Origin of the sequence: Clostridium sp. LS, assembly GCF_002760435.1 — a bacterium.
Lineage (GTDB): Bacteria > Bacillota > Clostridia > Clostridiales > Clostridiaceae > Clostridium.
Window position 1 is genome coordinate 1 of the sequence record NZ_AUUU01000259.1, and the last position, 47,624, is coordinate 47,624.

Consider the following 47,624-nt stretch of genomic DNA (forward strand, 5'->3'; position numbering starts at 1 on the left):
TATTCTCTTTTCAATCGTAGCCTTTTGATCTAGCCTTTTCCATAAGTTATCCACAGGCTATCCAATAATATAAATTTCTAGAGAATAAAAAAGGTTACTCTCATGCATAGTGTTATATTTCCTAACAACTAGACATAAGAGTAACCTTTCTTTCATATATTTAATTATTTAATTCAACTAATCTATACTCTTAATTTTTCTTTAATTACTTCGAATGGAAAGTTTTTTCCGGGGCACTCTGTATTACTTACATCTTTATGTCTTTTTAGATCTGTAATATTGTATTTCTTCATTAAGTACTTTGATAAAGCAATAAGACTTCTTTCTTGCTTTTTAGTTACCTCTTCTTCATTAAAATTCCCCTCTAAAGCGATTCCAAAAGCTCTATTATTTACACCTACTGCATGAGCCCCTCTTACATTCTCAGGTCTTCCTCTATATATTCTTCCATTCTTTCTTATATAAAAATGATAACCAATTCCAGCCCAGCCTCTTTTCTTATGAGTTTTGTCTATTTCATGGGGAGTAACATTTATTACTACTGTATGATGATATACTATCATTCTAGGCTTAAAGTCATGCTCTAAAGGCTGTGCCCATTCATATTTCACTTCTCTAATTTTAGGTTTTTTATTGAATATTATCTCTTTTATATAACTTATTTTAGTTCTCATAATTATCCCAAGTTTATTACTCTAACTAAACATTATGCTTCACGCCTTCTTTTTGTTACTTCCTAATACTACATTAAAAGTACAACTATAATTCCACTTATGATGCCGCCAACTGCTGCAGCACCCATGTTCCAAAACGATTTCTTAACCTTTCCACCAGTAACGACCGTAGCTGTAAAAACACCTATAGCAGCTGCCCAAGCCATATCAATCCATCCACTTTCACCTTGCTGAATAAAATGATACTTCATACCATGATTTATTATCCAAATCGTACCAACTATAATGAATGCTGCTAAAAATCCACCTGCTCCTCCAAATCTATTTACAAGTCTCCCCCACACAAGCCTAATACATAGTGGAAATAAAAAAGCCCCAATTACCGTTGTAATAATAGCTTGTCCTGACATAATCACACCTCAAAATTTTAATCAATAAGTTCTAAATTGGTTCTATTAATATTATCCTGTTTACAAGCGTTTTTCTTATTATTTTTTTCTGTTATGCTTTTTTCTATTAAGACTGACACATATCCACCTAATGCTGAACCAATGGCCACATAGGCTAAAGTCGGCATTGAATCAACTATAGAATTAAATCCGTGTAGTATGTATTCCTTTGCAACTAAAGAAATAGCAACACCTAATCCCATATCAATAAATGCTGAATCTTCATCGTTCTTTATTAAACCTAAATAATGATTTAGAAACCACATTGAGCCTGTAAGAAATAATGCTGCACCATAGGAACCCCAAACACCTAACTTACTTGTGAAGAATCCCCAAAAGTAATTTATTACAAATCCCGCCAAGCAATATCCTAATGTATTTCTTAGAAATCTCATTAATTTCCTCCTAACCTATATGTTATTGCAATTATTGAATAATATTTTTATAAAAAGTCAAAATTTATTATGCATACTTTTGAAATAATAATCTCAATTGAAAAATTTTACATTTAACTCTTGAGATTATTACTTTTAATTTAACTATATAGTTCTTATCCGTTAGATTCAATAGCTTTTTTGTACCCATCAAAAGATTTTTTCTTAGATCTTTGTAAAGTTCCATTACCTTCGTTATCTTTATCTACATATATGAATCCATAACGTTTCTTCATTTCCCCGTAGTTAAAATAATATCCTCTTTTAACTATCGAATCATTTTTTACACCATCTTCTTCTAATAGCTCAACTAAAATAATACATAAGATTCGCTATATCTCATTATCTGCCGGGAACACAATTCCGCCTTTACTTCTAGCAATTGTTTGAACTTCACTAACAATCAAACTATGTTCTAACATTTTATAACATTTTTCCAAATCATTATTTTTAATCATATCAATAAATTCTATAAATTCATTAACCATACGATGATTATAATTATTTTCATTTATTAATAAACTAGTACCATCATTCATTAATAACTCAAATCTTTCACAAACATTAGCTGGAGTATCTTGATATATGCAGCCTTTATCCCCTTGAATATTATTGGCAATAGGTGCTTTGCAATCCTTTGCCCCAATGCAAACACATTTAAAATTATCATAATCTAATATTAATACTCCAGATGTATCTATGTCTTTTTCAACATTAGGATAATATTCAATATTTTTAGGTTTCCCAAATAAACCAACTACATAATGAATATTATAAATGTTCAAGTCCATTAATGCACCACCAGAAAAATTAGGATCAAATGCTGGCAGTACCTTGCCTTCTTTAAAACTATTATATCTGCTTGAATATTGAGAATAGTTGCATTGAACAATTTTAATTTTCCCTAATGATGGAAGCAGCTCTTTAATTTTTTTATAGTTAGGAAGATATTGATTAGTAATTGCTTCAAATATAAATAACTTTCTTTCCCTAGCTAAATCACTTAATATTAATGCTTCTTTATATGTTGATGTCATTGGTTTTTCAATAATAACATTTTTATTTGCTTCTATTGCCCTTTTTGCATATTCAAAATGCAGATTATTAGGTAAAGCAATGTAAACTGCATCTAAATCACAATTAAGGAATTCATTATAGTCGTAAAAAACATTTTTAATATTATATTTATCCTTTAATTCATTCATTGCAGTCTCGCCGCTTTTCCTACCGCAAATGGCTTCTAATTCTAAATCCTTTAAATGTGGAATTGCCGCCATTAAATCTTTAACAATCATTCCAGCTCCTACAATACCTATTTTCATATCCAATCCTCCATATACTTCATAAGTTAACTTTATAATATGTTAACATAATTTTTCTCTATATTAAACCTTACTTTTTCTATTGTTATCTTAAAGTATTTTTTCCTTAAATTTTTGAAATATTAAATTATATCTTTATTATAAAACAATAAAACCTAAGGTATTATTACTCTACCTTAGGTTCTATTTAGCTTATTATTTATCTTTTATAATTGTACTTATATTATTAGTTTGAGAATTCTTGAGTTCCCATGTATTTACCGTTCCCTAAAAGAACTCCTATACCAACTTTAGTATACGAAGAATTCATCATATTTGCTCTATGACTTGGTGAATTCCACCATTGAGTAAATAATTCAACTGCATCATAAGTATTATACGCAATATTTTCTCCTGCTGAAGTATAAGAATAGCCTAAATCTTGCAACCAGTTTGTCCACTTTGTTCCGTCTGGATTTGTGTGGTCAAAGAAGTTATTTTGAATCATGTCATCACTCTTATATCTTGCTACTTTTATTAAAGTATTATCTAAAACTAATGGTTTTAATCCAGCTTCAGTTCTTTTTTGATTCATTAAATCAAGAATTTTTTGCTCAGCATCAGCTTGTACAGTTATAGAATAATTTGATGGTAATGCTGGTAACCCCTGTTGATCTATTGAAGTTGCAGATGTAGCAGTATTACTTGTACTTCCTGAATTTGTAGTACTTCCTGCATTAGTAGTTGTTGTGTTAGTTCCAGTACTTGGAGTGCTTGTACTAGTTGTATTTCCAGTATTAGTTGTACCTCCAGTAGTTGTCTTTCCAGCACCACTATTTGTTTTAGTCACTGTAGACGTTTTATTATTATCTTTTATTACGTTACTATTTGAATCAAATACCTTATCTACTGTTGGTGCTTTAGCTCCAACAACTTGTCCACTTTTGTTAGTTGTATATACTCTATTGTTTACTAAAACCTTTCCAATCTCCATTTTGCCTGATTGATTTAAGCAATAAGTTTGTCCATTAACTTTAATAACTCCTGTCTGCATTTCTCCAGCATTATTAAAGAAATACCAATTGTCATTATTCATAACCCAACCAGTTTTCATTAAATTATTCGCCATATAATTATAATAATCATTATAATTATTATCATATGTCGAATTAGTAGTTGCTGCAGATACTCCTAATGATGAGAAGCTAGTTATTGTCGTAGCAGCAATTACTGCGGTTACTATCTTTCTTAATAAATTCTTTTTCATTAGTTTTTCTCCTTTGTATTTTTATTTGGCTCCTTATTTTTTCATTATTACAAGTAAACATTTTCTTTCTAATTTTTTATGTATTTACTGTTTTCAAGCAAGCCTATGTCTATATAGTACTTATCTTTTCGACATTATTCAACACAGTCATTCTTAAACTAGTACTCTTATACTATATCAACTCGCACGTTCTCTGTATTGCTCTTATTTCCTCCAACATACACTACGATATCCTTCAACTCCTTGCCCCATCAAGGCTGGACCCCTATAATTTTTTCAGAATATTTATAATAATATTAAAATTAATCACTCTGTTCATCCCATATTATCGCATTGTAATTAATTGTATTGTATTTAATATAATATAAGAACAAAAGTTTGATATTTATAGATTTCTTCATATAAATATTAAACCTTTATTCTTAATTTGAAGTAGATAAGCATACTGGAAACCAACTTATTTAAATAGATATTAAAAGGCCGCTCTCAATCCAGCTTGTCTAACTAAATAGTTAGAGCAAACCGCATAAGGTGCAACCTTCATTTTAATACTTTAAACTATATTTTCATATTATTCTTTTTGTATTAAGGTTTGATAAATTTATTACATTTATCAAAATCCAAAGTGAACTCAACTTAATTTTTTATTCTGATAATCATCTAGCTGTTTCAATGATTTAGCTTTTATTATTGAAAAATCACTATCCTGCCTTTCCCATAACAATTTATCAGAAGATATTATAAGCATAGTAGCTTCAACATATCCTAACTGGTTAAATAAATTTTTTGCTTCTTCAATATAAATGTGATAAATTATCTTAAATTTCTTATTATATTCAGGGGTATATTGTTCTGTTCTTATATTTATAGAATATAAATAGCAATTAATTTTACAAATAGCTTTTACAATCTTAAGAATACCAACTTCGTAGGGGATGGATACAGCCTCAACAAAATAATTCATGAAATTCTCAATCTTAGAATTTGTAAATTCAATTAAATTTAAAATCAAATATTTATCATAAAGTTCATCTTTGTTTGTTTCATTTAGTTCATTTAGAATTTGACTATAAATTTGATGGGTTGTTTCTGTCAATTTAATAAGTATATTTAAATACACATCTCTAAATTCAAAATAATTCATAAATAAATTCCTTTCATAAATTATTAATTAAAAATTTATGCTGTAATTATTGATTTAAATTTATACTTCTTATTAACTCCGGCAAATTCATCTTCTATTCACAATATTATAAATTTTCACTAACAATATATACGTAAATAAACTATATTTTATTTAGTAAATTTTTAATATCTACAAAAACGTAGATATTACAAAGCATATGAAATTTTATACAATAATGTTACCATATTAGCTATATATTTCATAGATAATAAATACATTTTGGTATTTTTCCCAAATCATTCGAAGAATTATTTTTTAATAAAAATAGCTGCTCCCAAGATTATACTTCATGAATCAATACTTTTTTAAATTCATAAACTAATTTTGAAAACAGCTCAATAATAAAATAAGGAAGTTAAGTATTAGTTGAATGGGGTATCTACACAGTATATACTTTTTTCATTTAAGATATTCCTTATTTTTCAAACAAAGTAATAATAATTTTCAAATAATTTTAATTATTTCATCGTAATGTTATCCAAATATTAGTTATCCTGTTTATTTTAAGCATAGTATTCCAGAATGCTATACCTAATCAAAAGCTCTACTAAATTCAATTCGTCTGATTTTGTAGAATTCAATAAAATTATAATAATAAATTTATATTTACAAAATTTAAATATAGTTATACCATTTAAATGGCTAATATTTTCATTTTACATAATTTGAGGAGTACAAAAATGAAATATGAGAAATTATTTTTATCAATCACTTTTTCTTTAGCATACTTTATAAGTATAATCTTTTTACCTAAAGCGAATATAGGATCATTAATTATAGTTATGATGGTCCCTGCATTTGCAGCCATAGTTGCTACTTTAGCAGAATTTAAATCCTTAAAAGAATTATTCAAACCTTTTTTTTACAAAGTTTCGATTAAAAGTTTGTTTTTTGCAATCCTTTATCCACTTTGCATAATTTCACTTTGTGCATTTCTTGCCCTTTATACTAAAAAGGGGACTCTATCTCAAGATTGGCATTATGCTATAATTAACATATTAAAACTTATTTTAGCATCTATAGTTCTTTTTATTGGGGGCTTGTTTGAAGAGTATGGTTGGAGAGGATATTTATTACCTAGACTTATTAAAAAATATAATATAAAAAAAGCTCATTTAGCCGTCGGCATTATTTGGGTGCTTTACAACATGCCTGCATTTATTATATTAAATCTACATCACGGTGGAGGTACAGCATTATTATATATACTAGTTCAATGCGCAGCATTTTTCGCATTAAATTATGCTTTCACCTACCTCTATACTTTATCACAAAATGTTATACTCCCAAGTGTTATGCATGTATTATGGGTAAATATAAATGTAGCCGTTCTTGGAGAAACCTATAAAAATTCTTCAAATGGAATTATTATAGGAAGAGTATTACTAATTAACGGTCAATGTTTATTTGGTTTAATTTTCTTATGCCTCTTTGCACTTTATGCCCATAGAAAATTTTCAAAATACTAAATTTTTTGTTTTATTTAACTTTTATAAATAATGACATAATTTTGTCACAAATTAACTTTATAATTAACTTATAAACATTTTTCATTAATGTTTCCTTCATTAAATAATTTAATAATCTATGTCTGAATGACTTATTACTTCCTAGTAAGTCATTCATTTTTTCCTATTTTATCTTTAATTTATATTTATTTTATAAGTCTGTAACAAATATGTAACATTAATAATTTATAATAATTCTTGTAAAGCGATAAGGCATATTTACCCTAATCCCTGAAACTTTACACTTGACTATATCCAATAATAGTAAAAAAGAGATGGCTTATTCCCCTAAGTAAGCCATCTCTTTTTATATACTAATCTTAATAGAGTCTATATCAGTTTTGTAACTGCATCTTTTTCAATTATATATTCTAGGTGCAGAGCTCTAGTTAATGAAACATATAACAGCCTTTCATCTAGAGTATTTTCTTTATAATTATCTTCACTAGGATTTAATATTATAGTGCAGTCGAATTCCAATCCTTTTGTTAAATATGATGGAATGATTATTAATTCTTCCTTTATTTCTTTTTCTTTCCCTAATATTAATTCAAAAGTAAATTTGATTTTCTTATTTAAGATCTTATAAATTTCTTCACCTTGTAATCTATCTTTTGTTATTATTGCTATTGTACGTTTTCCATAGCCGTGCACATCCTGAATGATCTTCTCAATAGTAGAAATATACTCATTATCATTTCTAATTTTTATTGCTTTAGGCTGTTTACCGTGCCTTAAGACTGGTTTTGCATTTTTAAGACCTAAATTTTGAACTTGTAGCGCTTTCTGAGCAAAATCAATTATTTCAACAGTAGATCTATAGCTTTGAGTTAATTGAATATAAGTAGCGTTGCTATCAAAAACTTGATTTGTTATGTCCTCCCAAGTTTTTAAACCTTTGTAATAATAAATTCCTTGTGCCAAATCTCCGACTAAGGTTAAAGCATTCCCTTTAACAAAGTTATTGACTAAATATACTTGAAATGGACTATAGTCTTGAGCTTCATCTACCACTATATATTTATATTTCTCTTCCTCGTCTATTCCCTCAAGTAAAATTCTTATATACGCAAGTGCTGGTAAGTCATCTTCATCAATTATATTTTTTTGAAAATTATTATTAAATTCTTGTTTCATATAATCTGATAAAATTTTAGGAATTTTATTATTAGTCGCTGTTTCAAATAAGTCATCATTATAAAAATTATAATAAATATCCTTTGAATTTACATCTTTCCAACCTTTAAAATAATTATTAAACTCTCTTTTACTATTGCTTTTTACATTCTCTTTAATTTTGTCCCTTTCTCCATATAACTCTATAAGCAATTTTCTTCGTTCTGGTGAATCATCATTTTCTCTTCTTATTTGCCTAATCTTTTTTTCCCATTCATCATCTATTTCAATTAGTAAACTTGATATTCTATCTTTAATTTTTAAGCTTAAATATCTCTTTATTTCATCTTTTCTCCTATTAATAGGATAAGATTTTAAATCATTAATATATAATCTTGTTATTTCTTTTTTATCAAATAGTATTTCATTTCCGACTTTAATATGGCTTATATTAATTGCATTTTTCTCAACTAGAGAAATATATCTATCTAGCATTGTTTTAAACAACATAGTACCTTTTACTTTACTGGAGTTTACTATAAGCTTTTTCAACTGCTCATCTTTTTCTTCTATAATATTTAATAATTTTTCATCCTTATTATATATTTTCCCCTTTAATTTCAACTTTGATAATACCATTTCTTCAAAAGTACTTTGCTTTACTTCTTCCGCTCCAAGACTAGGTAAAATATCTGAAATATAATTTAAAAATAATTTATTGGGGGCCAATACTAAAATTTCATCTCCGCTCATACTTTCTTTATATCTATAAATAAGATACGCCAATCTATGTAGCGCTATGGTGGTCTTCCCAGAACCTGCTGATCCTTGCACTATTATAGGTATATTTTTAGGCCACCTTATTATTTCATTTTGCTCACGCTGAATTGTGGCAACAACTTCTTTTAGTTTCTTTCCTCTGGTTTCTTCAAGATTTATTTTTAAGAATTCATCGACTAAGTTTTGTCCTTCTTCTTCATTGATTATAATTTCGTTTATTCCTTCATCAAATAATCTTTCTATATCATTATTCTTAAATAGAAATTTTCTTTTTAATTCTAAATGCCCCTCGATTATTCCATTTGGAGCTTTATAATAAGCTTCTCCGCCAGTTCCGCTGTAATAAAGATCTGCAACTGGTGCTCTCCAGTCAACTACAACCTCTTCCCCATCCTTACTGTTACTAATGCCCTTTTTTCCAATATATATACTTTCAGTAAACTCCTTATTTTCCCTAAAGTCAACTCTTCCAAAATAAGGTTCACTTAACGCTTCTTCATATTTTTCGATATTCTGAGATAAGTGACTAAATATTCTTTCGTTAGCTTGTTTTTCTTCACTATAGCCTCCTTTAACTTCTTTTTTTAAAGAAATGAGTTTTTTCCTTACTTCTTCTACTTTTATTTTTTTATCCTTCAGTTCTTGAAATATTATTTCTCTTTTCTGTAGTAAAGTTTCTCTTTCTTCCTTCAAACTTAAATCCATATCCGCACATACTATATAATGATAAACAGCAAATTCATTATACTTTCCCTTTCATTATAATAAATTTCTATAATTAGGTATTATATCATAATATTATCGGTTGATAACCAACATAACTAATTTTTTATTATTGGATTTTATTTTTACCTTTAAGGACTTTTAAAGGAAGCTCATTTGAACTTCCCTTGGTAATATATATAATTAATATCCACTACAGTAATATAGGATATTTTAGTAAAAAGTTTATTCTCTCCACTAAATTGGGGATAAAGATGATTGGTTTACCTGTAGTATTTCAGATTCATCTAAGTCTCAAAAATATCATAAAAACAATTCTGTCTTAAATACTATTACAGCATTCCCTGAAATCTTAACCTCAATAGGTTCTTTATCTTCAATCTTTACTTCAACTTCAATAATTCCTGTTCGTTTTATAGCTTCGCCTTGTTTTGCCTTAAATTTAAACACAGAATTATTATGTTTGATAAGTTTATGATGAACAAGATACGCTCCTAAAGGTCCATTGGCATTGCCAGTAACAGGATCCTCATTAATACCTATAGCTGGAGCAAACATTCTACCGTTTATTAAAATATCACTCTCTTGAGATTCGGTTGTAAAAACATAATACCCATTACACTTAATTTTGTCACTTAGTTTAGAAAGAACATCATAGTTAGGATTTAATCCATTCAAAATTTCAATATTTTTTATACCTACCATAACCTTTGAATGACCCGTTGAAACAATTTGAATCGGGTAATTTTCCATCAAATTATCCTCGCCAATATTAAGTGCTTCAAAAAGAATCTTTTTCTCCTCTCCTTCAATAATATCGCCAAACTGAATTTCACCTTGAGTCATAGTTATCATATAATCATTATCTTCTTTTAATATATCAACCGGCAATACTCCTGCACCTGTTTTTTGGTAAATCCTTACTGAATTCATTTTATTTTCTATTGCATAAACATAATGTGCAGCAATAGTAGCATGTCCGCAAATCGGAACTTCTTTTAAAGGCGTAAAAAATCTTACTAGAACATCATACTCATTATTATTGGAAGGTATGATAAATGCTGTTTCAGAATTATTAAGCTCTCTAGCTATTTTTTGCATTTCTTCTTCTGTTAAATCATCAGCATTTGTTACTACTCCAGCGGGGTTTCCCGCAAACTTCTCTTTTGTAAATGAATCTACCTGATATAAAGCATACTCTCTTGCCATAATTCCTCCTAAATATTACATACTCTCTATTTACCATCAATTATACCATATTATATTTAGGTTAATTATTTCACCACTATCTCTATAGCTTTTTCTTCTCCAGCCTTAACCTTAATGCACGTAACATCACCATAAATATCTGTAGAATTTGTCCATATTTCATCTGATGAATTTTCTACATCACCAACTGATGAAGCAGCCTTAAGGCTTTGCCCATTAAGTTTGACCTCTTTGCCTGGATCACTATGTACTTTAACTATATAGTACTTAGTATCAGGAGTGAAACTTCCAATTTTACTGTTTATATTAAAACTGATAACATCGCCTTTATCTTGAGTATGCATATCTTGCATGAAATATTCTCCGTTTTCATAGTTATAGGTCTTTCCGTCATCATCGTAATATTTAAATGATGTCATCTCTTTATCAGGAAATGTATCTATAAATAAAGTATCAACTTTTTCTTCTACATACTGAATTGGTTTTGAGTAAGATGGTATTATTGCTCCTTTTTTAACAAAGATAGGAATATCATCCCAAGTCTCGTTGTTTATGGAATATTTTATTGTTTGTCCTCCATCATATTTAGTTCCTTTAAAATAATCTATCCAATTTCCTTTAGGTAAATCTATATCTTTTTCCTTTTGATCTTGCTTAACTACAGGTGAAACAAGCATATAATCTCCAAACATCCAAGATTCCACATTGTTTGCCACATTGTTATCTTCTGGATAATCAAATATTAGCGGCCTTACAAGACCAATACCATTATCATAGGCTTGTCTATCATAAGTATAAATATATGGTATTAGTGAGTATCTAAATCTTATTGCTTTTGTAGCTGCCGCTTCAGCTTTTTCGCCAAATACCCAAGGCTGTCTTTGCTGATTCATCTGCCCATGTACCCTAAAAATTGGTGTAAACGCACTAAATTCCATCCATCTAGCATAGTTTTCTGGACTCGGATTTCCTCCGTTAAAGCCACCAGTATCCATCCCCCACTTATTCTCTCCTAAAATAATCGAAGAAAGCATTCTATCTCTTTGACCAGCCATCGAAAGAAAGCCTGTATTGATATCTCCAGACCACATACCATATGCATACTTTTGTGCTCCTAAATAGAAATTCCTATTTATTGACCACACTCTCATATTTGTTGTTTTCCTTTGACCTTCGTAAAGGGCTTTTTCCATATTCAAAAATTGAAAATTCGGTGATCTTTCATCTGCCTCATCATTCCACCATCCTACTAATCCACTATTAAGAGCATCCTTTGTATGTTCAAAAAACCAATCTCTTGCTTCACCCTTTGAGAAGTCAATGTCTTTAACTATCTTTTTTGAAAAATAATCAGTTGATGAACCTTTACTCTCCAACCATAATTTATGTTCATCTGCATACCTACCTTCTTCAGTATCTACATGAATTCTTGGCTTCATTATTCCTGTTAACTTTACTCCTTTATCAGCCATCATATCACTAAGTTTTCCTGATGGCCCATCTGGAAATTTGTCTGTATTCCATCTGAACTCACCGTAATTGTCCTCCCCCCAATTTTTCCAATCAAAATCTAAAGTATAATTATCTATTGGTATTTGTTTCTGTCTATAAGTATCAACAATACTCGTCAATTCTTTTTCATCAATTCCCCATTCACTATTTGTAAACCCTGTTGCCCACTTAGGAAACATTGGAGATTTACCCGAGATTTCAGAAATTGATGCCATTATACTCTTTGTTTCTCCCACCATTATAAAACAGTTAACATCATCCTTGGAACCGTTACCGAATTTTAAGTCATTGTTACCTATTTTAAAGATTCCTCCATCTGAGTCCACGAGAACTCCATAACCACTTGTACTCCATACCAGAGGTCCTCCCGCATAGCCTTGAGTACCTGCAGTAATATTAACCGAATTCTTTCTTATAATTCCCTTCGGGCTATCATTTGCTGTATATGCGCCTATTCCATAAAAATTTTGTCCATCATCGTGGGTAAATTCCAAGTTTCCATTTGATAAGCTTGTTATCTCCCCCTCTTTAAGCAACAATTTGCTATTACTATCAAAGACAGATATCGCTTCGCTTTTCTTATCAATTTCAATAATCATACTTTTGGTTTTAATAACCATTGGATTAGACTTTATGTCTATAGAAGCTTCTACTGGTGACCAACTAGTTTTCCCTACAACTTTGGTATCAGGCGTACTTTTCCCCAAAGGTAAGTAATGTAACTTAAGTATATTATCTGTACATACCTGAATTACCAGCTGATCTCTATTTACTGGAATTGTAATTATATCGCCCTCTACTTTCGGTTCGCTTTTAGCACGAAAAAAAATAATACTTATAATCGTTATAATAATTATTATTCCCAATGCTCCACTAAACCATTTCTTACGTAAAACTTTTCTCATCATGTACCTCCCCTATAATATATTTCCAAATATATTATACCTTTTTTTACAATTGATTCAATCGTTTTCATGCATTTATCTATTTTTTTATAAGTTGATAATATCCTAAAATTAAATTAGCAATTTTTATTTAATGGTCAACAAAAAAAAGAAAGGAGCATATCAAAACTTCTTTAATTAGGCAGTTTCGATATCTCCACTCTATAGTTCAAAATATATTATAATAAAAAATATCGTAAAATTAATTACCTAAATGCTTTTAAAACGAGTGCTGCATTATGTCCGCCAAAACCAAAAGAATTACTTAATGCATAATTAAACTCGGCATTCTTTCCTTCGTTAGGTACGTAGTATAAATCACATTCTGGATCTGGATTTTTATAATTTATGGTTGGCGGTAAGAATCCATCTTTTAGGGCTAATGCAGTTATAATTGCTTCAATTGCACCTGATGCTCCTAAAAGGTGCCCTGTCATTGATTTTGTAGAACTAATCGGAAGTTTGTATGCATATTCTCCAAAAACAGATTTAATTGCTGCAGTTTCATTTTTATCATTTGCTTTAGTAGATGTTCCATGAGCATTTATATAGCCAATTTCAGATGGCATTATTTCAGCATCTTCAATAGCAAGCTTCATGCACCTGGCTGCTCCTTCTCCACCTTCAGCTGGAGCAGTTATATGGTAGGCATCATTTGTACATCCATATCCGACTATTTCTGCAATAATATTTGCTCCTCTATTTAAGGCATGCTCAAGTTCTTCAAGTATTAAAACCCCGGAGCCTTCACCCAATATAAATCCATTTCTATCTATATCAAATGGCCTGCTTGCTGTTTCCGGATTAGGATTTGTTGTCATTGCTTTCATTGTACAAAAACCTGCTAAGGTAAGCCTTGTAACAGATGCCTCTGCTCCTCCTGCAATCATAATATCTGCATCATTCCTTTGAATTACTTTAAACGCATCCCCAATTGCATTAGAAGAAGAAGCACATGCTGTCACTGTACACTCATTATAACCTTTTGCTCCAAATTTTATCGCAACAAGTCCTGAAGCCATATTGCATATCATCATAGGCACTAAAAATGGGCTGACTCTTCTGTAGCCTTTTGCTAGAAATTCGTTGCACTGGTTTTCTACAGTTTCTATTCCACCTGTACCACTTCCAATTATTACTCCCAATCTTTCTTTATTAATTTTCTCCAAATCAAGTTTCGAGTTTTCCATTGCCATTTGAGCTGATGCTAAAGCAAATTGTGCAAATCTATCTGTTCTCTTAGCTTCCTTTTTGTCCATAAAGTCTTCAGGATTAAAATCTTTTACTTCTGAAGCAACTTTCGTTGGTATATCAGAAACATCAACTCTTTCAATTTTACTAATTCCACATTTCCCAAGTTTTATGTTTTGCCAAAGTTTATCTGCGCCAATTCCAAGAGATGAAACTGCGCCTACACCTGTAATAACTACTCTCCTGTTCATTATTAAACTCCTTTCCAATTTCATAAAATAGTATTAATATTTTAAATTTTCATAGTATTTACTTTAATGGTTATAATAGATATAATAAATAAAATGAACACAAATAACCTTTAATATTATTTTAATGGAAATTACTCATTAAAATGAACAGATATTGCTTTTTAATATGATAACTATTTATAAAAAGGTGTTTAATTATGAAAGACTTAAAAGAAACTATTATTGAAACTATAGATTATATTGAAAATAATCTTTATAACAAAATTTCTTTAGATGATATATCTCTCCACACAGGGATATCAAAATATTATCTACATAGAATTTTTAAATCTTTAACAGGAGAATCTATCATAGAATATGTTCAAGCACGAAAGTTAACCTCTAGTATTAACGAACTTATTAGTACTAACATGAGAGTTATAGATATAGCTTTAAATTACGGATTTGACTATGAGCAGTCTTATATTAGGGCTTTTAAGAAAAGTTTTGGGTGCACACCACTAAAAGTAAGATCAGAACAAACTTCAATTAGCTTAATACTTAAAGAAAAAATTAATGTAAATGATATTTTATCTTTAGGCAATACCGTTACTTATACTCCACACTTTGTATTTAAACAGAAATTTAATTTAATTGGTATTAAGCACAAGATATTAAGTAAATCTGGTGATAAAAGCGCTAATGCATATGGAAGAGATTTTTTTTATAATCATAAAGATAGCATCCGTAGTATAATAAACCCTCATGAATATTATGGATTTACAGACTGGGGCAGTGATGAGTTTATTTATTATGTTCCAAGTGTCCAAGTGTCTGACTGCAATTATATTCCTGAAGGAATGACAAGTATCTCTATACCTTCTCATAAATATGTAGTTTTTCGCTTGGTAGGTTTTTTTCGACCTGATGATCTTAACGGGAGACATTTAGGACGTTTACTCGTTCAGTTATATAGAAAATGGATTTTCAATTCTGGTTATGAATTTGCTGATACCTTTAGATTTGAATATATAGATAGTTCAATATCAAAGGATAATTACTGCGAATTATATGTTTATCAACCAATAAAAGATATTGAAAGAAAAATGGAGTTGGTCTAAAATGTTTTTTTTGACTAACTCCATTTTCCATAATAAACAATACAAAATTAAATCTATTAATATAATATCTAAAAATTCTACATGAATGCAATTCTAGTTTTAGTTAAGACTGAATATTGTATATTAACAACTTAATTAATAGAGATTTAATTGTGGCCTTTTAAAAATTTTAGGGAGGAAAAATCTCATGGAACTTACTCTGTTATTAGTAACTGGATTCTGTTGGACATTAGTTTATCTCCAAATGATTTATCTTGGTTTTAAAGAAAAAACTTATGGAATGCCATTTATTGCATTAGCACTTAACTTTTCTTGGGAAGCACTCCATTCCTACCTTGGTTTAAAAACTAATTTTCCTAGTGTTCAAACATGTATTATTTTAGTTTGGTTATTATTAGATTTTTTTATCATTTGTACCTACCTGTTATATGGAAAAAAGTATTTTCCTAAACAAACAAGTAAAGAATATTTCATTCCTTGGACTATAATTATATTTATAATGTCCTTTGTAATTCAATACTTTTTTGTTGTTGAATTCAATGAACTAGGAAAAGTTTACTCAGCATTTATTCAAAACCTTATAATGTCTGTATTATTTATTATTATGCTTGTTCAAAGAACAGATACAAAAGGTCAGAGTTTATTCATTGCTATAAATAAATGGGTTGGTACTTTAGCTCCTACAATTTTATATGGTATTATCTGGGGATGCAAATTAGTCCTTATACTCGGAATCTTCTGCTCAATTTTCGATATTCTTTATATACATTTCCTAGATAACGTAATGAACTCTTCAGCGGCAGACAAAAATACTTCTATAACAAACCTAAAATTTCATAACAATAAGAAAAACAAATGATTATTGGAGGATAAAAGCTTTTAAAATATTTCAACAATGATTTTTCTCATCATTATTTTTCTTTTGATAAAGCTCAAAAAATCTTGATATCTAATAATTTGTAGCGTAGATACCAAGATTTTTCAGCTTACTTATATCCAATTTTCACAGAATCTGAATTCTATTTTTGAGCTTAATATCTACTTTAGTGCCTTCTTAAATTTCATAATATTTATAAAACCCAAAAAAATAAAACAAGTACAATGGAAAGCAAATCTATATTTTGTACAGTTTATCTGTCGTTTCTTTGTCTGAAGGTGTATGAACTGCAATTTTAATTTGAGGGTTACTTGATAAATCAAAACTGGTAAAATCAAAGTTCAACTCACCTAATCCGTCTATTATCAGCTTTTTCCTAAATTCTTGTTCAAATGCTACATTATGATCCAGCCACAGTTTCTTAAATTCAGGGCTCTCCTCTATCAATTCTTTAATAAAATTATTAAACCATTGATCACCTGTATAAATACTACATGAAAGCCTAAATTGAGCAACTATCCACTTTGCAACCTTATTCCATTCTACAAATAATTCCTTATATTTAGGATTAGTAAACATTCTCCATATTGTATTTCTCTCTCTCCCATTCATTTTATCAAAATCACCAAAAATAACTTTCGCAGTATTATTCCAGCCAATAACGTTCCAATATTGATCTGAAGCGAATGAAGGATATGGCTCCAATTTATTAAGTATATTCTGAAATACGTTACTAATAAATTGAGGTTCTCGCAACAATTTTGGCTTTGGCATGGTTAATTGAGCTAGTGAAAAAATATATTGCATTTCAGTTTCATTTAATAAAAGAGCCTGTCCAATATTTTCTAGAACCTGTTCTGATACCTTTATTGGCCGATTTTGTTCAAGCCAAGTATACCAAGTCAAGCTAACATTTGCCAATTGAGCAACTTCCTCACGCTTTAGCCCCAAAGTTCTTCTCCTATTTCCGTAAGGTAATCCAACTTGAGTTGGTGAAATCTTATTTCTTCTAGATTTTAAGAATTGGCTTAATTCTTTATATCTTTGTTCATTATTCATATTAAACTTATTCCTTCCTAAAAAATATCCTATTAGCTTTTATAATAGTATAATTTGTAAACTTGTTAAATTATCCCTAACTAAATTATACTAAAAGCAGAAAATAAAAAAAGGTAAACGGAGGTATACTTATGAATATAATTGCAGTAAATGGTAGTGGAAGGCCGTTTGGCAACAACCATCATGTCCTAAGTACTTACTTAGATTTTTTTAATAAAAGCAACCATACTACTGAATTAATCCAGCTTTGTAATCTACAAATTACAAATTGCAAATCTTGTTATAACTGCAAAACAAATGATAATCAATGTATAATTGAGGATGATATGACCATAATCTCTAAAAAGATTTTAGAATCTGATTTAGTAATTCTTAGCTCACCAATATATATGTGGCAAGTTTCTTCACAAACTAAATTATTTATGGAACGACTTTATCCATTTTTTCATTTTGATAGACCTTCTGATATAAAGGATAAGAAACTGATTTTAGTTTTTACACAAGCCTCAGCTGATGAAAAGTTATTTGAAGCTTACTTTGAACATATTAAAAATTCTATGATTTTTCTAGGTTTTAATGTAATTGATATGATTGTCTTGCCAGGATTACGGAATCCAGATGATTATGACAAGTACCCAGATAAAGCAGATAAAATTAAAGACAAATGCAAAGAATACATTAGTAAGCATCTTTCTTAAATAAATTATTATTTTTTCAAAGAAGGCCCTTTTAGTTTGAAATTTAAATCATTAACTAAAAGGGCCATTCAAAAATATTATTTACTTATCTTTTTTATCAATACTTTACTTATTCTTTTTCTATCACATTTTAAAATTATAAATTCATAATTTTCATAGATAACTTTTTCCTTTACTTTCGGATATGATCCTAGCTGAAAATAGACCCACCCTCCAATAGTATCTATATTTTCATCTTCGATATCTATTTCCAATAATTCGTTAATATCATCAAGAAGAACCTTTCCATCTACAACATAGCTGCCGTTTTCAGTTTCTCTTATATCTTCCTCACCATCATCGTCAAATTCATCTTGAATTTCTCCAACTATTTCTTCTAATATATCCTCAGTAGTTACAAGTCCTGATGTTCCACCAAATTCATCAATAATTATTGCCATTTGAGCCTTTTCTTCTTTAAAAGTTTTAAATAATTCACTTATTGATAATGATTCAGGAACAAACTTTATTTCTCTAATAATTCCTTCTATATTTTCATTACTTTCAAATTTAAGCTTAAATAAGTCCTTAATATGGATAAACCCAATAACATTGTCTTTACTATCTCTACATACTGGATATCTTGTTAATTGTTCTTCTAAAACAAACTCTACAATTTCATCAAAGGTATCCTCAATAAAAATACATGCCATATCAGTTCGAGGTATCATGATTTCTCTTACAGTTTTCTCCGAAAAATCAAATATATTATCTACAAAAGTTAATTCTGTTTGATCTATTAAACCATGCTTATAGCTATCCTCAACCAAAAGCTTTATTTCTTCATCTGTATGAGCAGCTTCCTGCTCATCAATCTGTGAAATTCCAAATATCTTTAATACTAAATTTGTACTATGATTAAAAGTCCACATTATTGGATAAGTTAGCTTATAAAATGCTATAAGCGGCAAAGCTGTATACAAAGCTATTTTTTCTGTATTTATAATTGCTAATGATTTAGGAGCTAACTCTCCAAGAACAATATGAAGTCCAGTTATGATAGAAAATCCTAAAACAACTGCAATTGAGTGTAACGTAATTTCTGGTAGATTAAATAAATTAATTAATGGTCTTAACATATCTGCGAGCGTTGGCTCTCCAACCCAACCTAAACCTAAAGAAGCTAGAGTTATTCCTAGTTGACAAGCAGATAAATACGCATTTAAGTCTGTAACAACTCTTAAAGTATGTATAGCATTTTTATCTCCTTCAAGAGATAAGGTTTCTATCCTAGATTTTCTTACCTTTACCATTGCAAATTCTGTTGCTACAAAAAAACCATTCATAAATACTAAAAAAATTACAATGATAATATTTGTTATAATAATCATAATATTGATAGTTTCCCTCCTAAGTTGATGTAGTAAATATACTACTTAATACTATCTTAAATAATAAGTAATATTATACCACATATTATTTATTAAATTTTAAGATAAGGTTAAATAATTATTTTTTTTGATTTTAAATTTAAAATTAAACGTATGCAAATCTATGTATATTGCTAATGTAATGCTTTTAGTACAAAATAATAAAAAATATAGAACATATACTTCATTTTTACCTATATTGAGATTAATTATATCATTTATATTAATAAAAAAGGCATAAAACAATTCTTCTGTTTAATACCTTTTTTATAAACATACTTTTTCCATTTATTGTCTACATATAAATTAAAACAATTTATTTTAGTTTCTAGATAAATTTTAGAATAAAATTTATCTAGAAAGAGAACATAAAATTAACTGTTCGAATTCTTTCAAGCATATTAAAGGAGGATTACAATGAAAATATTTAGAAAAACATTTATCTTTATTATAATTTTAATCTTATTCTTTATCACATTTATAGGTAGTACTAAAAATAGTATATGTACAAGTGCCCAAACTGTTCCTGGAAAAACTATTAGAGTTGTTGTCCTCATATCATCCTTTGATGATGCCTATATTTCTTTAGTTCGACAAAATTTAGAAAGTATTCAAAAGGAGAATAGCGGGAAAATTGAATTTTTTTTCTTTGATGGTAAAGGAAATCAAGATATACAAAATGAAACTATGACTTCAGTCTTTGAAACTGATTTTGATTTAATATTAGCAAACTTAGTTGATATTAGTACAAATACAGTAGATTCATTCATTAATAAAGTTAAGCAAAAAAATGTTCCTGTAATTTTATTTAATATAGCTCCAGTAGTGACAGATTCTATTAAATCTTATCCAAAAGCTTTCGTCGTTGCAACAGATGCAGCACAATCTGGTATGTTGCAAGGAAAAATTATTGTCAACGAATGGACTAATAATAAAGCACTGATTGATAAAAATAAAGATAATATACTTCAATATGTTATGATAACAAGTAAAAGTAATAATACTTTAACTTCTGCGCGAACTAAATATTCAGTTTCAACAATTAATGATGCCGGTATAAAGACCCAAGAAATTGCAAAAGTTACTTCAGGGAATACCAAAGAGTCTGCAAAAGTTGACTTCGAACAAATATTTTTACGTTTCAGTACAAAAATTGAATCAATAATTGCTAATGATGATACAATGGCTATAGGTGCCATTGAAGCTTTACAAAAATATGGCTATAACACAGGCGATCCCTCAAAAACAATTCCAGTAGTTGGCGCTAACGCCATACCAGAGGCAAGGGAATTAATTAAAAGGGGTATAATGACTGGGACAGTCGTTCAAGACGCTCCAGCTATGGCTGAGGCACTTTATAAAATTGGAATGAATTTAGTTTACAATAAAAATCCTCTTGATAATACCAATTACAAATTTAATGAAACTGGTGTTGTAATCGAAATGCCTTATTATGAGTATAAAAAATAGTTATAATATAATATTTAACCATCAAATATTATAACCATATTTTATTATTATAAAAATTAAATACAATCATTTATTATATTTTTCCCAAAATTTAATATTACATAACGTGAAAGAGCAGCCATAAAGGCTACTCTTAAAACTCTATCAAAACTTCTTTTACTTTCCATCTTTATTATAGATTGAAGGTAATGCTGCTTGAATTTGACTTAATTGATTTTTAAGTTTTTCATTTTCTTCCTTTAATTTAGCGTTAATGTCTTGCAATTGTTTTATGCCATATACCTGATTTAATAGTGCATCTTTTCCTGCACTAATCTCACCAATTATATTTTCCTTTAATTCAGTAATATCTTTTTGTGTCAATTCAGGAAATTTTGAAATCAACGTTTGATCAAATTTATCCATTTTTAGCTTTAACATATTTTCTATTGTGTTTGAGATTCCAAAATCTTCATCAATCATATCCCATATTTCTTTAGCTTTTGTTACGTAATTAGGATGTTTTAACATTTCTTTCTTCAGTCCAGTTTTTTCTAATCTGCTCGATATTACTTTTTCAATCGGCTTAATAATTGTTTCTAACATTAAGAGTACCCTTCTTTCTTATTTTATATTTAATAATATGAAATACTTACTATAAAGGCTACTCCTTAATTACTAATTAGAATAAAAAATGCAGCCAAATACTTGACTGCATTAATGATATAAGATTATGAGATTATGAGTTATTGAGATTCTTGGGATTTGTTTTTCTGTGTATGTATATATAATAACATAATGTGACAAAATAATCTATATATTTTACTTTTTTATCTACATTTTTTTATTTCCGACTGTAATTCCGTCATTTTTTACAATATTTGTGGCTTTTTTATCTATTACTATATCTTTGCTCTTCTCCCTCATTAATACCATAATTAATATATAAACGCCAGATAAATTTTATTAAAAATAACACAATATTGGTTAGTTTTCACATAAAAGCTAACCAATATTGTGTTACCAATGTATTTTTAACAATCACATTATTTTAGTTTTCCAAAATCATTAAACTGATAAAATACGAATTGAGCTTTTCCTTCAATTTTTGAACTATCTATATAATGATCTTTCCAATATCGAGCATCCAATGATATTGGCCTATTGTCTCCTAGGAAGAAGTACTTGCCCTCCGGCACTTCAAAATTTCCATTATATTGGTCTTTATTTTTTACATAATCCTCGTTTAATTTTTCACCATTTACAGATACTTCGCCATTTCTTATTTCTATCTTATCCCCTGGTAATCCTATTAACCTCTTTACCAACGTCTCACCAAGTTCATCAGAATAAAATACAATTATATCTCCTCTTTTAAGGTTCCCATAATTATATATCCTAGTTACTAATACTTTATCATCTTTATTTATTGTTGGAATCATTGATCCCGTAGGAACATATACATTAAAAAATACAAATTGCCTTAATAGAAACACTATTACTAACGCACTAAGTATTGGAATTACCCATTCTTTAAAAAAATTACTTTTCTCTGTTCCTTTTTTTTTAATTTCATTATTCTCTTCCAAACTAACTCCCACCTCAAACTGCATATTTTTTAATAGTCTTAGATATATTATACTTTTATCTTTTTATCACTTCTTAATATATCCTCTTTACTAACTATTTTCAACTCCCATGCTTTAAATTATACAGATTATTAATTTTCTAAAGAGATATTACTTAAGCTCATTACGAATAAAAAATAATTTTTCCTATTACCTTTTATACATATACTATTCAAGAACAAATCCAGAGTCACTTTTAATAGCTTCAATAAAGGCCTTTGCAATCTCTGGATCGAATTGTGTTCCTGCACATCTTTCAATTTCTATTAAGCCCTCTTCACAAGTTTTCCTATTATTATATGGTCTATTTGATGTCATTGCATCGAAGCTGTCTACAACTGTAAGAACTCTTGCTAGATAAGGTATTGCCTCACCTTTTAATCCACTTGGATAACCATTACCATCATATCTTTCATGGTGATATAAAATTAATGGACTTATATCCTGCAGTGATTCCACAGATTGAATAATTTCCACGCCGTTAACAGGATGCTGTTTCAACTCTTCCCATTCTTCATTAGTAAGCTTCATCTTTTTTAGAAGTATTTCTTTACTAATATTAATTTTACCTATGTCATGCATGTAAGCACCATATATTAAAATTTCCCTGCTCTTTTTGTTCAGTTTAAGCTTATCAGCAATAATCCTACAGTAGCTTACAACTCTTTCAACATGTCCATAAGTATATTTATCCTTAGCATTAATAACGCTGATTAAAGTTTTAATAGATGCAACAAGCTCAATATCTTTTTCGTCTATATTCTTTTTGATTTCATCTAAAATTGATGTGTAAACCTCAACCCTATTTTTATTAAAAAACTTTGCCCTATATAGAGCATCATCGGCACTTTTTATTAACTCCACATCATTTTTAGCTTTATCTGGATAAACAGATACCCCTATTGATGCAGTAATTTTATTTCCAGGCTGAGTCTCCTCTCCTTCGAAATATGTACATTCTATTTTTTCTCTTAATTTTTCTGCTACACTCAATGCCTGTTCTTCACTTGTATCCGGCAATAATATCGCAAATTCCTCTCCACCATACCTTGCAGCTATGTCTTGACTTCGTATGCTTACCTTAATAATCTCTCCTATTAATTTAAGAACATAATCTCCCTTTTGATGTCCATGGGTATCATTATATTGTTTAAAATAATCTATATCTAAAAAAATCATGGATACAGGCATATTATTCCTTTCTCCACTCCTAATTTTCTCTATTAATGTATCATAAAAATATCTATGATTATACAACTCAGTGAGCCCATCAATATTGGCAATCTCTTCTAATTTATTTATATGTTCTCCTTCGATTTTTACATAAAAGCCCAAAGGCCACGCTGTTAATATAAATATTCCCGCTAAAATTAAGTCATTTTCAAAATACGTATTTATAACTGTATTTGGTTCAATAAAAAGATCCATTGATAAAATAATTATCGCTGAAATACTTGAAACTATAATTCCTTGCTTCATACCTGATTGAATTGTTGTCGTAATTATTATAAACAGATACAAAAATTTATATGGACTTTTATCTGCACCACAGATAAATATTACTCCTGAGAATAATGCTATAAAGAGCAGTGTCTCAATCTTATTAGTTGCTACTGAAAAGCTATTTTTAGTTGAAAACAACCATCCTAGATAAATTAAAATTAAAAGTAATAATGGCACAAACAGACCCACAAGTGTATACGACGACTTTGAGGCAATTACCTCCAAACTATCGCTTTTAACAAATTCCTTGCAGAATATAATACCTATAAGTAAAAGCGAGGATAATTTTACTATGGATACTATATCGTTTATTTGCTTTTGTCTATTGTTCTTTACGTTTCTCATATAATATACCTCATAATAATCATAATGAGACTGAAATATCCAGCCTCATCTTTTGCTAATTATTCATCTCTTAAGCATTTTGGTTCTTCTGGTTGATATATGGCAAAAACACATGCTGAAGTTGCTATGATTGAAGCAAAAACTGTTGCTGCTGTTGCTATAGTCATTAAAATCTTCTTTTTCAATTAATACACCTCCTTTTAAATTAAATCTTATTTAAAGAGTTTATCTAATCTTCTTACAACTAAATGACCATATTTAGTTAGTGAAAAAACTTGCCATAGCATTCCCATGCAGATACATAAAGAATATTTTAGTGCATTTGTAGTACTATTAAAGTAAAATGATACGATTTCAACTATAACAATAATTAAATAAACACTCAAAATCATCATGGAATTCTTTTTTAATCTATTTCTCTTTTGAAGATTCTTTATAGGCTTGGCTGGACTATCTACAGGTGCTAATTTTTTCACAACATAATACGACCATATAAATGCAAAAATCCCCCCTAAAACAACAAATTTAAAATCAATAATCATGTATTTCGATATTAATCCTAGGCCAACACTAATTACAGTTCCAATTACAGCGCATCCTCCTGGCGAACTGGCATGAACTCCTCCTGAAGCTTTTCTTAGTATACTAATTGTAAAAGCTACTATTAATGCTTCTTCACAAACATCAAAAATTAATCCAAAAATCATTACAAGCAATATGCAAATTCCCATTTGAATAAAAGCTAATATACCGTAATTTATTACTTCTCTCTGATCATCACCTAAATTTAATTCTTCTGAAATATTATTTGAAATTCTTTTACATATATTTTCAATTCTTATCATTTTTAGATTTTCCCTTTTTTCTTAAATAATAATAACCAAATATGATAAATGCAAAACCAAACAGTGATGGTAACCCATATATTGTTTTCGGTATTGGATTAATCATTATAGATTCCAACTTTTCCTTTAAAATAATGTTTAATACTAACATATTTAATAACTCAACAATAAACAAACATATAGTAAGTATTATCGAAGATTTCATCGCTAAAATCATATCTATTTTACTAATATAAACTAGAAGTATAATTTGTATTATAATACTCAAAATAGTATGTACACCATAATTTATTGGAAGCATTCTTATAAAAAAAGTGCTTATTGCTAATAAAATACTAGAAATTAAATACCTTTTTATATTCAGTTCTTTATTTGATAATATATAACCTGCAAAAATAATTATAAATGCTTCCGGAATTGCTCTTACTATAAATTCAAACGCTGTTAATTGTAACATGTCATTTCCCCCTTTGATGCTAAATTGTTAATTTTCTTGATAGAATTATATATTACAATAAAAACAAATACTCTAATAAACACATCCCCAATACTAAGAATACTATAACCTACATCTATAAAATCAGTTAATATTTTTAAATTGGTTTGTGAATTACCTAACATGTGAATATCCTTTACCAAACTAAAAGTATCTGGTTTAACATACCCGGTTAAATAAGATAACGTTGGATATGCCGGCATGAAACCACCATTAGCTTTAATTGCAATATTGTTTAATAACCCACCGAAAAGCATTGAGACTACTCCTATTATTGAACTTATATATATTTCATACTTAAGTATTAACAGTAAGTGTAAACCTAAATAAACAGGTTCCAGTCGTCTTATAAATCCAACATATTCATAATTTCCGGAAAAAATTATAGCTTGTTCAATTAAATAAATTATTTGGAATACAATCAAAGGATAAATAGTCCATGATTTAAACAATGGCTTTACCTTATATCCTTTTTTTTTAGCCAATAGAAAAGCAAGCAATACTGTTTCCGCCATAAATCCTCCTAAAAATTATATAGTACTTATTCTACTATTTCATAACATACATTATAATATCATTTTCCCTTCATTACCACATTTTTCAGAGAATTATTTATATTATACCTGATTTTTTCACCCAAGTTTCAAAATATATTTAATCAATCTAACTTATTTGACCTACAGTATCCCTTACGATTTTCAAAATCAAAAATCAAATTACTAATTTTACAGAAAAAAAGGTAGGAGTTTTTATTTCAATTCTCTTACCCTTCCCATATTCTAATTTAATTTATGTTTAAAACTAACATCTTTTATAAAACTCATTATTTAAGTTTAAGGTTCTCAATTCCTTATAACATTTCTCAATTTCCACTGGAATATCAATATGAGCAATAAAGTTTTTTCCCTTAGGACCATATCCATATTCATCATCCTTTAATCTTGGTATTTCGCCCATAATGAGTTGAAAATATCTTTCCTCATTCCAAATTCCATCAACATCACTATTAATTAATTTTAAATCATTATTAATTATCGGAATAAAAGGAGCATAGTTTATGATTTTAGTTTTTTTATAATCAATATATTTCAAAAATGATGCATAAGTCCTAAGCTGCATAGTAGGGTCTTGAATCAAAAGTAATGAGCTATAATTAATATTTAATTCCTCTAGCAATTTTACTGCCTTTAAAGCATTATCTCCGCAATTAGTAGATTTATTTTCTACAATTATTTTATTTGGTTCGATATTATAAAACTTAGTCATAATTTCAAAAAATATATCAGCTTCAGCTTTATTATCTACATCAATAAAATTAAAATTATTATTATTTCTAATTTGCTTCCTTAAAAGTTCTGTAGAGTGACCTATTCCCCCATTAATTAAAATTTTATCGCATAAATTATTCCTAATCGCCTCAGCAGTACATTCTATGGTATATGGAATAGAATTTCCTAATAAAACCAAAATGTCAACCTTCTTAATTCCATACTCTTTTTCCAGTTCTCTACTATCCAAATTATTAATATCTCTAGCCGCAAGAAATTCAGCTATTTTATTAATACAATATTGAATTTTTTCTTTTTCCATAATTCCTCCTATATTTTAATGAACGTTATCTATTTTCACACTTAAAACATTTACTACTTATTATCAAAACTATCTTTTCCAAAACATATCTATTTATTTGCCTTTGTAAAAGATAGAATTACAATCGTTATAATAATTAATGTAGTTCCTATCCATTGCGCTATCCCTAACGGAATATTAAGCCATAATACAGATAAAATAGCAGCTGATAATGGCTCTGCTGATGATAGTATACTAGCTTCTGTTGGATGTACATACTTTAAGCTTTCCAAATAGCAATAAAAAGCAATTAAGGTTCCAAATAAAACTACAAATATAACAGCCAGGACCGAATTCATCGACCAAGTACCAGTAAAGTTCCATGGTTTGTGAATAAAACTAAATACTATCCCGCCTATAAGCATCCCCCATGCCACAGTAATCGTAGAACCGAATTTATTTAATAAATATTTAGGCTGCAATGTATAAAAGGCAGCTGCGAAAGCTGAACTTATTCCCCAAAATAACGCTAACTTGGATATTGAAATGCTATTTACATTGCCCTTTGTAATTATTAAAAATGTTCCTAACATAGCTAACACAACACTTAATATTTCCACGACGCTTGGACACCTCTTGCTTCTAATTGCTAAATAGCAAGTTATTATTACAGGAGATAAATATTGAAGTATCGTTGCTGTTGCCGCATTTCCATATTTTATAGCAGCAAAATAAGTATATTGAACACTTAACATTCCTGCAATACCAAATAATAAAATATTCAGACAGTCATATTTAGATTTCCAAACATCCCATATTCCTTTATTACCTATTATGAATGCATATATTAGTAAAATTAGCCCTGATAATAATAATCTAATGCTTACCAGCCATTCTGGGGTAAATTGACTTTTTTCAAATAAATATTGAGCAACTGTTCCAGATACCCCCCATAGCATAGCACTTATAAGTATTAATGCTATTCCTTTTTCCCTTCCATTGAGTTTCATTGTTTCTCTCACTTTCTTTTTTACATTCAATATCTTTAATTAATAAATTATACCATGTTTTTTTATAGAATTATGAATATAGTTTTCAAATGTAGTATGCGGGATATATTAAACTCTAGAAATTTTAACAAAATAAAAAAGATAGATTAAACCTTTGAGAATAATCTATCTCTTATAGTCCATAATAACTTTATGTTCCTCTTCTATCAAAAGTATATAAAGCCATTTGTAAACTTATATTATCAACACTCTAACATATATTACCAAAACTCAAGAAAGTTTATAACAATCTCATTATTTTCAATTATAACGTAATATCCTCTAAGGTTATCTTTTCATTATACTTTTCATTGTATTCTTCAATCATTCCAATTAAATTTCCCTTATACTCTTTAAGTTCATCTTTATTATTTATTTTAACATAAGTAAAATTTGTTCCACTCTTATAAGTCTTACTTACAACTTTAACTTTAAATCCCTTTTGATATTCTTTAACATGCGCATATATCATTTCGTAATCAAATAACTTTCTATCTTTAATTAATCTCATTATATCTAAACTTGGGTACTTTATTTCATATTCTAAAATCTCCTCCATATTTAATCCACCTCCGTTATATTTTATTATTTGTATTTTAGTAATTTTATTTTTCCCTTTATGCTTATTCAATAAACCATTCATATCTTAACTAAACTTCATTTTATTAAAATCTAAAAAAATAGATTAAACGCTAAGTCTAATCTATCTTCAAAAATTATAGGCAAATAAGGGAAACTGTTACTTTTATATATTTATTTCAGTAACATATTTAAGCAATAAAATTAACACTTTCCAAAACCACCCAAAATACTTTTTCAATAATTAAACCAAATTTTATTTTAATGCTTTTTTCTTTTCTTATCAAGTCTATTTTGAAGGTGAGTAGATTTATCATAATAACTCGTATGAAGAAGCTCATTTGCTTTTACTCCATCAGGTTCCCCAATATAATTTTTATACATATTATGAATCCTTTCATTTTCATCTGAAACTCTTTTTACTGATTTTATATCTATATCACTTAAAACATCTGTTCTAGACTTTATATAGTCTTTTTCAATTAAGCTATTTGTTGCTTTATCGTACAACTGAATTTTTATTGCATTAGCCCTGCAAATATTGCTACATAATTTGCATCCAACACATTTTTCTTTTTGTACTTCTGCCCTTCCATTTACATTATATTGGATGGCATTAACTGGACAATTTTCAATGCACGTACCACAGATAATACATAAGTTCTCATTAATGTCAGATTTTTTTTCAATTCTTGGTGCTCCACTTCCATTTACACACCCCCCACGGCAAGCCATAACTTCAATATACAGATAATCCTTCCACTTTCCACTATTTAAGAATCCATCTATTTCTCTTAATCCATTAATTACTGCTACTTTGTATTTTTGACCTCCCAAAGAAATATTAGCTTCTTTGATATTATCATACCCGAAAACTTTGTTAAATTGCATACGGCTCACTTCTGATATGTCACTATTTAAATAATTTGCAGCTGTTCTAAGTATTGAGTTCATTGCACCTCCACTTATCCCAAATATATCTGCTGCCCCGGTATGTTCGCTCATAAAAGGATTAGTTTGCTCATTAGGTATCGCTGTAATATCTATTCCTTTTTCTTTCAAAATTTCAGCATATTCACTAGTAGTCAAAACTATATCAACGTCCTTATAGTTATTTCTCCCCATTTCCTCTCTCTCAGCTTCATATTTTTTTGCTGCACATGAATTAACAGAAACTGTAACTATATTATTGGGTAAAATATTATACGTATCTGCAAAATATGTTTTTATGCCTGCTCCCATCAGCTGCTGTGGAGATTTTGAAGTTGAAATATATTGTAATACTTCTGGATGAAAGTGTTCTGCATATCTAATCCAAGCTGAGCAACATGATGTGAACATTGGAAGCCTTTCTTTATTAGCGATTCTCTTTATCAGTTCAGTACTTTCTTCTACTGTTACCATATCAGCTCCAAACTCAGTATCAAATACATTTTGAAATCCTAATTTTTTAGCCGAAGGAGCTATTTTCCCGCCAACGTAAGTACCTATTGGTAGATTAAATTGCTCCCCCAAGGTTGCTTTAACTGAAGGAGATGAAATTAATACTAAGTATTTTCCACTATTTAAAGCTTCTTTTACTAATTCCACATCATTTCTTATACTCATGGCTTCTGTAGGGCAAGCTATTGCGCATTGTCCACAATAAATACATCCGCTATCTCCAAAAGATCCTTGTTTAGGATCCACCGTTTTTTTACCATTATTAACTTCTTTTAATATGGCTACCTTAGTTTCCTTAGCGCATGTAAATGCGCATGCTGTACATCCTATGCATTTTTTTTTATTTATTTGCATTATATTATCATTTTGAACTCTGCTATTCTTTTTTGATTTCCCCATATATTATACTTCTCCAAATTACTTATTCTATATTATAATTACTTTTGCAGAGGAGTTAATATTACTATTTATTTAATAATAAATATAATTACTTTTTCTCTTGGTAATAATATAATTAAGATATATTAAATTTAAGTCCCCATAATCCTAATCCTTTAATTAAAGCAGGTGAATATATGTATTATATTGTATATGATTTAGAATTTAACCAAAAAATAAATAGTTCATCGGAAGTGAGTAGTACTACTATTAAATCTAAAAAAGATTCAAGTGTAGATATGCCTTTTGAAATTATTCAAATTGGAGCAGTAAAACTTAATGAAAACTTTGAAACAGTATCCACTTTTGATTCTCTAGTTAAACCAACTTTATACAAATCCATTCATCCCTACATAGAAAGTTTGACAAGAATAACACTTGATAAGATCGTTTCATGCAAAAATTTTATTGAGGTTTATGAAGATTTTGTAAAGTTTATTGGGAGTGAAGAAGTTATACTATGTGTTTGGGGAATGGCTGACATTAAGGAACTTATTAGAAATATAAAATATTATAATTTGCCTGATTTAAAGAACTATAAATACATCGATGTTCAAAAGTATGCTTCAAAGTATTTTAATGCTCCTAATAAGTCAAGGATTGGATTAAGAAATACAATAGAGTTCTTGCATTTGCCAATGGAAAATGAATTTCATGATGCTTTTAATGATGCTGCTTATACTGCAGAAATTTTTAAGATTATCTATAATAATACTATGAAACCTATGTTATACACTCCTGCTCCATCAAAAAGGATATCAAAACCTAAAGAAAAAATTGATATGACTTCCCTAATAAATGAATTTGAAAAAATCTATAATAGAGAGATGACAAAAGAAGAAAAGACCATAATAAGACTTGCTTACATGATGGGACGAACAAGGCAGTTCATTATAAAAAAATAATATTTACATTTTAATCTATGACATTATAGTATTTTACTTTATTGTTATTCAAAGAAAAAAGGATAACCTTCCTATTGTGCTATCCTTTATATTCTTTGTACCAAGAATTTATTATATTACTATTTGTCCTTTTGCTTAGGAATATTATTTCTGAATTCTACAGGTGTTACTCCATGAGCTTTTTTAAATAATCTTATGAAGTGCTCGACATTTTCATAGCCTACCTGCTCTGCTATGTTCTCTACGGTCATGCCACTTCCTTTTAGCAGGTTCTTTGCTTTGTCCATTCTAATTTGCTTAACTATATCTCCAAATGTACTATTAGTACTTTCCTTAATATATTTTGATAAGTACGGCTTCGATAAAAAGAACTTTTCTGAAAGTTTTTCTAAAGTCACTGTTTTATAATTAGATTGAATATAATGCAATACTTCAGTCATTCTTTCATCAGATCTCCTCATATTCTTAATTTCATCTAACTGATTAACTGCTACTGCTAAAGCTGCTATAGAAGAATTTATAATATCATCTTCTATTCCTACTCCCCAATAATGCTTATCATTACATTTTATCCCCACATAAGTAACTGCTTTCGAAGAAGAACCACTAGATAATGAATGCTCTTCATAAACATCTAACTCATAGTTAACTTTAAAATATTCCTTAATTGCATTGCTTACTGCATCCAATCTTCCATTTCCTTGTGATGTCACACATTGTGTTTTCCCACCATGGCAAATTGTGGTGTCAGCTGTGATTTTTGTTCCCTGTCTAAAGTGACATTCTGGAATTTGAAATACATGTGAATTACGAATATATTTTTCTTCTAAAATCTTATAAATCACCTCAGGAGTTAATTCTTTATGAGCTTTATCAGATACATCTTTAACTGTATATCCAAATGCTTCCCTCATTTGCTTTGGAAGTGAAATCCCAAAATTCTTTTGCAATATATAATCAACCCCACCTTTACCCGATTGACTATTGATACGTATTACATCAGAATCATACTGACGCCCAACATCCATTGGATCAATTGGCAAATAAGGTACCTCCCAATAATCATCCGAATTATTTTCACGCCATTTCATTCCCTTTGAAATAGCATCCTGATGAGAGCCTGAAAAAGCTGTAAATACTAATTCACCTGCATAAGGCTGACGCATACCTACTTGCATTCTCGTTAATCTTTCGTAAACTTCACATATTTCGGACATATTTCTTAAATTAAGCTTTGGGTCCACTCCATGTGAATAAAGATTCATAGCAACCGTAATAATATCTAAATTTCCCGTCCTCTCACCATTACCAAATAGAGTTCCCTCTACTCTATCTGCTCCTGCAAGTATACCAAGCTCCGCATCACTTACCCCTGATCCTCTATCATTATGTGGGTGTAAACATAATGTTACAGCATCTCTAAATTTCAAATTCTTATGAATATATTCGACTTGACAGGCAAACACATGAGGCATGGCATTTTCAACTGTAGTTGGAATATTAATAATTGCTTTCTTTTCTTTTGTAGGTTTCCAAACATCTAAAACAGCATTACATACTTCTAACGCATAATCTACTTCAGTTCCTGGAAAACTTTCTGGACTATATTGAAATGAATAATTGCCTTTCTCTTTCTCAGCAATTTTTTTCAAAAGTTTAGCTCCATCAACTGCAAGTTTTTTAATTTCATCTTTAGATTTACCAAATACCTGCTCTCTTTGAGCAACAGATGTAGAATTGTATAAATGAATTATGGCATGTGGCGCGCCTTTTACTGCTTCAAATGTTTTTTCTATAATGTGCTTTCTTGCTTGGGTTAGCACCTGAATTGAAACATCAGCTGGAATCATATCCTTCTCAATCAACGTTCTTAAAAATTGATATTCTGTTTCAGAAGCAGCTGGAAATCCAACCTCAATTTCCTTAAATCCTATTTCTATCAACATCTTAAAGAACTCTAATTTTTCTTCTAAGCTCATAGGTTCAATTAATGCTTGATTTCCATCACGCAAATCAACGCTACACCATCTAGGTGCCTTATCTATATAATCTTTCTTTACCCAATCATACGTCACCACTGGTGGCATAAAATACATTCTCTTATACTTTTGAAAATTCTCCATAACTTTCACTCTCCTAAATATTTTATGACTCTCTTCCGTTTCTTAGATTTTATGTTATATAGCATAACACATTTTAAACGCAAGTCCCAGTGACATATTTAATCATTTTTATTGATCTATTTTAATCTATATTTATATAATGGCCTTCCAACTTTCCCATACTCAATAATCTTTTCTAATTGACCTTGCTTACTCATATAATCAAGATATTTTCTAACAGTAACTTTTGCTATACCTAATTTTTCAGATAATTCTTCTGTAGTAAAATACTCATCTTTAATATTGTCAAGTTCCGTTACTATTGAGTTATAGGTATACTTATTAAACCCCTTTTCAAGGTTTAATTTTAATTCCTCTTCATTACCTTCTTTGTTTTTACTAGCTAAAATAAGCTTATCAAGCTCAACCTGCTCAATTGTTTCATTACTTTTAAAACTATTTATTCTCTCTCTAAAAATGCTAAGAGCTTCATTAAACCTTTCAAATGTAAAAGGTTTTATTAAATAGTCTACAACTCCATATCGAAAAGCATCTTTTACTCTATCTATACTCTTATCCGCTGTAATTAATATTACATCTGATGATATTTCATTTTTTCTTAACCACTTCAATAAATCTATGCCATTTTCATTTGGAAGAAAAACATCTAGCAAAATTAAATCTATAGTATTATTCTCCAAAATTTCTTTTGCCTCTGAAAGATTGCTAACAGCTTTCTCTAATACAAAACCTTGAACTTTATCTAAAAATTTAGAGTTTATTTGCCTAACCATGGGATCATCTTCAACAATCATAGTTTTAATCATGTTTATAGCTCCTTTCCATAGGTATGGTTACACTCCACTCAGTGCCATTGCTTACTTTAAAATTAATGTTTCCTTCAGCTTCGTCAATAATTTTTTTAACTATATACATGCCAAAGCCTCGCTCCCCTTCTTTACTTGTAGTTCCCATGTTATAAATAGAATTTTTCATATCCTTACTAATACCTGGACCATTATCTTTTACAATTATTTTTACTTTTTCCTCTTCTTCAAGTATCTTCATATATATTTCACCAGTTCCGTCATTTTTAACTGCGTCTATAGAATTGTCTATTAAATTTCCAACTATAGACACAAGTTCTTCAGATGTCATATACTTAGGCAGCTTAGTAATTTTCGAAGTATCATCTATAATTAAATTAATTCTTTCTTCTTCACATTTACTATATTTTGATAATATTAATGCTGCTAAGGATACATTCTTAATTTTATCAGATATTATAGTTGTTATACTCTTTTTACTTTCAACAATGGTATTAATAAACTTAGTTACTTCATCATATTCTTCCAATTGAATAAGTCCAGAAATTGTGTGTAATTTATTCATAAATTCATGATTCTGTGCTCTAAGTGACCAAGTCATTTTACGTATACCAGTTAGTTCTTCAGCCATTTTACGTACTTCAGTTAAGTCCTCAAAAGTTACAACTAAACCTAAAATTTTATTTTTAAGTCCCCTGATAATACTATATTTACACATAATATTTAAGCCTGGACGCACTTTTATTTCTATATTCTCCATTGATTTTCCGGTATTTAGCACCATTTGAACCATACTTTCATATGTAAAATTAGTGATTGGTTTTCCTATATCTTCCTGAGTTAGTTTTAAAATTTCACCGGCTCGCTCATTAAACAATGTTATGTCCCCATTATTGTCTAAAGCAATTATACCTTCTTTTATGTTTTCAATTACAATTTCTTTCTGCTTTAAATTTAATGCTATTTCTTCAGGTTCAAGACCAAATATAGCTTTTTTTATATCATAGGAAAGAGCTATAGCACCTGAAACTCCTAAAATTAGCCCCATTAATACAATAGGTATAAACTTATACATTTTTGTGTATACTTCATTATCAAATTTATTATATAACATCCCAACTGCTACTGCCCCTATCTGCTTATTATTATCATCATAAACAGGTACAAAAGCTCTTACAGCTGCCCCAAGGCTACCACTAGCCATTGAGATATATTGCTCTCCAGTTTTTAATACCCTTTCTTCATCTCCCCCAACAAACTTTTCACCAATTTTACTTTTATCCGGATGAGAATACCTTGTTCCATTCATATCCATAACCACTATATATTCAACATTTGTCTTTATTCGAGCTTTCTCTACTTCATTATTTAATAATTCATCAGAGATATTTTTATTCCCCATTAAACATTCTTTAACTTCATAAGTTGATGCAATGGAATCAGCTATGTTTAACATATTTTTATCTATTTGATCTCTTAATAAATTTTTCATTTCAATAAATGAAAGTATAGTTATGCTTCCAATAGAAATTATAAGAATAATTATTACAAAGGATATTATTTTTCCTTTTAATTTCATTTTATCACCCTTTATTTAGCTATATATTTTATTCATTAGATTTATATTAATTATATACAAAGAATTAATTATTACAAAATAATTTCCGATAGGTATTTGCTTAAAGTATCACATCTGCCAACTGCTGAACCACTTCTTTCACATCTATATTATTATCCTAAAAAATACATTGAAATCAGGACAATCACCTATTGATTCAACAGGTGATTGTCCATTTTTTATATACAGTGTTAAGTTTTAGAATAGAAATTATTTTTATTAATATATTAAAGTTTCTCTAGTAATTTTTTATGCTGCAACTTCACTGTTTAACTTTTTTGCTTTACTATTTCGAAGTAATTTAAATACATAAGATACAATGAATGGACAAACGATAGCAGATACTACACATGCAGCTGCAACTTGAGCAGTAGCAATTGTTGCTATAGCAGCTAGTGTTGGATCTGCTACTGCAACAGCTGCTGGTGTAGCTACAGCGTTTCCTGCAGTTGATCCTGTTGCTAGTCCAATTATAGGCTCTTCTCTAAACAATTTTAGAAGTATGAAAGCTCCGATTCCAGTTAGTGAAGCTATTACTCCTAATAATATACCAGGACCCCCAGCTGTTACAATAGTTGAAAGATTCATTCCTGCACCTAATGGGAATGAAAAGAATGGAATTAATAACATTTTACTGCTTCCAAGAAATTTTCTCATTTCTGGATCAATATTACCTAAAATCATACCTATTACTATCGGAACCATTACTGCTACAAGCGCCATAAAAGGAACTTGCGCAAGTCCTGATGCACCCAATGCGACCAATGTGAAAAATGGGCCATCTTTTAAAGATAATAAAGCATATGCACCAACATCAGTTTCATCGCCATATTGTGAAGCTAATGACGCATATAATCCACCATTACAATTTGTTAATGCAGAAAGGATTGCTAGTGGTGATAACCCTAATACTCCTGCTGGTCCAAAAACTTTTCCTACTATTATACCAATACCAGCACCTACTATAAATTTTCCTGATATTAATATTGCACCTTTCTTTATTGCCTTTGGCGCTAACTTAAAGTTAATTTGTGAACCAATCAAAAACATGAAACAAGCTAAAATCGTTGATGATGCCGCTGAACTAAATAATGCAGTTGTAAAGCCTCCGATTTTTAATACTTGTGGGCAAAATGTATTAACTAATACTCCTAGAAAAAGTGGAACGACCATCATGCCCCCTGGGATTTTATCAAGTGTTTTCTTTATTGGAATTTGCATATTTATACCTCCTAAAATTTCTATTTTTAATCTTTAAACCTTTACATAGAATACATAATAAGTTTTTATTATTTTTTTATCACTCAACTATGATTTTGTGGAATTTTATTATTTAGTCAAATTATTACTCTATAATTCTTAGCCTCAGTTTGTACATGCTCTAAAAATATTAAACCCGACCACTTAGACTCATGTACAAACTCAGCTAATATTTCAAATCTTCAAAATATTATCTCTTATTTTCTTGCAACTCCACTTTCTCTTGCAGCTTTTGCAATTGCTTCTGCTACTTTTGCAGCTACATTTTTATCTAATGAACTTGGAATTACGTTATCTTCATTTAAATCTTCATCTTTAATATAATTAGCTATTGCATAAGCTGCAGCAATTTTCATTTCTTCATTTATCTCTCTTGCCCTAACATCTAAAGCTCCTCTAAATATTCCTGGAAAAGCCAAAACATTATTTACTTGATTCGGGAAATCAGAACGTCCTGTTCCTACAACCCTAGCACCTGCTGCTTTTGCTTCATCTGGCATTATTTCTGGTGTAGGATTTGCCATTGCAAAAATTATTGAATCCTTATTCATTGCTTTGACCATTTCAGGTTTTAATACTCCCGGCGCAGATACTCCAATAAATAAGTCTGCACCAACTAAAGCGTCTGAAAGATTACCCTTGATATTATCTGGATTTGTTATTTCTGCTAATGCTTGTTTAGACGAATCAATATTTTCCATTCCTCTATACAAAATTCCTGATCTGTCACAAGCAATTAAATTTTTTACTCCTGAAGATAATAAAAGTTTAGCTATCGCAGTTCCCGCAGCTCCTGCTCCATTTACAACTACTTTTATATCTCCAATTTTCTTATCCACTACTTTTAATGCATTTAAAACACCTGCTAGCGTTACTATTGCTGTTCCATGTTGGTCGTCATGGAATACAGGAATATCAATTAACTTCTTAAGTTTTTCTTCAACTTCAAAGCATCTTGGTGCCCCAATATCTTCTAAGTTTATTCCACCAAAAGTTGGTGCTATTAATCTAACTGCATTAACTATTTCATCTACATCTTTAGAATCTACCAGTATAGGAAACGCATCTACATTTGCAAATTCTTTAAATAATATTGCTTTACCTTCCATTACAGGCATTCCAGCCATTGGCCCTATATCTCCAAGTCCGAGAACTGCTGAACCATCTGTAACTACTGCTACTAAATTTCCTTTCGAAGTATACTTGTAGACGTTTTCTTGATCTTCATGAATTTTTCTGCAAGGTTCTGCAACTCCTGGTGTATATGCAAGGCTTAGATCGTCTCTTGTTTCAACTTTAACTTTAGACTCTATTGAAATCTTTCCTTGTTTTTCTTCATGTAATTTTAAGCTTTCTTCAAAATAATTCATTTAAAACATCTCCTCTATATCTAAACATTTACATTTGATATTTAATACTTTATTGTTGTTGTTTGGTGTAACTAGATAATATCATTTTGTCTGAAAATTTAAAATATTTAGTAACTTTAAAATACATTTAGTAAATTAAGAATACTTTGTGTTTTGTTTAACAATACCTTTAATCCCTTACAAATTAACACTTGATCCTGTATCTATATTTTTAAAATATTCTATCAATTTTATTAAAAATAAAAACTACCCATAAAAAATGAGTAGTTTATTTTAACCTTGTATAGAGTATTTATTCTTAATTTGTTGCTTTGTTTTACCTACAATTAATTTAATGTATAAATTTTTATACTAGAACGTTAAGTCCTAAATTATTTATATACTTCATATATTTATTATATATTTTTTTCTAAACTTAATTAATTTCTTTGTTTCTTAATATATTAAATTTGGAGGTTTACTCATTATGAGAAATATTCTTGTAACTCCTGAATCCTGGTTTCTAATTGGTGTTCCAATTATGTTTTTACTTGGTTCACTATTTCACTTTGCATTTGAGTGGAGTGGAAAATCAATTATCGTTGGAATTTTTACCCCTGTTAACGAAAGTATTTGGGAACACTTAAAACTTTCTACCTACCCCACTTTCATTTGGTACATATCAGGTTTCCTATTGTTTCAAAATAAGATTAACTATTATAAATGGAGCATTTGCTGTGTTATTTCAGTTATTGTTAGCGCTGTTGTTATAACTTGTTTTTACTATACTTACACCGGTGCTCTTGGAATACATTCATTATTACTTGATATCTTTTCATTGTTCCTAGGTCTTTTTATAGCTCAGTGTCTATCACTTCACCTTTATAAATATATGAAAATAACTATTTTCGACTATTATATCTCTTCACTAATAGGTTTGTTAATAATACTCTGCTTTACACTTTTTACTTTCTTTCCACCTAAATTACCAATTTTTATGGATCCTATCACAAAACAATATGGACTTCAGTAAATAAATTAGCAATATCATAGTTAAGATACATTCATATAATAACCTAATCTTTTAAATTGTATGTATATTTTATGCACAAAATGGGCACCAAAATTATATATATATCTTATGAATTAATAAATATTAGCATTTGTACACTTAGCCACTTTATAAGTATTAAATCATCTTTCTAAATCTCATTATATACACTATAATATAAAAGAAAGCACAGAACTTACTTTAAGTTTATGCTTTCTTTTTTGTAGAGTTTTATTTTTTATTTTTCCAATACCACTTTGGAAACATTATAGAGAATGCAATAAGCATCGTTGTAGAAATGTTAGAATAAAATGTACTTAGTGCATAATATGAACTCATAGATACATTCTTAAGAAGAACAACTCTTAATGCAGCTTGAGCAATATTTAAAATTGTCCACGCGATTGTTATTATTCTCCATACAGATTTATATTTAGGTTGTTTTTTTACTTCTTCAGAAACATTTTTTAAATAACTTTGTTCAACTATTATCTCAATCAATGTTTTCTCACAAAATAATGAGCCAAAGAAAATTAATGCAATTAATAAATCCTGAATAATAGGTGCCACGAAATAAAAACTAGGATTTTTTGATATAACGCTTCCTATTATTCCAACTCCTGAAAAAACAGCACTCATTGTTGCAAGAGCATTAACTTTGTGTTGCTTTATATAATCAATTAATACTACTCCAATACTCCACGCACCAGATAATATTATTCCATTAAGAGTCATTCCATACTTATCTAAAACTGAAAATATTAAAACTGGAATAATTGCGCTTACAATAAAATCTTTATTAAATATATTCTTCAATACTGGATATTTTTTATTTGAATTGCTTGATACTTTTTCCATAATACCCTCCATAATTTTACCATTTATTCATTAATTTCACTTTTAATAATATCAAAACACATTTAATTACTCAAGCTTGCATTATATTAAATTATTTATTTATCTAACTAGGCTTGTGCACTAAATAGGAAAAACTTAAGCTACTAGTCCTAATTTGGAAATAAATGAATCTAAACTTATCCCGTTATCCGTACAAGTATGTGCAAAACTAACTATTTGTACCAAATAGTTGTTGCGGAAGTAAGATATTGTATCCTCTAAAGTTTTTAATTTGAGTGTTTTACTATTTTTTACTCTGAAAATTTCGAGAAAAGTATATGTTAGAAATAATACCATGCTCCAATATCTATTTATTGATTTTGATGATTCTACTTGAAACTCATCAAAACCAAGAGATGATTTATGATATCTATAGCTTACTTCAATATTCCAGCGTTTTTCATAGTAAGAGATTATAGTCTGATTATCTAACGATATATCCGTACTTAGTAAAAAGCAAGGATTATCAAATAAATCTTGTTTAGTCCAACTTATAAGTATAACTGCATTTTCGATGTCATTAAGTTTTCCCTCATATCTATAAACGTAATATTTATTGTTACTAGCTGTAACGATGCTAGTTTCATTAGGCCTAATGTGCTTTGAAAACTTACCGACACCAATTTTTATGCCTGCTGGATATATAACTCTATTAGATTTAATTCTTCCTATGCTGTGACAACCACTTACTGAACCGTGAAGCAAAATATTTGCTGAAGTATACCATGAATCAATCAGCAAATAATTAGTTTTTGTAGCTGGAGTAAATTCATTTATCAATTCTATAGCTAGTTGTTGTTTATCCTTAAACTTTTTAGGATTATTCTTAAAAACATTTTTGCGCTGATACTGTTTAAAGTTTAAGTTAATTATAGAAGTTTAATTTTAAAATCGATTGGAGGACTTTATACTTGAATTACGTGAAATTTAGCATATATGAGCCAATTAAAAATAGCAGACTCCTTCGTTATTAGGAATCTGCTATTTTTGAATTCACTATAATTACATTTCAGATAATTTTTTTAAATGTTTTTCTGAAATTTCTTTAACTTTATTTACACGTCTTGCATATTTTTCTACACTTCCAGCATGTTCAGTAGTCATCCACGCCTTAACAATTTCCATAGCTATTGCTGAGCCAATTATCTTTCCTCCAATACAAAGAACATTTGTATCAGAATGCTCACGAGCTAAGCTTGCGCAAAATGGATCTTGGCATACTGCTGCATAAATTCCATAAATCTTGTTTGCAATCATAGCACTACCGTATCCAACTCCATCTACAAATATTCCCCTGTCTGCTTTTCCTTCTGCAACTGCCATTGATGCTGGATAAATATAATCTGGTAAATCACAAGCTTCTTCATTATGAGTCCCAAAATCTATTACCTCATGCCCTTGAGATTGTAAATATGCTTTTATCTCTTCCTTTAAACTAAATCCTGCGTGATCATTTGCCATTGCTATTTTCATAATATACCTCCAAGTTATATATTATTGTTGTACTTTTATTGATAATTCCAAGTAGTTTTATATTTTTCAATAACTCAAACTCCCCCAAAAGTATAACATAGATATTTCATTATTAATATAGTCCTCAAAATCAATTCTATATAACTATGAGATTTGTATTTCCTTTTATATACTTTTTCTTTTAGAATACCATTTAGGAAACATAATAGAAAAAGCTATCATAAGAGGAGTTGAAATATTTCCATATGCGGTACTTATAGTATAATAAGTGCTTACTGATACAGAATACAATAATACAATTCTTACTGCTGCTTGACTAACAGTTAAAACACTCCATGCTATAGAAAGGAATCTACAAGTTGATTTGAATTTTGGGTTGTTTTTTGTCTCTCCAGAATCATTTTTTAAATAGCTTTGTTCAATTATTATTTGAATTAATGATTTTTTAAAAAACAAAGACCCAAAGAACATAGCTGCAAGTAAAATATCTTGTACTATTGGAGCTACTAAATAGAATGTAGGATTTTTTGAAATAATAGTTCCAATCAAACCAATTCCAGCAAAAGCTGCACTCATTATAGCAAGGGCATTTAGCTCATGATCTTTAATATAATTAATTAAAACCACACCTATGCTCCACCCTCCCGATAAAACTATTCCTTCAAAAGTCATTCCATATCTATCTAATATTAAAAAAATTATAATAGGAATTATAGCACTTACAACAAAATCTTTATTAAACACATTCTTGATTACCGAACTATTTTTATTTGACATCTTTTCCATGATTATTTCCCCCTTAATTATTTCCCCCTTAATTATTCCCAACTTACATTTGCACTTTTTATATATATTTCTGGATCAATAACATCTTTATCCAGCATTGCTTGAGTATCTTCAGTTATGTATCCTAGACTTACTACTTCTTTCCCTGCACTTCTTAAAGCCTTAAAAAATTCTTTATACATTTCTTTTAATTCCTCATCATATTTAATTTTAGAAATCGCTCCACCTTGTCCACACAAAATAGTTCCAGCTAAATTATCTTTACTCATAACTTCAAAAGTTTTCACAAGACCGTCGAAATTATAATTTCCTGGAAAACCGCAGTTTGAAATCAATACATTTTTAGTTGGATTCTCTTTCTCATAACGCTTAGGATGAATATATTTATCGCCAACTTTTATTATATCTCTCTTAGCTAACGGAATTTTCCTATCCATAAAATCTTTCATTATACCTGTAACAGTGAACACATATAATGGTGTAGCATAAACAGCTATATCTGCTTGTTTTAGCTTTTCTAATAATTCTTCCATATCATCCTTATGAATACACTTTCCTGGAGTTTTAGTCCAACAAGTAAAGCAACCTATACAATGTTTTATTTCTTTATCTTTAAGATATATTGTTTCTGCTTCAACTCCTGCTTCTTCGCAGCCTTTAAGAAATTCAACTAAAAGAACCTCTGTATTTCCTTCTGCCCCTCTTGGGCTGCCATTTATAGCTAATACTTTCATTTTAAACACCTCTCATAAATTTTATTAATTTTCTAATTCCTCTAACGCTTTTATAGTTTCCTCATACCATTCTATTTTTGCTTCTTCAATCTTTTTTCCATAGTTTACTGTGCTAATGTATAGTATCGCACTCTTTTTATCCACATTCTTTAATTGAGAACCGAGTATGTCTGCTATTTCTGAATACTGCTTGAGTTCTTCTTTTGATTTTTCTTTTATTGTTTTAAGTTTTTTTACAATTATTTCTGCTGGTATATCTTTTGATAAAAACATTTTTAATAAAAATTCTGATCTCATTGGTTCTTGTTCCACTGGAAGCATAAGCCATTCTTGTAATTCATCTCTTCCTTTCTGTGTTATTGAATATACATTTTTGGCTGGCCTTCCTTCTGTTTGTTTAACTTCTTTTGTTATTAATTCCTCATCTTCCATTCTCTGAAGTACAGGATATATATGACCATAATTTTCATTCCAAAAGTATCCTATAGAAGAATCGCAAAATTTTTTAATATCATATCCTGAGCCTGACATTAAACTAAGGACTCCTAGTAAAGCATATTTTGTTTTATTAACTTTCGCCATTATATTCACCTCTGATATATTTCTCTCTGATATATTATACTTAAATTATATCACTCTGATATATATAGTCAATATATTTTTCCAACTTTTTTAACTACTATAATTTTATATATCTTTTTTACTCCAGTACCATCTAGGAAATAATATTGAGAATGCTATAAGAACAGGACTGGAAATATTACAGTAAACAGTACTTATTGCATAATATGAACTCATTGATACTGAAAATAATAGAATCGTTCTTATTACTGCCTGACTAATATTTAAAATTCCCCATGATAAGGTAACTATTCTCCAAGCTGCTGCATATTTGGGTTGTTTCTTAAAATCTTCTGGAATGTTACTTAAATAACTTTGTTCAGCAATTATTTGGACTAGTGATCTTTTGCAAAATAAAGAACCTAAGAAAATTATTGCAATTAAAATATCCTGTACAATTGGAGATACTAAATAAAATGCAGGATTATTAGAAATAATAGTTCCTATAACTCCAATACTTGAAAAAGATGCTCCCATTACTGCTAGTGCATTAATCTTATGCTCTTTTATAAAATTTGAAACAACTATACCAATACTCCAAACTCCAGATAATATTATTCCATCAAGTGTCATTCCATTTTTATCAAAGATTGAAAAAATTATTATAGGAATAATTGCACTCATTACAAAATCTTTGTTTAATATATTTTTTAATACTGAATATTGTTTATCTGATTTATTAATTGATTTTTCCATAATTAATCTCCTCCATAAGCCCTTGCTTTTTATCCTTATAACAAGGGCAACTATATTTTTTAAACCTTATTTCCAACTTGAATTAGCATTTTTCATATAAATCTCAGGGTCAATTATATCTTTTGCAAGTTCTGCTTGAGTTTTTTCTAATATAAATCCAATACTTACAATCTCGCGCCCTGCATCCTTTAGTGCTGATATAAATGGTGTAAATATTTCTTTTAGAGCATCGTGTTTATTAATTTCACTAAACATTCCTCCCTGGCCGCATGTAATAACTCCTGCTAAATTTTCCTTTGCTAAAACCTTAAATGTTTCAACAAGACCTGAAAAATTATAATTTCCCGGGAAACCACAATTTGAAATTAATACACTCTTAGTAGGTGATTTCTTTTCATAACGGCTTGGATGAGTATACTTATCATCAACTTTAATTATCTCCCTATTATTTAGCGGAAGCATACGATCCATAAAATCTTTCATGATACCAGTAACCGTATAATAATATAATGGAGTTGCATAAACCATTATATCTGCTTCTGATACTTTCCTTAATAATTCTTCCATATCATCCCTATGCACACACTTTCCAGGAGTTTTTGTCCAGCAGGAAAAACATCCGCAGCAATGTTTTATATTTTTTTCCTTAAGATAAATAGTTTCTACTTCTGCACCTTCCTCCTTGCATCCTTCAAGAAATGGCTTTAACATGACTTCTGTATTTCCTGCTTCCCCTCTTGGACTTCCGTTTAAAGCTAAAATTTTCATTTTAATTCCTCCTTCTTAATTCACCTTCAACATTTTTTAACTTTATATGATTTATTTTTAATCATTATTTTCTTCTGATATATATCACTCTGATATGTTATATTTAGAATTATATCACTCTGATATATAAAGTCAATACTTTTTCCAAATTTTTTTAATATATGCAAAAAAGAGATAGATATAATCTCTACCTCTTTAAACCTATATAACTAAATATTGCTATAAAGCCGCTTTTCTTCTTACTCTAAAATTTAAACAAATCCTTATTCAAAATATTTAGCTGATCTACCCTCCACACAATAATAATAAAAATCAAGTTATTAATCCAACAATAAAGAAAAATATGAAAATGTGAACTGGATAATATATATAAAATAAATACTTTAATCCACACCCCTTTTTTCCATTATAAAGCATCATTAGTGGAGCTGCAAAAATCATCATCCATTGATAATTGTGATAAAACGCTTCCTTAAATGAAAAATTTAAATAGGGTAAAAAAGATAGTGAAAAAATCAAATAAATCAACATCATTTCCTTATGATTATCTCTTAAATAAAAAAACGTAATTCCAAGAACCACAAAAATAAAATTTCCTTCACATAATAATGGGCAAGGTAAAAAAGATAATATAAATTTAGATATTATCTTTGAACTTACAAATTTATAAACGCCTATTGGCAAAATAATTTCGCATACTATCACAATAAATATTACAAAAACTTTTTTATAGAATTCTTCATTTCTCCCCCTTAAAAATTCAAATATTAATATGTTAAAAGCCACCAAAAAGAATGTTTCAAAAATATTATTATATACTGTAGGAAAAGACCTATCACTTATTGATATTTCCCAAGCAATAAGTTTACCTAAAGACATTACTACAGAGAAAAAGTATAATCTTTTAACATAAGTCACTCTATTTCTTGTATAAAAAAAACCTTCAGCCATTGTAAAGAAAAAAAGTGGCGCTGACAATCTTCCAATCCAGGTAAACCAAATTGGAATTCCATTTGACGAAAAAAATTGATGTATATGGTCAACAGTCATTAATATTAATGCAATTATCTTTAATGTAAAATCATTTATACCTTTTTTAGCAACACTATTTGTTAAATACATAATATATCTCCAAATTAATTACACTCTAAATTAAATATTCTATACAATTATATTCCATGTTGTAAATATTATACAAACCCATTTCTGCAATGCATATTTGTGAGTAACTTATTTAAAATTATGCATTAAAAGCACTAAAAGGAAAATAGTTCCAATTCACTTTTCATACTCAAGTTGAAACAAGCAAATTAGGTACAGCCTTACTCTTAGTGCTTTCAGCAATATTTTATAGTCCTTCACAACATTATTATCCATAAATGTATAGGCATGTAATATTTTCTATAAGTACACACTTAAACCTAGATTAAAGATACCAAATATTATAGCTTGACTTATTATATGAATATACTTACATATTTACTAAATCTTCATGTGGATATCTT

At 29.0% G+C, this 47,624-nt stretch carries 43 protein-coding genes and 2 pseudogenes; 7 read left to right on the forward strand and 38 right to left on the reverse strand.

The genetic code is table 11. From position 1 onward, the window contains the following. Positions 1-182: 182 nt before the first annotated feature. From COL3_RS27915 to COL3_RS27940, 7 genes and pseudogenes are all read right to left on the reverse strand, one after another. Positions 183-674, reverse strand: coding sequence for a peptidoglycan recognition family protein (locus COL3_RS27915; RefSeq protein WP_008427473.1), 492 nt, complete (start codon positions 672-674; stop codon positions 183-185). Between the two features lie 68 nt (positions 675-742). Beyond that, positions 743-1,084 (reverse strand): hypothetical protein, encoded by a 342-nt coding sequence (locus COL3_RS27920; protein ID WP_008427470.1) that lies wholly within the window; start codon positions 1,082-1,084, stop codon positions 743-745. Positions 1,085-1,101: 17 nt separating this feature from the next. Then, complete coding sequence (locus COL3_RS27925; protein WP_008427468.1) at positions 1,102-1,518, reverse strand: hypothetical protein; 417 nt, start codon at positions 1,516-1,518, stop codon at positions 1,102-1,104. 155 nt (positions 1,519-1,673) lie between these two features. Then, positions 1,674-1,799, reverse strand: a pseudogene (locus COL3_RS28480) (family 1 glycosylhydrolase); the annotation flags it as partial. Positions 1,800-1,889: 90 nt separating this feature from the next. Then, positions 1,890-2,879, reverse strand: coding sequence for a Gfo/Idh/MocA family oxidoreductase (locus COL3_RS27930; protein WP_008427466.1), 990 nt, complete (start codon positions 2,877-2,879; stop codon positions 1,890-1,892). Positions 2,880-3,105: 226 nt separating this feature from the next. Beyond that, on the reverse strand, positions 3,106-4,125 hold the full coding sequence (locus COL3_RS27935; protein WP_008427465.1) for a CAP domain-containing protein: 1,020 nt from the start codon (positions 4,123-4,125) through the stop codon (positions 3,106-3,108). A 631-nt stretch (positions 4,126-4,756) separates the two neighbouring features. Further along, complete coding sequence (locus COL3_RS27940; protein ID WP_008427463.1) at positions 4,757-5,269, reverse strand: hypothetical protein; 513 nt, start codon at positions 5,267-5,269, stop codon at positions 4,757-4,759. A gap of 722 nt (positions 5,270-5,991) precedes the next feature. Between COL3_RS27940 and COL3_RS27945 the strand changes: the two genes are divergently transcribed. After that, the gene (locus tag COL3_RS27945) at positions 5,992-6,780 is read left to right on the forward strand and encodes a type II CAAX endopeptidase family protein (RefSeq protein ID WP_008427461.1); all 789 of its coding nucleotides are present in this window, start codon (positions 5,992-5,994) and stop codon (positions 6,778-6,780) included. 369 nt (positions 6,781-7,149) lie between these two features. Here the strand turns inward: COL3_RS27945 and helD are convergent, their stop codons facing one another. The 4 genes from helD to fabF all read right to left on the reverse strand — a co-directional run bounded on the left by helD (position 7,150) and on the right by fabF (position 14,545). After that, complete coding sequence (gene helD / locus COL3_RS27950; protein ID WP_035284134.1) at positions 7,150-9,420, reverse strand: RNA polymerase recycling motor HelD; 2,271 nt, start codon at positions 9,418-9,420, stop codon at positions 7,150-7,152. A gap of 321 nt (positions 9,421-9,741) precedes the next feature. Then, positions 9,742-10,647: a PhzF family isomerase gene (locus tag COL3_RS27955; protein WP_008427456.1), complete on the reverse strand. Its 906-nt coding sequence runs from the start codon at positions 10,645-10,647 to the stop codon at positions 9,742-9,744. 65 nt (positions 10,648-10,712) lie between these two features. Next, positions 10,713-13,064, reverse strand: coding sequence for a TIM-barrel domain-containing protein (locus COL3_RS27960; RefSeq protein WP_008427454.1), 2,352 nt, complete (start codon positions 13,062-13,064; stop codon positions 10,713-10,715). A gap of 245 nt (positions 13,065-13,309) precedes the next feature. Next, the gene (gene fabF, locus COL3_RS27965) at positions 13,310-14,545 is read right to left on the reverse strand and encodes a beta-ketoacyl-ACP synthase II (RefSeq protein WP_008427451.1); all 1,236 of its coding nucleotides are present in this window, start codon (positions 14,543-14,545) and stop codon (positions 13,310-13,312) included. 197 nt (positions 14,546-14,742) lie between these two features. Here fabF and COL3_RS27970 point away from each other — a divergent pair, with 197 nt between their 5' ends. Next, on the forward strand, positions 14,743-15,645 hold the full coding sequence (locus COL3_RS27970; RefSeq protein ID WP_008427449.1) for an AraC family transcriptional regulator: 903 nt from the start codon (positions 14,743-14,745) through the stop codon (positions 15,643-15,645). Positions 15,646-15,832: 187 nt separating this feature from the next. Further along, on the forward strand, positions 15,833-16,504 hold the full coding sequence (locus COL3_RS27975; protein ID WP_008427448.1) for a hypothetical protein: 672 nt from the start codon (positions 15,833-15,835) through the stop codon (positions 16,502-16,504). Positions 16,505-16,759: 255 nt separating this feature from the next. Here the strand turns inward: COL3_RS27975 and COL3_RS27980 are convergent, their stop codons facing one another. Then, the gene (locus COL3_RS27980) at positions 16,760-17,581 is read right to left on the reverse strand and encodes a helix-turn-helix transcriptional regulator (protein ID WP_008427446.1); all 822 of its coding nucleotides are present in this window, start codon (positions 17,579-17,581) and stop codon (positions 16,760-16,762) included. 131 nt (positions 17,582-17,712) lie between these two features. Between COL3_RS27980 and COL3_RS27985 the strand changes: the two genes are divergently transcribed. Next, positions 17,713-18,279: a flavodoxin family protein gene (locus tag COL3_RS27985; RefSeq protein WP_008427443.1), complete on the forward strand. Its 567-nt coding sequence runs from the start codon at positions 17,713-17,715 to the stop codon at positions 18,277-18,279. Between the two features lie 77 nt (positions 18,280-18,356). Here the strand turns inward: COL3_RS27985 and COL3_RS27990 are convergent, their stop codons facing one another. Then, complete coding sequence (locus COL3_RS27990) at positions 18,357-19,649, reverse strand: hemolysin family protein (RefSeq protein ID WP_008427441.1); 1,293 nt, start codon at positions 19,647-19,649, stop codon at positions 18,357-18,359. 456 nt (positions 19,650-20,105) lie between these two features. Here COL3_RS27990 and COL3_RS27995 point away from each other — a divergent pair, with 456 nt between their 5' ends. After that, positions 20,106-21,158, forward strand: a complete 1,053-nt coding sequence (locus COL3_RS27995) for a galactose ABC transporter substrate-binding protein (protein ID WP_008427440.1) — start codon at positions 20,106-20,108, stop codon at positions 21,156-21,158. Between the two features lie 156 nt (positions 21,159-21,314). Here the strand turns inward: COL3_RS27995 and COL3_RS28000 are convergent, their stop codons facing one another. From COL3_RS28000 to COL3_RS28050, 11 genes are all read right to left on the reverse strand, one after another. Then, positions 21,315-21,743 (reverse strand): hypothetical protein, encoded by a 429-nt coding sequence (locus tag COL3_RS28000; RefSeq protein WP_008427439.1) that lies wholly within the window; start codon positions 21,741-21,743, stop codon positions 21,315-21,317. 440 nt (positions 21,744-22,183) lie between these two features. Further along, a complete protein-coding gene (gene lepB / locus COL3_RS28005; protein WP_008427438.1) occupies positions 22,184-22,726 on the reverse strand; it encodes a signal peptidase I in 543 nt (180 codons plus the stop codon). A gap of 207 nt (positions 22,727-22,933) precedes the next feature. After that, positions 22,934-24,613: a diguanylate cyclase gene (locus COL3_RS28010; protein WP_008427437.1), complete on the reverse strand. Its 1,680-nt coding sequence runs from the start codon at positions 24,611-24,613 to the stop codon at positions 22,934-22,936. A gap of 59 nt (positions 24,614-24,672) precedes the next feature. After that, entirely contained in the window at positions 24,673-24,798 is a 126-nt protein-coding gene (locus COL3_RS28015) for a cyclic lactone autoinducer peptide (RefSeq protein WP_008427436.1), read from the reverse strand. Positions 24,799-24,825: 27 nt separating this feature from the next. Next, the gene (locus tag COL3_RS28020; RefSeq protein ID WP_008427435.1) at positions 24,826-25,458 is read right to left on the reverse strand and encodes an accessory gene regulator B family protein; all 633 of its coding nucleotides are present in this window, start codon (positions 25,456-25,458) and stop codon (positions 24,826-24,828) included. Further along, complete coding sequence (locus COL3_RS28025) at positions 25,445-25,915, reverse strand: hypothetical protein (protein WP_008427434.1); 471 nt, start codon at positions 25,913-25,915, stop codon at positions 25,445-25,447. Before COL3_RS28025 ends, COL3_RS28020 begins: the two co-directional genes overlap by 14 nt. Continuing rightward, complete coding sequence (locus COL3_RS28030; protein ID WP_008427433.1) at positions 25,903-26,469, reverse strand: DUF5317 family protein; 567 nt, start codon at positions 26,467-26,469, stop codon at positions 25,903-25,905. Before COL3_RS28030 ends, COL3_RS28025 begins: the two co-directional genes overlap by 13 nt. A gap of 286 nt (positions 26,470-26,755) precedes the next feature. Next, on the reverse strand, positions 26,756-27,544 hold the full coding sequence (locus COL3_RS28035; protein ID WP_008427432.1) for a YdcF family protein: 789 nt from the start codon (positions 27,542-27,544) through the stop codon (positions 26,756-26,758). 89 nt (positions 27,545-27,633) lie between these two features. Next, positions 27,634-28,533: an EamA family transporter gene (locus tag COL3_RS28040; protein WP_008427431.1), complete on the reverse strand. Its 900-nt coding sequence runs from the start codon at positions 28,531-28,533 to the stop codon at positions 27,634-27,636. 304 nt (positions 28,534-28,837) lie between these two features. Further along, positions 28,838-29,131: a hypothetical protein gene (locus tag COL3_RS28045; protein WP_099716791.1), complete on the reverse strand. Its 294-nt coding sequence runs from the start codon at positions 29,129-29,131 to the stop codon at positions 28,838-28,840. A gap of 281 nt (positions 29,132-29,412) precedes the next feature. Further along, entirely contained in the window at positions 29,413-30,993 is a 1,581-nt protein-coding gene (locus COL3_RS28050) for a [Fe-Fe] hydrogenase large subunit C-terminal domain-containing protein (protein ID WP_008427429.1), read from the reverse strand. A 176-nt stretch (positions 30,994-31,169) separates the two neighbouring features. On the opposite strand from COL3_RS28050, the gene COL3_RS28055 reads away from it, so the two are divergent. Then, on the forward strand, positions 31,170-31,937 hold the full coding sequence (locus COL3_RS28055) for a 3'-5' exonuclease (protein ID WP_008427428.1): 768 nt from the start codon (positions 31,170-31,172) through the stop codon (positions 31,935-31,937). Positions 31,938-32,056: 119 nt separating this feature from the next. Here COL3_RS28055 and COL3_RS28060 read toward each other — a convergent pair whose 3' ends face one another. The 5 genes from COL3_RS28060 to COL3_RS28080 form a co-directional block, all read right to left on the reverse strand. Next, the gene (locus COL3_RS28060; RefSeq protein ID WP_008427427.1) at positions 32,057-34,060 is read right to left on the reverse strand and encodes a 2-isopropylmalate synthase; all 2,004 of its coding nucleotides are present in this window, start codon (positions 34,058-34,060) and stop codon (positions 32,057-32,059) included. 116 nt (positions 34,061-34,176) lie between these two features. Further along, positions 34,177-34,866: a response regulator gene (locus COL3_RS28065; RefSeq protein ID WP_008427424.1), complete on the reverse strand. Its 690-nt coding sequence runs from the start codon at positions 34,864-34,866 to the stop codon at positions 34,177-34,179. Continuing rightward, positions 34,859-36,358: a sensor histidine kinase gene (locus COL3_RS28070; RefSeq protein ID WP_242982209.1), complete on the reverse strand. Its 1,500-nt coding sequence runs from the start codon at positions 36,356-36,358 to the stop codon at positions 34,859-34,861. Before COL3_RS28070 ends, COL3_RS28065 begins: the two co-directional genes overlap by 8 nt. A gap of 375 nt (positions 36,359-36,733) precedes the next feature. After that, complete coding sequence (locus COL3_RS28075) at positions 36,734-37,705, reverse strand: 2-keto-3-deoxygluconate permease (RefSeq protein WP_008427420.1); 972 nt, start codon at positions 37,703-37,705, stop codon at positions 36,734-36,736. Between the two features lie 236 nt (positions 37,706-37,941). Continuing rightward, on the reverse strand, positions 37,942-39,114 hold the full coding sequence (locus COL3_RS28080; protein ID WP_008427418.1) for a malic enzyme-like NAD(P)-binding protein: 1,173 nt from the start codon (positions 39,112-39,114) through the stop codon (positions 37,942-37,944). 466 nt (positions 39,115-39,580) lie between these two features. Here COL3_RS28080 and COL3_RS28085 point away from each other — a divergent pair, with 466 nt between their 5' ends. Then, positions 39,581-40,126 (forward strand): DUF6512 family protein, encoded by a 546-nt coding sequence (locus COL3_RS28085; RefSeq protein ID WP_008427416.1) that lies wholly within the window; start codon positions 39,581-39,583, stop codon positions 40,124-40,126. A gap of 249 nt (positions 40,127-40,375) precedes the next feature. On the opposite strand, the gene COL3_RS28090 is transcribed toward COL3_RS28085, so the two are convergent. The 9 genes and pseudogenes from COL3_RS28090 to COL3_RS28130 form a co-directional block, all read right to left on the reverse strand. Further along, a complete protein-coding gene (locus COL3_RS28090) occupies positions 40,376-41,002 on the reverse strand; it encodes a VC0807 family protein (protein ID WP_008427414.1) in 627 nt (208 codons plus the stop codon). 135 nt (positions 41,003-41,137) lie between these two features. After that, positions 41,138-41,911, reverse strand: a pseudogene (locus tag COL3_RS28095) (transposase); the annotation flags it as partial. 132 nt (positions 41,912-42,043) lie between these two features. Continuing rightward, the gene (gene rpiB / locus COL3_RS28100; protein ID WP_008427409.1) at positions 42,044-42,514 is read right to left on the reverse strand and encodes a ribose 5-phosphate isomerase B; all 471 of its coding nucleotides are present in this window, start codon (positions 42,512-42,514) and stop codon (positions 42,044-42,046) included. Positions 42,515-42,679: 165 nt separating this feature from the next. After that, entirely contained in the window at positions 42,680-43,300 is a 621-nt protein-coding gene (locus COL3_RS28105; RefSeq protein ID WP_008427407.1) for a VC0807 family protein, read from the reverse strand. Positions 43,301-43,332: 32 nt separating this feature from the next. After that, a complete protein-coding gene (locus COL3_RS28110) occupies positions 43,333-44,034 on the reverse strand; it encodes a flavodoxin family protein (protein WP_008427405.1) in 702 nt (233 codons plus the stop codon). Positions 44,035-44,058: 24 nt separating this feature from the next. Next, positions 44,059-44,616 (reverse strand): PadR family transcriptional regulator, encoded by a 558-nt coding sequence (locus tag COL3_RS28115; RefSeq protein ID WP_008427403.1) that lies wholly within the window; start codon positions 44,614-44,616, stop codon positions 44,059-44,061. Between the two features lie 105 nt (positions 44,617-44,721). Further along, positions 44,722-45,351 (reverse strand): VC0807 family protein, encoded by a 630-nt coding sequence (locus COL3_RS28120; RefSeq protein ID WP_008427401.1) that lies wholly within the window; start codon positions 45,349-45,351, stop codon positions 44,722-44,724. 66 nt (positions 45,352-45,417) lie between these two features. Then, a complete protein-coding gene (locus tag COL3_RS28125) occupies positions 45,418-46,119 on the reverse strand; it encodes a flavodoxin family protein (RefSeq protein WP_008427399.1) in 702 nt (233 codons plus the stop codon). Positions 46,120-46,431: 312 nt separating this feature from the next. After that, on the reverse strand, positions 46,432-47,241 hold the full coding sequence (locus COL3_RS28130) for a TraX family protein (protein ID WP_008427397.1): 810 nt from the start codon (positions 47,239-47,241) through the stop codon (positions 46,432-46,434). Between the last annotated feature and the right edge of the window lie 383 nt (positions 47,242-47,624).

Coding starts and splice junctions, on each gene's coding strand:
- COL3_RS27980 (WP_008427446.1), bottom strand. CDS start 17,581: ATGAATAATGAACAAAGATATAAAGAATTAAGCCAATTCTTAAAATCT.
- COL3_RS28070 (WP_242982209.1), bottom strand. CDS start 36,358: ATGAAAAATTTATTAAGAGATCAAATAGATAAAAATATGTTAAACATA.
- COL3_RS27925 (WP_008427468.1), bottom strand. CDS start 1,518: ATGAGATTTCTAAGAAATACATTAGGATATTGCTTGGCGGGATTTGTA.
- COL3_RS28105 (WP_008427407.1), bottom strand. CDS start 43,300: ATGGAAAAGATGTCAAATAAAAATAGTTCGGTAATCAAGAATGTGTTT.
- COL3_RS27985 (WP_008427443.1), top strand. CDS start 17,713: ATGAATATAATTGCAGTAAATGGTAGTGGAAGGCCGTTTGGCAACAAC.
- COL3_RS28085 (WP_008427416.1), top strand. CDS start 39,581: ATGAGAAATATTCTTGTAACTCCTGAATCCTGGTTTCTAATTGGTGTT.
- COL3_RS28125 (WP_008427399.1), bottom strand. CDS start 46,119: ATGAAAATTTTAGCTTTAAACGGAAGTCCAAGAGGGGAAGCAGGAAAT.
- COL3_RS28030 (WP_008427433.1), bottom strand. CDS start 26,469: ATGGCGGAAACAGTATTGCTTGCTTTTCTATTGGCTAAAAAAAAAGGA.
- COL3_RS28120 (WP_008427401.1), bottom strand. CDS start 45,351: ATGGAAAAATCAATTAATAAATCAGATAAACAATATTCAGTATTAAAA.
- COL3_RS28110 (WP_008427405.1), bottom strand. CDS start 44,034: ATGAAAGTATTAGCTATAAATGGCAGCCCAAGAGGGGCAGAAGGAAAT.
- COL3_RS27935 (WP_008427465.1), bottom strand. CDS start 4,125: ATGAAAAAGAATTTATTAAGAAAGATAGTAACCGCAGTAATTGCTGCT.
- COL3_RS27960 (WP_008427454.1), bottom strand. CDS start 13,064: ATGAGAAAAGTTTTACGTAAGAAATGGTTTAGTGGAGCATTGGGAATA.
- rpiB (WP_008427409.1), bottom strand. CDS start 42,514: ATGAAAATAGCAATGGCAAATGATCACGCAGGATTTAGTTTAAAGGAA.
- COL3_RS27945 (WP_008427461.1), top strand. CDS start 5,992: ATGAAATATGAGAAATTATTTTTATCAATCACTTTTTCTTTAGCATAC.
- fabF (WP_008427451.1), bottom strand. CDS start 14,545: ATGAACAGGAGAGTAGTTATTACAGGTGTAGGCGCAGTTTCATCTCTT.
- COL3_RS28090 (WP_008427414.1), bottom strand. CDS start 41,002: ATGGAAAAAGTATCAAGCAATTCAAATAAAAAATATCCAGTATTGAAG.
- COL3_RS27920 (WP_008427470.1), bottom strand. CDS start 1,084: ATGTCAGGACAAGCTATTATTACAACGGTAATTGGGGCTTTTTTATTT.
- COL3_RS28055 (WP_008427428.1), top strand. CDS start 31,170: ATGTATTATATTGTATATGATTTAGAATTTAACCAAAAAATAAATAGT.
- COL3_RS28020 (WP_008427435.1), bottom strand. CDS start 25,458: ATGATAAGAATTGAAAATATATGTAAAAGAATTTCAAATAATATTTCA.
- COL3_RS28000 (WP_008427439.1), bottom strand. CDS start 21,743: ATGTTAGAAACAATTATTAAGCCGATTGAAAAAGTAATATCGAGCAGA.
- COL3_RS28080 (WP_008427418.1), bottom strand. CDS start 39,114: ATGAATTATTTTGAAGAAAGCTTAAAATTACATGAAGAAAAACAAGGA.
- COL3_RS27955 (WP_008427456.1), bottom strand. CDS start 10,647: ATGGCAAGAGAGTATGCTTTATATCAGGTAGATTCATTTACAAAAGAG.
- helD (WP_035284134.1), bottom strand. CDS start 9,420: ATGGATTTAAGTTTGAAGGAAGAAAGAGAAACTTTACTACAGAAAAGA.
- COL3_RS28010 (WP_008427437.1), bottom strand. CDS start 24,613: ATGAGAAACGTAAAGAACAATAGACAAAAGCAAATAAACGATATAGTA.
- COL3_RS27995 (WP_008427440.1), top strand. CDS start 20,106: ATGAAAATATTTAGAAAAACATTTATCTTTATTATAATTTTAATCTTA.
- COL3_RS27940 (WP_008427463.1), bottom strand. CDS start 5,269: ATGAATTATTTTGAATTTAGAGATGTGTATTTAAATATACTTATTAAA.
- COL3_RS27930 (WP_008427466.1), bottom strand. CDS start 2,879: ATGAAAATAGGTATTGTAGGAGCTGGAATGATTGTTAAAGATTTAATG.
- COL3_RS28075 (WP_008427420.1), bottom strand. CDS start 37,705: ATGCAAATTCCAATAAAGAAAACACTTGATAAAATCCCAGGGGGCATG.
- COL3_RS27975 (WP_008427448.1), top strand. CDS start 15,833: ATGGAACTTACTCTGTTATTAGTAACTGGATTCTGTTGGACATTAGTT.
- COL3_RS28060 (WP_008427427.1), bottom strand. CDS start 34,060: ATGGAGAATTTTCAAAAGTATAAGAGAATGTATTTTATGCCACCAGTG.
- COL3_RS28025 (WP_008427434.1), bottom strand. CDS start 25,915: ATGTTACAATTAACAGCGTTTGAATTTATAGTAAGAGCAATTCCGGAA.
- COL3_RS27915 (WP_008427473.1), bottom strand. CDS start 674: ATGAGAACTAAAATAAGTTATATAAAAGAGATAATATTCAATAAAAAA.
- COL3_RS28045 (WP_099716791.1), bottom strand. CDS start 29,131: ATGGAGGAGATTTTAGAATATGAAATAAAGTACCCAAGTTTAGATATA.
- COL3_RS28065 (WP_008427424.1), bottom strand. CDS start 34,866: ATGATTAAAACTATGATTGTTGAAGATGATCCCATGGTTAGGCAAATA.
- COL3_RS28115 (WP_008427403.1), bottom strand. CDS start 44,616: ATGGCGAAAGTTAATAAAACAAAATATGCTTTACTAGGAGTCCTTAGT.
- COL3_RS28050 (WP_008427429.1), bottom strand. CDS start 30,993: ATGGGGAAATCAAAAAAGAATAGCAGAGTTCAAAATGATAATATAATG.
- COL3_RS27990 (WP_008427441.1), bottom strand. CDS start 19,649: ATGATTATTATAACAAATATTATCATTGTAATTTTTTTAGTATTTATG.
- COL3_RS27970 (WP_008427449.1), top strand. CDS start 14,743: ATGAAAGACTTAAAAGAAACTATTATTGAAACTATAGATTATATTGAA.
- COL3_RS28040 (WP_008427431.1), bottom strand. CDS start 28,533: ATGAAACTCAATGGAAGGGAAAAAGGAATAGCATTAATACTTATAAGT.
- COL3_RS28130 (WP_008427397.1), bottom strand. CDS start 47,241: ATGTATTTAACAAATAGTGTTGCTAAAAAAGGTATAAATGATTTTACA.
- COL3_RS28035 (WP_008427432.1), bottom strand. CDS start 27,544: ATGGAAAAAGAAAAAATTCAATATTGTATTAATAAAATAGCTGAATTT.